The organism is Marinobacter goseongensis, from assembly GCF_023156235.1.
GTDB classification, from domain to species: domain Bacteria; phylum Pseudomonadota; class Gammaproteobacteria; order Pseudomonadales; family Oleiphilaceae; genus Marinobacter; species Marinobacter goseongensis.
Window position 1 is genome coordinate 172,380 of sequence record NZ_JAKZAI010000003.1, and the last position, 56,768, is coordinate 229,147.

At 61.4% G+C, this 56,768-nt stretch carries 55 protein-coding genes (2 of these 55 cut by a window edge); 31 read left to right on the top strand and 24 right to left on the bottom strand.

Going from position 1 to position 56,768, the window contains the following annotated elements:
- A protein-coding gene (locus MLC70_RS02695) for a ChaN family lipoprotein (RefSeq protein ID WP_248181522.1) crosses the window boundary here: on the top strand, nt 1-824 show its 3' portion. The gene continues 175 nt to the left of window position 1, outside the view; the window shows 824 of its 999 coding nt (coding positions 176-999); its start codon lies off the left edge, out of view; its stop codon occupies nt 822-824.
- A gap of 19 nt (nt 825-843) precedes the next feature.
- Here MLC70_RS02695 and MLC70_RS02700 read toward each other — a convergent pair whose 3' ends face one another.
- The gene (locus MLC70_RS02700) at nt 844-1,656 is read right to left on the bottom strand and encodes a DMT family transporter (RefSeq protein ID WP_282448272.1); all 813 of its coding nucleotides are present in this window, start codon (nt 1,654-1,656) and stop codon (nt 844-846) included.
- Nucleotides 1,657-1,691: 35 nt separating this feature from the next.
- Complete coding sequence (locus tag MLC70_RS02705) at nt 1,692-2,759, bottom strand: beta-N-acetylglucosaminidase domain-containing protein (RefSeq protein ID WP_248181524.1); 1,068 nt, start codon at nt 2,757-2,759, stop codon at nt 1,692-1,694.
- 147 nt (nt 2,760-2,906) lie between these two features.
- On the opposite strand from MLC70_RS02705, the gene MLC70_RS02710 reads away from it, so the two are divergent.
- The 6 genes from MLC70_RS02710 to MLC70_RS02735 all read left to right on the top strand — a co-directional run bounded on the left by MLC70_RS02710 (nt 2,907) and on the right by MLC70_RS02735 (nt 9,753).
- Entirely contained in the window at nt 2,907-3,953 is a 1,047-nt protein-coding gene (locus MLC70_RS02710) for an acyltransferase family protein (RefSeq protein ID WP_248181525.1), read from the top strand.
- A gap of 177 nt (nt 3,954-4,130) precedes the next feature.
- Complete coding sequence (locus MLC70_RS02715) at nt 4,131-5,207, top strand: TRAP transporter substrate-binding protein (RefSeq protein WP_248181526.1); 1,077 nt, start codon at nt 4,131-4,133, stop codon at nt 5,205-5,207.
- Between the two features lie 100 nt (nt 5,208-5,307).
- The gene (locus MLC70_RS02720; RefSeq protein WP_248181527.1) at nt 5,308-5,853 is read left to right on the top strand and encodes a TRAP transporter small permease subunit; all 546 of its coding nucleotides are present in this window, start codon (nt 5,308-5,310) and stop codon (nt 5,851-5,853) included.
- Entirely contained in the window at nt 5,850-7,145 is a 1,296-nt protein-coding gene (locus tag MLC70_RS02725; protein ID WP_248181528.1) for a TRAP transporter large permease, read from the top strand. Before MLC70_RS02720 ends, MLC70_RS02725 begins: the two co-directional genes overlap by 4 nt.
- A gap of 164 nt (nt 7,146-7,309) precedes the next feature.
- Complete coding sequence (locus MLC70_RS02730; RefSeq protein ID WP_248181529.1) at nt 7,310-8,626, top strand: SAM-dependent methyltransferase; 1,317 nt, start codon at nt 7,310-7,312, stop codon at nt 8,624-8,626.
- Between the two features lie 2 nt (nt 8,627-8,628).
- A complete protein-coding gene (locus MLC70_RS02735; protein WP_248181530.1) occupies nt 8,629-9,753 on the top strand; it encodes an NAD(P)/FAD-dependent oxidoreductase in 1,125 nt (374 codons plus the stop codon).
- Nucleotides 9,754-9,809: 56 nt separating this feature from the next.
- Here the strand turns inward: MLC70_RS02735 and MLC70_RS02740 are convergent, their stop codons facing one another.
- On the bottom strand, nt 9,810-11,498 hold the full coding sequence (locus MLC70_RS02740; RefSeq protein ID WP_248181531.1) for a choice-of-anchor I family protein: 1,689 nt from the start codon (nt 11,496-11,498) through the stop codon (nt 9,810-9,812).
- Between the two features lie 178 nt (nt 11,499-11,676).
- Nucleotides 11,677-12,150, bottom strand: a complete 474-nt coding sequence (locus tag MLC70_RS02745; protein ID WP_248181533.1) for a Dps family protein — start codon at nt 12,148-12,150, stop codon at nt 11,677-11,679.
- Nucleotides 12,151-12,353: 203 nt separating this feature from the next.
- On the opposite strand from MLC70_RS02745, the gene MLC70_RS02750 reads away from it, so the two are divergent.
- Complete coding sequence (locus MLC70_RS02750; RefSeq protein WP_248181534.1) at nt 12,354-12,626, top strand: DUF2061 domain-containing protein; 273 nt, start codon at nt 12,354-12,356, stop codon at nt 12,624-12,626.
- On the opposite strand, the gene MLC70_RS02755 is transcribed toward MLC70_RS02750, so the two are convergent.
- Nucleotides 12,592-14,034 carry a dihydrolipoyl dehydrogenase gene (locus tag MLC70_RS02755; protein ID WP_248181535.1) on the bottom strand — a complete coding sequence of 481 codons (1,443 nt, stop codon included), beginning with the start codon at nt 14,032-14,034 and terminating at the stop codon, nt 12,592-12,594. The two genes, MLC70_RS02750 and MLC70_RS02755, sit on opposite strands and share 35 nt — an antisense overlap.
- A 165-nt stretch (nt 14,035-14,199) precedes the next feature.
- Here MLC70_RS02755 and MLC70_RS02760 point away from each other — a divergent pair, with 165 nt between their 5' ends.
- Entirely contained in the window at nt 14,200-14,871 is a 672-nt protein-coding gene (locus MLC70_RS02760) for a LysE family translocator (RefSeq protein ID WP_248181536.1), read from the top strand.
- Here MLC70_RS02760 and MLC70_RS02765 read toward each other — a convergent pair.
- Nucleotides 14,816-15,901 (bottom strand): 3-deoxy-7-phosphoheptulonate synthase, encoded by a 1,086-nt coding sequence (locus MLC70_RS02765; protein ID WP_248181537.1) that lies wholly within the window; start codon nt 15,899-15,901, stop codon nt 14,816-14,818. The genes MLC70_RS02760 and MLC70_RS02765 overlap by 56 nt on opposite strands.
- 345 nt (nt 15,902-16,246) lie before the next feature.
- Between MLC70_RS02765 and MLC70_RS02770 the strand changes: the two genes are divergently transcribed.
- Nucleotides 16,247-17,047, top strand: coding sequence for a secretin N-terminal domain-containing protein (locus MLC70_RS02770; protein ID WP_248181538.1), 801 nt, complete (start codon nt 16,247-16,249; stop codon nt 17,045-17,047).
- A gap of 5 nt (nt 17,048-17,052) precedes the next feature.
- On the opposite strand, the gene MLC70_RS02775 is transcribed toward MLC70_RS02770, so the two are convergent.
- Nucleotides 17,053-17,580: a J domain-containing protein gene (locus tag MLC70_RS02775; protein ID WP_248181539.1), complete on the bottom strand. Its 528-nt coding sequence runs from the start codon at nt 17,578-17,580 to the stop codon at nt 17,053-17,055.
- Nucleotides 17,581-17,788: 208 nt separating this feature from the next.
- Here MLC70_RS02775 and MLC70_RS02780 point away from each other — a divergent pair, with 208 nt between their 5' ends.
- The 6 genes from MLC70_RS02780 to MLC70_RS02805 all read left to right on the top strand — a co-directional run bounded on the left by MLC70_RS02780 (nt 17,789) and on the right by MLC70_RS02805 (nt 26,475).
- Entirely contained in the window at nt 17,789-18,892 is a 1,104-nt protein-coding gene (locus tag MLC70_RS02780) for an efflux RND transporter periplasmic adaptor subunit (protein WP_248181540.1), read from the top strand.
- On the top strand, nt 18,892-21,960 hold the full coding sequence (locus MLC70_RS02785) for an efflux RND transporter permease subunit (protein ID WP_248181541.1): 3,069 nt from the start codon (nt 18,892-18,894) through the stop codon (nt 21,958-21,960). Before MLC70_RS02780 ends, MLC70_RS02785 begins: the two co-directional genes overlap by 1 nt.
- A 93-nt stretch (nt 21,961-22,053) precedes the next feature.
- A complete protein-coding gene (locus MLC70_RS02790) occupies nt 22,054-22,377 on the top strand; it encodes a DUF3301 domain-containing protein (protein WP_248181542.1) in 324 nt (107 codons plus the stop codon).
- Nucleotides 22,378-22,499: 122 nt separating this feature from the next.
- The gene (locus MLC70_RS02795) at nt 22,500-23,426 is read left to right on the top strand and encodes an esterase/lipase family protein (protein WP_248181543.1); all 927 of its coding nucleotides are present in this window, start codon (nt 22,500-22,502) and stop codon (nt 23,424-23,426) included.
- A 90-nt stretch (nt 23,427-23,516) separates the two neighbouring features.
- On the top strand, nt 23,517-24,617 hold the full coding sequence (locus MLC70_RS02800; RefSeq protein ID WP_248181544.1) for a lipase secretion chaperone: 1,101 nt from the start codon (nt 23,517-23,519) through the stop codon (nt 24,615-24,617).
- A gap of 79 nt (nt 24,618-24,696) precedes the next feature.
- Nucleotides 24,697-26,475 (top strand): hybrid sensor histidine kinase/response regulator, encoded by a 1,779-nt coding sequence (locus MLC70_RS02805; RefSeq protein ID WP_248181545.1) that lies wholly within the window; start codon nt 24,697-24,699, stop codon nt 26,473-26,475.
- Here the strand turns inward: MLC70_RS02805 and MLC70_RS02810 are convergent.
- Nucleotides 26,444-27,106, bottom strand: a complete 663-nt coding sequence (locus MLC70_RS02810) for a response regulator transcription factor (protein ID WP_248181546.1) — start codon at nt 27,104-27,106, stop codon at nt 26,444-26,446. The genes MLC70_RS02805 and MLC70_RS02810 overlap by 32 nt on opposite strands.
- A gap of 233 nt (nt 27,107-27,339) precedes the next feature.
- Between MLC70_RS02810 and MLC70_RS02815 the strand changes: the two genes are divergently transcribed.
- Together MLC70_RS02815 and MLC70_RS02820 are read left to right on the top strand one after the other, a co-directional pair.
- Nucleotides 27,340-28,635, top strand: a complete 1,296-nt coding sequence (locus tag MLC70_RS02815; protein WP_248181547.1) for a pyridoxal phosphate-dependent aminotransferase — start codon at nt 27,340-27,342, stop codon at nt 28,633-28,635.
- A gap of 57 nt (nt 28,636-28,692) precedes the next feature.
- Complete coding sequence (locus MLC70_RS02820; RefSeq protein ID WP_248181548.1) at nt 28,693-29,517, top strand: inositol monophosphatase family protein; 825 nt, start codon at nt 28,693-28,695, stop codon at nt 29,515-29,517.
- 3 nt (nt 29,518-29,520) lie between these two features.
- Here the strand turns inward: MLC70_RS02820 and slmA are convergent, their stop codons facing one another.
- From slmA to MLC70_RS02865, 9 genes are all read right to left on the bottom strand, one after another.
- Complete coding sequence (slmA, locus tag MLC70_RS02825) at nt 29,521-30,108, bottom strand: nucleoid occlusion factor SlmA (protein WP_248181549.1); 588 nt, start codon at nt 30,106-30,108, stop codon at nt 29,521-29,523.
- A gap of 99 nt (nt 30,109-30,207) precedes the next feature.
- On the bottom strand, nt 30,208-31,017 hold the full coding sequence (locus MLC70_RS02830) for a thiazole synthase (RefSeq protein WP_248181550.1): 810 nt from the start codon (nt 31,015-31,017) through the stop codon (nt 30,208-30,210).
- 69 nt (nt 31,018-31,086) lie between these two features.
- Entirely contained in the window at nt 31,087-31,287 is a 201-nt protein-coding gene (gene thiS, locus MLC70_RS02835; protein WP_248181551.1) for a sulfur carrier protein ThiS, read from the bottom strand.
- 19 nt (nt 31,288-31,306) lie between these two features.
- A complete protein-coding gene (locus MLC70_RS02840; protein WP_248181718.1) occupies nt 31,307-31,690 on the bottom strand; it encodes a DUF423 domain-containing protein in 384 nt (127 codons plus the stop codon).
- 10 nt (nt 31,691-31,700) lie between these two features.
- Nucleotides 31,701-32,501: a symmetrical bis(5'-nucleosyl)-tetraphosphatase gene (locus MLC70_RS02845; RefSeq protein WP_248181552.1), complete on the bottom strand. Its 801-nt coding sequence runs from the start codon at nt 32,499-32,501 to the stop codon at nt 31,701-31,703.
- Entirely contained in the window at nt 32,494-33,324 is an 831-nt protein-coding gene (rsmA, locus tag MLC70_RS02850) for a 16S rRNA (adenine(1518)-N(6)/adenine(1519)-N(6))-dimethyltransferase RsmA (RefSeq protein ID WP_248181553.1), read from the bottom strand. The genes MLC70_RS02845 and rsmA overlap by 8 nt, the downstream gene beginning before the upstream one ends.
- On the bottom strand, nt 33,321-34,316 hold the full coding sequence (pdxA, locus tag MLC70_RS02855) for a 4-hydroxythreonine-4-phosphate dehydrogenase PdxA (protein ID WP_248181554.1): 996 nt from the start codon (nt 34,314-34,316) through the stop codon (nt 33,321-33,323). Before pdxA ends, rsmA begins: the two co-directional genes overlap by 4 nt.
- Complete coding sequence (locus MLC70_RS02860; protein WP_248181719.1) at nt 34,313-35,647, bottom strand: peptidylprolyl isomerase; 1,335 nt, start codon at nt 35,645-35,647, stop codon at nt 34,313-34,315. The genes pdxA and MLC70_RS02860 overlap by 4 nt, the downstream gene beginning before the upstream one ends.
- A 52-nt stretch (nt 35,648-35,699) precedes the next feature.
- Entirely contained in the window at nt 35,700-37,982 is a 2,283-nt protein-coding gene (locus MLC70_RS02865) for an LPS-assembly protein LptD (protein WP_248181720.1), read from the bottom strand.
- A gap of 429 nt (nt 37,983-38,411) precedes the next feature.
- On the opposite strand from MLC70_RS02865, the gene MLC70_RS02870 reads away from it, so the two are divergent.
- Genes MLC70_RS02870 through MLC70_RS02880 form a run of 3 tightly spaced genes read left to right on the top strand, consistent with a single transcriptional unit; the run spans nt 38,412 to nt 40,874 of the window.
- Complete coding sequence (locus MLC70_RS02870; protein ID WP_248181555.1) at nt 38,412-39,440, top strand: aminoglycoside phosphotransferase family protein; 1,029 nt, start codon at nt 38,412-38,414, stop codon at nt 39,438-39,440.
- Nucleotides 39,437-40,117 carry an N-acetylmuramate alpha-1-phosphate uridylyltransferase MurU gene (murU, locus tag MLC70_RS02875; RefSeq protein ID WP_248181556.1) on the top strand — a complete coding sequence of 227 codons (681 nt, stop codon included), beginning with the start codon at nt 39,437-39,439 and terminating at the stop codon, nt 40,115-40,117. The genes MLC70_RS02870 and murU overlap by 4 nt, the downstream gene beginning before the upstream one ends.
- Nucleotides 40,118-40,121: 4 nt before the next feature.
- Complete coding sequence (locus MLC70_RS02880) at nt 40,122-40,874, top strand: DnaJ domain-containing protein (protein ID WP_248181557.1); 753 nt, start codon at nt 40,122-40,124, stop codon at nt 40,872-40,874.
- A gap of 17 nt (nt 40,875-40,891) precedes the next feature.
- Here MLC70_RS02880 and MLC70_RS02885 read toward each other — a convergent pair whose 3' ends face one another.
- Nucleotides 40,892-41,830, bottom strand: coding sequence for a DUF3530 family protein (locus MLC70_RS02885; RefSeq protein ID WP_248181558.1), 939 nt, complete (start codon nt 41,828-41,830; stop codon nt 40,892-40,894).
- Between the two features lie 166 nt (nt 41,831-41,996).
- Between MLC70_RS02885 and rpe the strand changes: the two genes are divergently transcribed.
- The 6 genes from rpe (at nt 41,997) to trpC (ending at nt 47,629) form a co-directional block, all read left to right on the top strand.
- Entirely contained in the window at nt 41,997-42,683 is a 687-nt protein-coding gene (gene rpe, locus MLC70_RS02890; protein WP_248181559.1) for a ribulose-phosphate 3-epimerase, read from the top strand.
- The gene (locus MLC70_RS02895) at nt 42,680-43,369 is read left to right on the top strand and encodes a phosphoglycolate phosphatase (RefSeq protein WP_248181560.1); all 690 of its coding nucleotides are present in this window, start codon (nt 42,680-42,682) and stop codon (nt 43,367-43,369) included. Before rpe ends, MLC70_RS02895 begins: the two co-directional genes overlap by 4 nt.
- A 233-nt stretch (nt 43,370-43,602) precedes the next feature.
- A complete protein-coding gene (gene trpE / locus MLC70_RS02900) occupies nt 43,603-45,090 on the top strand; it encodes an anthranilate synthase component I (RefSeq protein ID WP_248181561.1) in 1,488 nt (495 codons plus the stop codon).
- A 16-nt stretch (nt 45,091-45,106) separates the two neighbouring features.
- Nucleotides 45,107-45,688, top strand: coding sequence for an aminodeoxychorismate/anthranilate synthase component II (locus MLC70_RS02905; RefSeq protein WP_248181562.1), 582 nt, complete (start codon nt 45,107-45,109; stop codon nt 45,686-45,688).
- 11 nt (nt 45,689-45,699) lie between these two features.
- Entirely contained in the window at nt 45,700-46,728 is a 1,029-nt protein-coding gene (trpD, locus tag MLC70_RS02910) for an anthranilate phosphoribosyltransferase (protein WP_248181563.1), read from the top strand.
- A gap of 79 nt (nt 46,729-46,807) precedes the next feature.
- On the top strand, nt 46,808-47,629 hold the full coding sequence (gene trpC / locus MLC70_RS02915) for an indole-3-glycerol phosphate synthase TrpC (protein ID WP_248181564.1): 822 nt from the start codon (nt 46,808-46,810) through the stop codon (nt 47,627-47,629).
- A 53-nt stretch (nt 47,630-47,682) separates the two neighbouring features.
- Here trpC and MLC70_RS02920 read toward each other — a convergent pair whose 3' ends face one another.
- The 5 genes from MLC70_RS02920 to MLC70_RS02940 form a co-directional block, all read right to left on the bottom strand.
- On the bottom strand, nt 47,683-48,309 hold the full coding sequence (locus MLC70_RS02920; protein ID WP_248181565.1) for a DUF4202 domain-containing protein: 627 nt from the start codon (nt 48,307-48,309) through the stop codon (nt 47,683-47,685).
- A 2-nt stretch (nt 48,310-48,311) separates the two neighbouring features.
- Nucleotides 48,312-48,929 (bottom strand): glutathione S-transferase family protein, encoded by a 618-nt coding sequence (locus tag MLC70_RS02925; protein ID WP_248181566.1) that lies wholly within the window; start codon nt 48,927-48,929, stop codon nt 48,312-48,314.
- 88 nt (nt 48,930-49,017) lie between these two features.
- Nucleotides 49,018-49,752, bottom strand: coding sequence for an alpha/beta fold hydrolase (locus MLC70_RS02930; RefSeq protein ID WP_248181567.1), 735 nt, complete (start codon nt 49,750-49,752; stop codon nt 49,018-49,020).
- Nucleotides 49,753-49,754: 2 nt separating this feature from the next.
- Entirely contained in the window at nt 49,755-50,855 is a 1,101-nt protein-coding gene (locus MLC70_RS02935) for a M14 family zinc carboxypeptidase (RefSeq protein ID WP_248181568.1), read from the bottom strand.
- 109 nt (nt 50,856-50,964) lie between these two features.
- A complete protein-coding gene (locus MLC70_RS02940; protein WP_248181569.1) occupies nt 50,965-51,939 on the bottom strand; it encodes an META domain-containing protein in 975 nt (324 codons plus the stop codon).
- 120 nt (nt 51,940-52,059) lie between these two features.
- Between MLC70_RS02940 and MLC70_RS02945 the strand changes: the two genes are divergently transcribed.
- A complete protein-coding gene (locus MLC70_RS02945; RefSeq protein WP_248181570.1) occupies nt 52,060-52,797 on the top strand; it encodes a glutathione S-transferase family protein in 738 nt (245 codons plus the stop codon).
- Here MLC70_RS02945 and MLC70_RS02950 read toward each other — a convergent pair.
- Nucleotides 52,787-53,797 carry a helix-turn-helix domain-containing protein gene (locus MLC70_RS02950; RefSeq protein ID WP_248181571.1) on the bottom strand — a complete coding sequence of 337 codons (1,011 nt, stop codon included), beginning with the start codon at nt 53,795-53,797 and terminating at the stop codon, nt 52,787-52,789. The genes MLC70_RS02945 and MLC70_RS02950 overlap by 11 nt on opposite strands.
- Nucleotides 53,798-53,926: 129 nt before the next feature.
- Here MLC70_RS02950 and MLC70_RS02955 point away from each other — a divergent pair, with 129 nt between their 5' ends.
- From MLC70_RS02955 to MLC70_RS02965, 3 genes are all read left to right on the top strand, one after another.
- Nucleotides 53,927-54,889, top strand: a complete 963-nt coding sequence (locus tag MLC70_RS02955) for a sterol desaturase family protein (RefSeq protein WP_248181572.1) — start codon at nt 53,927-53,929, stop codon at nt 54,887-54,889.
- 13 nt (nt 54,890-54,902) lie between these two features.
- The gene (locus MLC70_RS02960) at nt 54,903-55,811 is read left to right on the top strand and encodes an alpha/beta hydrolase (RefSeq protein WP_248181573.1); all 909 of its coding nucleotides are present in this window, start codon (nt 54,903-54,905) and stop codon (nt 55,809-55,811) included.
- Nucleotides 55,812-55,983: 172 nt separating this feature from the next.
- Nucleotides 55,984-56,768, top strand: partial view of a PEP-CTERM sorting domain-containing protein gene (locus MLC70_RS02965; RefSeq protein WP_248181574.1) — the 5' portion only. 139 nt of this gene lie beyond the right edge of the window; 785 of the gene's 924 nt are visible here — the first part of the coding sequence; the start codon lies at nt 55,984-55,986; the stop codon falls past the right edge of the window.

Sequence of the window (56,768 nt, forward strand, 5' to 3'; positions counted from 1 at the left end):
CAGCGGCCGACGTGGTGGTGATCGGTGAATACCATGGTCATCATGGCGCGCACCTGCTGCAGTCCCTGTTGCAATCCGCCCTCTATCAACAGCGACCGCAACAGGTGTTGACCATGGAGCAGTTCACCCTCGATGATCAGGGCGAACTGGATCGGTACCTCGCCGGCGACACCGGTGAATCGGAACTGATCGCTGACACCGACGCCTGGCCAAACTACAAGGCCTCCTACCGGCCGCTGGTGGAATTTTCCAGAACCCGCGGTCTGCCGGTGATTGCCGCCAATGCCCCCGCCGACACGGTGCGCTGCGTTGGCCGCCAGGGAGCCGATTACATGAATCAACTCAGTACTGCCGAACGCGAGCGGTTTCCGAAGAACACCTTTGTCGACACCCCGGCCTACCGCGAAAAATTCTTTTCGGTGATGACCGCCGGTCACGGCAGCGCAGAGTTCAGCGCACGGATGGAGAATACCTATCGCGCCCAGCTGCTGCGGGACAACACTATGGCGGCGCAGGTCATCAATGCCCTGACGCGATACCCCGGCCATCAGGTCATTCATCTGACCGGCACCTTTCATGCGGAAGAGCGGCTGGGCATGGTGGCGGTACTGGAAACGCGGCGACCGAATCTGAACGTCGTCGTGATCAGCCCGGCGTTCTGGCAGGCCGGTGACTCGCTGAAGGCGCTGGCCCGGGCCAACCGCAGCAAAGGGGATTTTCTGTATTACCTGCAGCCGCTGCCCGAGGAGTACAAGGATCAGGAACGCCACCGGGAGGCCATGATGCAGCAATTCCGCAAGGCGGCCGAGGTCCGCTGCGACTGACTTCGGCTGCAACCCTCTCTCAGGCGGTTTTCTGCTGCCCGGCCCGGATAACGATGGCAATGCCCCCGAGAATGGCCACACCCGCCACCACCAGTCGCAGGGTCAGCGGTTCGCCCAGTAACAGCACACCACCGATGGCCGCAATCACCGGCACACTGAGCTGAACCGTGGCCGCCGAGGTGGCCTGCAACAGGGGTAACGCCATGTACCAGATGGCGTACCCCATGCCTGAGGTGACCGCGCCGGAAGCCACGGCGTAAATCAGGCCGGGGGCATCCACTTGCGCCCGCGTGAGCATGACCAGGCTCAGTACCAACGCCAGGGGCACCGCACGGATGAAATTGCCGGTGGTCACTGCGGTCGGCTCCCCGGCCCCCCTGGCGCGCAGGGAATACACGCCCCAGGCCATGCCGGCGGTGATCATCAGCAGGGCGCTGCCCACCGGGGGCGCTGACAATCCGGGCAGCAGCAGCCCGATCAGCCCGGCGAACGCCACCATGAAACCACCCCACTGCATCGTACCCGGCCGGTTGCCGCGCCAGATCCCGATGCCGATCATGGTCGCCTGCACCGCTCCGAACAGCAGCAGGGCGCCCATGGCAGCGGACAAACCACCGTAGGCAAATGAAAACGCCGCGGCGTAACCGAACAGTGCCAGAGCGGATCCCCAGGAACCGAAGGCCAGAGGTTGGCGACTGCCCCGCAGCACCACAATGAGCCAGAGGGTCAGTGCCCCGGCCACCAGGCGCACCGAGGTGAACGTTGCTGCATCGATGTCGGTATCGCGCAGCGCAGCCCGGCACAGCAGGGAATTGCCGGCAAAGGCAATCATGGCCACCGTGGTCAGCAGCAGGGCGCGAAAACGGATCACTGGGTCTGAACCATCTCGTCGGTTACCTGATAGTCACCACACAGCCAACGGCAGATTTCCCCGGCACCGGCGTGGGGGTAGCCCCGATAGATGGTCAACAGCGCCTGCTTCTTGTCGTCGCTGATGCGATGAAGGCCGGCGTCCTGAAGCGTGAGCAGATCCGCCTGCACCTGGTCGGCAAGATCCGCCCCGAGAATTTCCCGGGCAGCATGGCGGAAGGCCTGGCCGTACTGGTAGTCCGGACCCTGGCGATAGCTTTCGGCCAGCGTGATGGCCGGTATGGCGGTCAGAGTTGGCTGCAAGGCCGGATTGATGGCGTGGCCTGCCAACCAGGCCGCGTTGTTGGCGGGCCGGCCGGTGAACCCCCGCAGGTGAAGGTGGCGGGACATGCGGTCACCGTCGTTGACCGGGTAGTTGTCCCACAGCAGCGGCTTACGACCGAGGGCCTTGCCGACGCGCCTCAGGTGGCCCGGAGTCACTTCCCTCGCGCAGACCTCTTCCCCGGTCCAGAACACCCTGACCGCGGGATCCAGCAAGCCGCCCAGGGTGGCGAGGTAATCGCTGGGGCGCTCACCGAAGACCCGGTCCAGCACCGGGTCGTCGGAGTAGTAGCTCGGGCAGATCGACAACTGTGCGGCACCGGATCGTTCCTGCACCCAGTGCACGATGTCCGCCTGGCGGGCGGCGAGGTCCGGGGTGTCGCTGCGCATGTCGTCAAACAGGATGGCCAGCTCCTGCACACCGATTTCGTCGAGGAAGGCCAGCTTCTTTGCCAGCGCTTTTTTTGCCCCATCGTTAAAATCGTTGAACACCTCGAACGGGCTCAGGCCGACACCGAACCGCACGCCGTGCTTGCGGCAGAAGCGGGCAAAATCGGCCAGCTGCGTCGCGGTTTCCTGGGGGTGAGGCTCATCCCAGCGCCGACGCAGGTAGGCGTCGGCCTTGGGCGCATACAAGTAGAACCGGTAACCATGGGGCTCCAGAGCCTGCACCAGCTGTTTTCGCTCCGGCCAGCGCCACAACGGTCCGTAGAACCCCTCGATGATTCCAAGCTCGACAGTCATGGCTCCCTCCTGTTAGCGGGCGGATATGGGCCCGTCGCATGCACGTTACCGCATCTTAAGCTGGCCGCAAGACAACCGTATAGCTGGCCGGTTCTGCAATACCCTAAAGCAGGCTACTATAGCCTGAACCTGCACGGAATCGCGATCATGGCTGAATCCTCACAACGCCTGTCTGCACTGGACGCCCTGCGTGGCATCGCTGCCCTGGCCGTTGTGCTGTTCCATTATCTGCCTTATTACGACCAGCTCTACGGCCACACCTTTACCCCATGGGCGGTGCTGGATTATGGCCGCTACGGCGTGCATATGTTTTTCATCCTCAGCGGCTTCGTCATCTTCATGACCCTGGAGCGTACACGCACCGCCGGCTGGTTCGGTCTGGCGCGGGCCTTCCGGCTGCTGCCGGCATTGTGGGCCGGTATTGTGCTGACCTTTCTGGCGGTTCACCTGATGGGACCGGCCGATCGTGCAGTCGGCCTGGGCAGTGCGCTGTTGAACGCCACCCTGCTGCACGAATACCTGGAGTTCCCCCATGTGGACGGCGCCTACTGGAGCCTAGTGATCGAAGCCACTTTTTACTGCTGGACTGCACTGCTGTTTTACGGGCTGAAACAGTGGCAACCATTGCGGCTGGCGTTGTGGGCCTGGGTGGTGGTCAGCTATGCCGGCGTGCTGTGGTGGCGCGACATTCCCGGTGCCCTCGAATTTCTGGTCAAAGACCTGCTGTTCGTGAAATATGCTCCGCTGTTCGTCAGCGGCATGCTGATATTTCGCTGGCACCGGTACGGCCGCCCGGCGGCAGCGGATCTGGCGCTGCTGGCACTGGCGGTGGGGCACGCCCTGATTGCCTATAAAGCCCCGTTCAGTCTCTTCGTCGTCGGCTGCTATGGCGTGTTCGCGCTGGCCGTGGCCGGCCACCTCAACAGCCTCGCCAACCCGCCGCTGCTCTGGCTTGGCCGCCTGTCCTATGCCCTGTATCTGGTGCACCAGAACATCGGCTACGGCGTTATCGGCTGGAGCTACCAGGCCGGCCTGCCGGGCTGGGCGGGCGTCACTCTGGCCCTGGCCCTGGCCCTGACCCTGGCGGCCGCCATCCATTACGCCATCGAAAAACCGGCCCTGACGTGGTTTCGAAAACTCCGTCATCGGGCCACCGAACAGCCGGCGCCAGTGCCGGTCAGAACACTGCCCTGAAGGCCCGGAACAAGCCGTCGGAACGACTAGGACCTAGGTCGTAGAGACGCCGGTTTTGCGTTCCGTTTGCTAACAATTGCTGCTACCTTGAACTAGAATCACAAGCAAGTAATCCCTGTCGGGTGACGCCCGAATCATTCAAAAAAGACAAAAAACAAATCAGAGGATAGAAGAGCAATGAAGATCCGTTCTGTTCTTTCCGCCGCTGTGCTGGCCGTCGCAACTACCCTAGCCTCCGCACAAGCGCTCGCCCAAGACACCTTTACCCTGCGCCTCGCTGAGACCTGGGGACCGAACTTCCCGATTTTCGGTGATACCACCAAGCGCTTCGCGGAGACCGTTGAGACCATGTCCGATGGCCGCCTCAAGGTCCGCATCGATTCCGCCAACAAGCACAAAGCCCCGCTCGGCGTGTTTGACATGGTCAAGGCCGGTCAGTACGACATGGGCCACTCTGCCTCCTACTACTGGAAAGGCAAGGTTCCGGAGACCCTGTTTTTCACCAGCATGCCCTTCGGCATGAATGCCATGGAACAGTACGCCTGGTTCTACCACGGCGGTGGCATGGAGCTGATGCAGGAGGTGTACGAACCCCACAACATGCTGTCGTTCCCCGGAGGTAACACCGGTGTTCAGATGGGCGGCTGGTTCCGCAAGGAAATCAAGTCCCTGGATGACCTCAAGGGCCTGAAGATGCGCATCCCCGGCTTTGCCGGTGAAGTGTTTGCGGAAGTGGGCGTAAACCCCACCAACATCGCCCCGGGTGAGCTCTACACAGCCCTTGAGCGCAATACCATTGATGCGGTTGAGTGGGTCGGTCCGGCGCTGGACCTGCGCCTTGGCTTCCAGCAGATTGCCGATTACTACTACACCGGCTGGCACGAGCCTGCCACCGAGCTCCAGTTCCTGGTGAACAAGCGGGTGTGGGATAAACTCCCCGCTGACCTTCAGGAAATTATGCGTGTCGCCATGCGCACCGCCTCTTATGACATGCTTGTGCACTCCCAGCATGAAAACGCCAAAGCCTGGGCCAACATCAAGGAAGAGTATCCGAACGTGCAGATCAAACAGTTTCCGGATGACATCTTCCAGGCGATGTACAGCGCCAACAAGAAGCTACTGAAGGAGTCAGCCGAAGGTAGCGAGATGGCGGCCAAAATTATCGAATCCCAACAGAACTACCTTGAACAGAGCCGCGCCTACACGGACATTTCCGAACGGGCGTACCTCAACACCATGGCTGAAATCGAGTAACATCGCAGCCTTATCAGAGCCGGGATCGCTCGAGCAGTGATCCCGGCTTTGTTATTTGTAGCAACGGAAAATCGCCGGCTGATATGGCGGAGGAATATTAATGCGGTGGATTATCAAACTGGACGAGGGCCTGGCCCGTCTGTCCATTCTCTGTGGCTGGATTGCCTGTATCGCGATGATACTGATGGCAGCCAACGTCTTTTATGATGTTGTCGCCCGTTACGCGTTCAACAACGTCTCCATCGGCATGCAGGAAATGGAGTGGCATCTCTATTCCGTGGTTTTCCTGTTCGGGATTCCCTATGCCCTGCGCACCGATGGCCATGTGCGGGTGGACGTGTTCTACGCGCGCTGGAGCAACAAGACCAAAGCCTGGATCAACCTCGTGGGCGCGTTCATTTTCGTCATTCCTTTCGCCTACCTGATCGGCATCTATGGCTACGAATTCGCTCTCGATTCCTACACCATGGGCGAGGGCAGCGGCGACCCCGGCGGCCTTCCGCACCGCTGGATCATCAAGGCGGTGATCCCCCTGACCGCGGTCTTCACCGCCATCGCCGGCCTCAACATGGCCACCTTCGCGATGCGGGTCATGTCCGGTGAGAAGGAATACGAAGGCGAGCACAGCGCAGGGGGACTGGCATGATCGGCATGATAATGTTCGGTGTCGCCCTCATCATGCTGATGCTGGGCTTCCCGGTTGCCTTCACGTTTGGCGGCGTTGCGCTGTTTTTTGGCGTGTTTGCCGAGGGCATGGATCTGTTTGCCTTCATGCCTTACCGCATCATGAGCGTGATGCAGAATACCGTGCTGATGGCGGTGCCCCTGTTCATTTTCATGGGCGTGGTGTTGCAACGGACCAAGCTGGCGGAACAGCTACTGACCTCCATGGGCCGACTGTTCGGAGGCTTGCCCGGCGGCCTGGCCATTTCCACCATTCTGGTGGGCGCCCTGCTGGCAGCGTCTACCGGCGTGGTCGGCGCCAGTGTTGTCGCCATGGGTTTGATATCCCTGCCCGTCATGTTGGCGCACAAGTACGACAAGCGCCTGGCGACCGGCACCATTTGCGCCTCCGGTACGCTCGGGCAGATCGTGCCACCGTCCATCATCCTGATCATCCTGGGCGATGTGCTCGGCCTGCCCGTAGGCGATCTGTTCAAGGCAGCTGTCGGCCCCGGCGTGGTGCTCATCGGGCTGTACATTGGCTATATCCTGATCATGACCCGCTTCAAGCCGGAAACCGCGCCGGCCATGCCGGACGACAGCGGCGTCTCGCGCAAGCGCGAGGTTTTCGATGCGCTGCTGGCCATTATTCCGCCGCTGGCGTTGATCGTTATCGTGCTGGGCTCCATCTTCACCGGCATTGCCACGCCCACCGAATCCTCCGCCCTCGGCGGCGTGGGTGCCGTGCTGCTGGCTATCATCTATCGCCAGTTCTCATTCAAGATGGTGTGGGATGCGTCCAAGGATACGGTCAAGGTCACTGCCATGGTGTTCGCGATTCTGATTGGCGCCACGGCCTTTTCCATGGTCTTCAGCTACACCGGCGGCGACTACCTTCTGGAGGAATGGCTGCTGCAGCTCCCCGGCGAGAAATGGGGCTTTATCATTCTGGCCATGCTGGTCATTCTGGTGCTGGGCTTCTTCATCGACTTCGTGGAGATTTCCTTCATCATCGTGCCAATTCTCGCGCCGGTGGCCGAGGCCCTGGGCATCAACATGCTCTGGTTCGCCATTCTGGTCGCCATGAACCTGCAGACCAGTTTCCTGACGCCGCCCTTCGGATTCGCGCTGTTCTACCTGAAAGGGGTGGCGCCACCCAATGTGCGAACGACCGACATCTACAAAGGGGTGTTGCCGTTCATCATGCTGCAGGTTCTGGTGCTGGCGCTCATTGTCATCTTCCCGGAATGGTTCGGGATGAGCTCGTCCTACTGACATCGATCCAGCATTGCCAAAAAAGCCGGGGCTATCGCTCCGGCTTTTTTCGTTTTTGCCCGCCCCCATGACAAATTACGATCATTTTCTATACTGATGACACAACCGGTGTTTCCCAGTTGTGCAGTCGGGATTCGCCTCACCCATAAGGGAGGCAAGGATTCATGAACCAGAGTACGGCCCAGAAAACGGAACCTTCCGGCCAAACCGACCGCCCACAGGCTCATGTGCTGAAACTGCCCATCGAGGGTCTTCAGGTAGATCGTGAACCGCGCTCCTACGAAGTCTGGCTGATCACCAAGCTCATGCGGATGGCGGGATCGCCCCCGGTGCGGTTCCGCCTCTGGAACCACGAAGTCATCGAGTCCGAGGCGGGCGAGGCCCGCTTCACGATTCACCTGAGTGACCCCAAAGCCCTGAGGTCACTGGTGGCCAATCCGAACCTGGCGTTCGGCGACCTCTACAGTGCCGGCCGGCTGCATGTGGAGGGCGATCTGGCCGAGCTGATGGAGACCCTCTACCGCTGCATTCATCAGGCCCGCCAGCGCTGGCCACGGTGGCTGGACGCGCTCTGGCGCAATCACAACCCTCGCCCCACAGGCATTTCCGAGGCGCGAGAGAACATTCACCACCATTACGATCTCGGCAACGAGTTCTACCGTCTATGGCTCGATACTGCCGAGATGCAGTACACCTGCGCCTACTACGAGCGCCCGGACCTCACCCTGGAGCACGCGCAACTGGCCAAGCTGGAACACGTGTGCCGCAAACTCCGTCTCAAACCCGGAATGACGGTGGTGGAGGCCGGCTGTGGCTGGGGCGGCCTGGCCCGCTACATGGCCAGACACTATGGCGTAAAAGTACACGCCTACAACATCTCGAAAGAACAGCTGGCCTACGCCCGGGCTGAAGCGGAACGGCAACAGCTGTCGCATCTCATCGATTATGTGGAAGACGACTACCGCAACATTCAGGGCCGGTACGATGCGTTTGTCTCCATCGGCATGCTCGAGCACGTCGGCAAGGACAATTACCCGGCCCTGTCGGAACTCATCCAGCGCTCGCTCAAGCCCGAAGGCATTGCCCTGCTGCACAGCATCGGCCGCAACCGCCCCATGCTGATGAACGCCTGGATCGAGAAAAGAATTTTCCCGGGCGCCTATCCGCCCAGCATTGGTGAGTTCATGGAAATCTGTGAGCACGGCGATTTCTCCGTGCTGGATGTGGAAAACCTCCGGCTGCACTATGCCAGCACCCTGAGCGACTGGATGCAGCGCTTCACCGCGCGGGAAGCGGAAGTGATCGCCCTGTATGACGAGCACTTCGCCCGTGCCTGGCGCATGTATCTGGCCGGTTCCATCGCCGCCTTCCGCGCAGGGTCGTTACAGCTGTTCCAGGTGGTATTCACCCATGGGGGTAACAACCGGCTGCCCCAGAACCGGCAGGATCTGCACACCTCACCCGCCGCGCCGGAGGCCTGATCATGGACTACTACGATCTGATCATTGTGGGCGCCGGCCCGGCCGGGTCCACCCTGGCTCACGCGCTGCAAGGCAGCGGCAAGAAAATTCTGATGATCGACAAGCAATCCTTCCCGCGAGACAAGACCTGCGCCGGCTGGGTCACGCCAGCAGTGATGAACAGCCTCGAGATCGACCTGGCCGATTATGAGAAGAACCGCACCCTGCAGCCGATTCGCCGGTTCCGGATCGGCATGATGGGGCAACCGGCGGTGGAAAATAACCACGACAAGGTGGTGAGCTACGGCATCCGCCGCTGCGAGTTTGACGACTACCTGCTCAGACGCGTCAACGCCCCCAAAGCGCTGGCCACACCGGTAAAGTCCATCGACCGCGAGAACGGCAACTGGATCATCAACCACACCTGGCAGGCGCCGCTTATCGTCGGCGCTGGCGGGCATTTCTGCCCGGTGGCCCGCCTGCTGGGCGACGGCCCGGGTGGTCACGAAACGGTGGTGGCGGCCAAGGAAGTGGAGTTCGAGATGACCCCGGAACAGTCCGAGGTCTGCGCCGCCCGCGGAGACATGCCAGAGCTCTGGTTCTGCCGCGACCTGAAGGGGTATGCCTGGGTATTCCGTAAAGGCAACTTCCTGAACATCGGCCTGGGCCGGGAAGACAACCACAAGCTGAGCGGGCATCTGGAGCAGTTTGTCGAGGAAATGAAAGCCAGCGGCCGCATCCCGCCCGATCTTCCGGGCCGGTTCAAGGGGCACGCCTATCTGCTTTACAACCACGCCGAGCGTCCGCTGGTGGATGAAGGCGTCATGCTGATCGGGGATTCAGCCGGGCTGGCCTACACCCAGAGCGGCGAGGGTATTCGCCCTGCCATTGAGTCCGCGCTGATTGCCGCACAGGTGATCCGCGAGGCCGGAGACAATTCCGCCCAGGCGCTCCAGACCTACGGTGAGGCCATCGCCGAGCGGTTCGGCACCCGCGCCACCGAGGCGGATCAGGGCTGGCAGGTTCCGGAGTGGGTGAAGTCGCCCCTGGCCAGCACCCTGATGCGCTCCCACTGGTTCACCCGCAGGGTGGTGACCGAAAAATGGTTTCTGCACCAGCAGGTACCACCTCTCGCGTCGGCCGTTTAGGGCAACCACAAAAAAGCCGGAGACAGGCTCCGGCTTTTTAATCACTGCAGGCGCGATCAGTCGGCTTTGAGCTCGATCACATCGATCCCGTACAAGGTGGTGGTGCCACTCACTTCATTGCCCACCGCCAGCATCGGCGATCCAGTCGGGCTGTTGTCTGCGCTGATGAACGCCAGACCTTCCGGCCCCAGATCACCCGCCATGCCAGCTTCCAGTTCCATCTGGGTGGCGCTGAAGTCGCGGTTGTTCAGGTACTGCACGAAGACCGGATTCTGGGGGTTGGTGACGTTGTAAACCATGAGCCCACCAACCCGCTCGAGGCCGATGAATGCAAAGGTCTGGCCATTGATCTCGCCCGTCACCACGGCCTCGGGCTCCGGCCCCTTGTCATCGGACCGGTTGTCGAAGGCGTTCTCATCGTTGTTGCTGTTGAAGTTGTCCGGGATCACCCGGGCGGTGATGCGCTCGAACTCACTGCCGCTGTCGAACACCTGGGTGCCGTCCGCGGTCCAGATGGAAAACGAGCGGGCGCCGTAGGAATACAATTCGCTGTATTCACATGCTGCCTCAACGTCTGTCATCGGATCTGACGGGTCGCAGCCGTTGCTGACGCCCAGGGTGGAGGTGACGTTGAGCCGGCCCAGGTTCTCATCGTTCTGGAGCTCAGCCGCATCTGGAAACGCTATTCCATCCAGCATCAGGTCCTTGATGCGGAACTCTTCGCTGAAGCCGTCGTAGTCGCGGGAGTCGCCCTCGTTGGCGGTGATGTAGTACGTCTTACCGTTAAAGCCGTAGCTGGTGATGGCATCCGGCTGGTACATGCCTTTCACCGGCCAGTTACGGATATTGATGCGGCTGTCACCAAGGGCGTTGAGATCCTCGTTGCTGGCATCGAGTTCGTTACCGATGACGCTGTGGTCCTTGAAGCCCAGTGGCAGGATGCGGGTGATCTCACCGGCTTCAATGTCCAGTTCCGCCACGGCATTGTTCTCCTGCAGCGCAACCCAGGCGGTGGTGTTGTCGACCGACACGGCAATGTATTCCGGCTCGACATCCTGGGCGGTACTGGCGCCGGGCCCGAAAATTCGCACGCCCTCTGCCCGCAGCTGATCCTCCTGGCCGTTGAACGCGGTGAAGGCCGCAGTGGTCACCGAAGCACCGGCGACACCGGCAGACAGATCAATGATGCTGACGGAGCCTTCCGGGTCCACGCTGTAGTCGTCGCTGGGTTCGCCTTCGTTGGCCACCAGAACCTTCTGGCCATCCCGGGTGAATGTGAGCATGTCCGGCAACGCGCCCACCACCACTTCGCCCACCTTGCCCAGGTCGCTGGCGTTATAGAACACCACCTTACCGTTGTCCTGCTTGACCACCGCTTCTATCGCGACCGCCACCAGGTCACCGAACACGGCAACGCTGTTGGCCGCTGCCCCTTCTTCAGTGGCGTCAATCGTGGCCATCTTGGTGGGCTGGCTCGGGTCTTGGATATCCAGCACGTCTACGGTAGCGTCGTTGGCGTTGATTACGAACAGACGCTGATTGGCAGGGTCGTGGGCCACGATCTCAGCGGCACTCTCATCGAACACACCGCTGGCATAGGTGCCCAGCTGGTTGAGCTCAATGGTGGTCTGGCTGGTGCCGGCAATACCAGCAACGCCATTGTCACCATCGTCGCCGTCACAAGCGCTCAGACCAAGCGTGGATGTCAGGATGGCTGCCGCCAGAAGGGATTTACGAAGTTCCATGGTCGCCTCGGTGGAATTATGAGTGTGTGGAATCCCGACACACCCTAGGGCGACAATGTGACAGCCATGCGTCACTTTGAGGACAGTTTCAAGACGAGCGCGTTGCAGCCGCGGATTCACACCACAAAAAAAGCGGCCCGCAGGCCGCCTTTTTTCAGTCGTCGACTGCCCGAACCGATCAGTGGCCCAGGTAGCTCCGATACATCCACACCGTCTTTTCCTGCTGGGAGATGTAATCGCTCATCAATGCAACGGTGCCTTCATCATCGGCCTCGCCGGCCAGGTGCAACAGCTCCCGCTGCTTGCCAATGAGCTTGGCGAAGCTCTCGACAATGTTTTCCATGGCTTCCTTGCCATCGGACACATCCTTTCGTTCCGGCACTTCCGATTTCTCGATGTAGGTGCTGTAAGCATGCGCCGGCCGATGGCCCAGGGTCAGCACCCGCTCAGCAATCTCGTCTATCTTGAGCAGAAGATCGTCGTACAGCTCCTCGAACTTGACGTGCAACTCAAAGAAGTTGTCGCCCTTGATGTTCCAGTGGTAGCCGCGGACGTTCATGTAGAAAATCTGGTAGTTGGACAGCAGATCATTCAATACGCTGGCCAGCTGTTCGGTTTTGGCGGTATCCAGACCAATAAAGTTCTTACCCATAACGTGTCTCCTTGACAGTTACTCAATGAAATCTGGCTTCGATAGTAGCCAGATCGTGCAAATCCGTGAAGTTTAGTTCGCCAATTTCACTCATAGAGCCACCCTATCAAATTTCTTCATACAATTTATTTAACAATGATTATCACTTGCCCCATAGTGATTGCGAAACGATGACACATGACATTCATCAGGCGGGGTTGATCATGAGTGCACTCAAACTGTTTATCCACGATCACCAGAACAACGGCGACAATTCGCTGCTGAAAACCATCACCTTCGCGCTGACGCATTTCACCGTCGCCTTTACCGTGGCATTTCTGCTGACCGGCGACATCCTGATCGGCAGCCTGATTGCGATGGTCGAACCGGCGATCAACACCGTGGCCTATTTCTTTCACGAGAAATTCTGGGCCCGCCGCGAGCGACAGGCCCGCCCGGCGCCTATGTCCCGGGACCACAATCCATGCAGCGCTTAACGATCTCCGGGCCAATGCTCAGGTTGCGATTGAGATCCCGCAGAGCGGTTCTCACCCCCTCTTCAATAACCGGGTGGTAGAAAGGCATATCGAGCATTTCGCTGACCGTCATGCGGCGTTGCGCGGACCAGGCCAGCAAATGGGCAATGTGCTCGGCCGCGGGGCCGAACATTTCTGCGCCAAGAAACTGACCGCTACCCCTTTCACCATACACCCGCAGCAGACCGCGATTTTTGCCGATGACCCGGCTGCGGCCCTGCCCCTCAAACGACACCTCGCCAACGCCGTAACAACCCTTGCAACGTTCATCCACCTCATCAAAGTTAAGACCGACCGTGGCAATCTGCGGATCGGTAAACACCACCGCCAGTGGCGTGCGGCGCAACCCGGCGCGCACGTCGGGAAAGCGCCCGGCGTTGTCCCCGGCGATACGCCCCTCATCAGCGGCTTCATGGAGTAACGGCGCATCGTGGTTGCAGTCTCCGGCGATGAAAATGGCGCTGTCGCCGCATTGCAGGGTGTAGCGATTGAATCGTGGCGTACCACGATCATCCAGCTCGATGTCGGTGTTCTGGATGTCCAGCTGATCAACATTCGGCCGTCGGCCGGTGGCAGCCAGCAGGTAATCGAAGGTTTCGGTAATCTCTCCCCGATCGTCGTCCACAAAGGTGACGGCCACCCCTTCCTCAGTGCGCGCTACCGCTTTGACCTCGCCTTCCGGGTGCAGCTGGAATTCACGGCGGAAGGTTTTGAGGGCGTAGTCCCGCATTTTCTCTTCCCGGATCGGGCCGAGGGATCCCCCCCGACCGAACATGCGCACCCGCACGCCCAACCGACTCAGGGCCTGACCCAGCTCCAACCCGATAATACCGGGGCCGAACACCACCACCGATGCCGGCAGATCCTGCCACTCAAAGAGGTCGTCATTGACCACCAGGCGATCCTTGGCTTCCTTGAGCATGTCCGGAATATTGGGTCGTGAGCCGGTGGCCACCACAATACGATCGGCCGTGATTTCGACGTCGTCGTTGACGATCAACCGGTGCGCATCCACGAAACGCGCATCGCCAATCAGCTTGTGTTCAGCGGGCATGTCTTCCACCGTTTCGAGCACAAAGCCGACAAAACGGTCGCGCTCGCTTCGCACCCGCTGCATCACCGCTTTCCCGTCAATCCGGATTCCGCCCGGATGAATCCCGAACTGTGCCGCCCCGGCCATGTCATGGGCGCGCTCCGCGGCGGCGATCAACAGTTTGCTGGGCATGCAGCCGACACGGGCACAGGTTGTGCCATAATGCCCGCCTTCAATCAGCACCAGGCTGTCAGTGTGCGCTTTGGCGGCGCGATAGGCGCCCATGCCGGCCGTGCCGGCACCAATGATCGCCACATCTACCGTTCGCTTCTCCATCACTGCCTCTCCCGCTGGTTACCTTGCTCATCAAGTCTGCACAGTATAGTCCGCCAGAATTAGTTGCCTTTGACACAGGATATTCTGGCCGATCACTTATATGCTTGCGCTCACAGGATTATTGCCGTTTTGACCACACCCGGATCGGTTTGGGAGAACCATTCAATGCAAAACTATTGGGCGGAATTTCTGACCGTCGCGCTGGTTCATCTGCTGGCGGTGGCGAGCCCCGGCCCGGACTTCGCCGTGATTCTTCGACAGGCGCTCTGCCAGAGCCGCCGCAACGCACTGCTCACTGCAGCGGGCGTTGGCGCCGGCATTCTCGTGCATGTCACCTATTCTTTGTTGGGGATCGGCCTGCTGATTCAACAGTCATTGCTGTTGTTTAATATTCTCAAGGTGGTGGGTGCGCTGTATCTGAGCTGGATTGCCATCCAGTGTCTGCGGGCCCGGGCAGGCGGGGTGCAAGTGGCAGCAGAACCCGCGCTGGCACAACGGGGGCTGGCGGCGTTCCGCCTCGGCTTCCTCACCAACACCCTGAACCCCAAGGCCACGCTGTTCTTCGTGTCGCTGTTTTCCGTAGTCATCAGCCCGGGTACGCCGGTCGCCCTGCAAACCGCTTACGGCGTCTACATGGCCCTGGCCACCGGGCTTTGGTTCGCCCTGGTCGCCACGTTCTTCACCCTACCCCGGGTACGGCGCGGTTTTAACCGCTTCGGCCATTGGCTCGACCGGTTAATGGGTGGCGTGCTGTTATTGCTCGCCGGGCAACTGCTGTTTTCTACAGTGAGCGGATCAGAGCCTCCGTCTGCGCCCAGCCAATACACGGATCGGTGATGGAACAGCCGTAGGTCAGATCGGCGCCGTCGTTCTGACGACCCGGCTGCAGGAAACTCTCCAGCATCAGTCCACGAATGCAGGTGTTTCCTTCAGCTCTCTGCGCCATGACCTCCCGGGCAATGTCCAGTTGACGCTCCGCCTGCTTGCAAGCGTTGTCGTGGCTGCAGTCCACCATGAGGGCGCTGGACACCCCGGCGCTGCTGAGCGCCTTGATCGCCTGGCCAACACTGTCGGCGTCGTAGTTGGTGATACCGCGGCCACCCCTCAGTACCAGGTGGGTATCCGGATTGCCGGCGGTGGTGATCATCGCCGCAGCGCCGCTGCGGGACACGCCCATGTGGTGATGGGGATGCGCCGCCGACTTCATGGCGTTGATGGCAACGGCCACTCCACCGTCCGTGCCGTTTTTGAAACCCACCGGCATCGGCAACCCACTGACCAGCTCCCGATGCACCTGGGATTCGGTGGTACGGGCACCGATGGCCGTCCAGCTGATCAGGTCCCCCAGGTAATCCATCGCGAACGGGCTGAGCGCCTCCGTCGCCAGCGGCAGGCCGGACTCCGCCAGGTTCAGCAGCAGCCGCCGTGAGCGCACCAGGCCCTCAGCGAGATTGCCGGCACCGGTGCGCTCGGGGTCGTACAGCAGGCCTTTCCAGCCCACGGTGGTTCTGGGCTTTTCCAGATAGGCGCGCATCACGATCAGGAAACGGTCACTGACGCTCCGGGCCAGCGCGCTGAGCTTCGCCGCGTATTCCAGCGCCGCCACCTCGTCATGAATTGAACAGGGGCCGATCACGATGAGGGTGCGGGGGTCATCACCTCGCAACACCCGGCGAATGGCGTCCCGGTGACGCAGAATCTGGCGCTCAGTGGCTGCTGTGACCGGCAGGCTCGCGGCCAGCTCGGCGGCGGTCGGCAGGATCTCTTCCCGGCGATTGGCTGCGGTCGTGGTGGCTGTTGCGCTCAACTCTCCAGATTCATCATCTCTGGCTTCATGAAGCGCGTCGATGTTCAAAGGCATGTTCATGTCGTTCGTCCGTTTCCCTGTATCAGAATCAAAAAAGCCCCGGCTGGGCTACCAGTCGGGGCTTTTTCGAGTCCGGTGGCAGCTTGGGTCTCTGCCGGGCTGCCTTCCTCGTTATTCGGTCGATGAAGATCTTATGGGCGGCCCGGGCTCTGGCTAAAATAGCCATAACCAAACCACCAGAAAAACACAGCAGCGATCACCGCCGTCGGTTGCGCACCGAAGGCTTGCAGAACATTCAATTGACAGATCGCGTGTGTTGTCTTCATGATTTTCAATATATACCCCGGCTTTTCGGCTTTGCAACCCGCAAACCCGATATTTGTGGATTTTATCCCGGTGACTGCCATGACCCTGACGTTGCTCAACCAACCTGCCCGCCGGTTCCCGGCCCTGCTTGCGCTGGTCATTTTGCTGGCGAGCCCGCTGTCTGTGCTCGCGGCCCCCGAGTCCCGCACCTATCGGCTGGATAACCGGGCAGCGGAGGATGTGGCGGCCCAGGTCCGGGACCTCTATGGTTCCGATCAGGTCCGGATCACCGCGCGGGGACAGCAGATGATCCTCCGCGGCGAGCCGGCGGTGCTGGATGAAATCGGTATGCTGGTGGACACCCTGGATGTCGCGCCGGTTCAGATGCGCATTACCGTGCGCTCCCGCAGCAACCTGGACGCTAAAAGTGGTGGCGGTGGCGTCACCATCACCAACAACCAGGCTGGCGTTCGCGTGGAACGCAAAGTGACGACAACCCGGCGCAATCAGGAGCGCACACTGGTGGTTCAGGACGGCCAATCCGCCCATATCACGTCAGGACAGGTTCGTACCGTGCCTGTCGCCATCCGCGGAGGTCGCAATCCAGCGGCCGTGCTTGGTCAGGTGGAAACCCGCAGTGGCTTTCTGGTCAGCCCCCAGGCTCTGTCAGACAGCGCCATCGAATTGAACATCGTGTCCTTTGAGGAAGACCCGGAAGGTGATATTCCCGGGTATGAAACCGAGGCGCTGATGACTATCCGGCGGGTGGAGCCCGGCCAATGGGTGGAGTTGGGCAGCACTCGCAGCCGCCAGGCCGGAACCCGCTCCGGCATTACCTATCAGGTCGGCGGCGAGGAGCGCGCAAACCAGACTTTCGAAGTCAGGGTTGATCTGCTCTGATCGGCTCAGGCCACCCCACGGCGGGCGGCCAACAGGGTCGCTTTGGCTTCATTGACCTTGGCCGCCAGGTAGTCGTTACCGCCACGGTCCGGATGAATTTTCTGCATCAGACGCCGATGCGCCAGAATGACGTCATCTTCGCTGCAGCCGGTGGGCACCCCCAGAATCTCACACGCCTCACGCTCTGACATCTGCCCCGGACGTCCCTCGCGCCGGTGACCATGCGCTGACGATTGGCCACCGGCCGTGCCGGGATCCTCGCGTTGATCCTTGCTCTGGCTGAACAACCGACTGGCCAGCGGCGCGAACTTCAGCAGCGCCGGCAGCTTGCGCAACAGGGGAATCAGCCCGGCCACTGCGGCCGTGAGCACGTGGATCCGCCCGGTCAACACCAAAAACAGCAACAGGGCACCGCCGACCACCAGAAACAGCTTCCAGACGGCCGCCTTTTTCTTCTCTGCGGTCAGCCCGCCCCACTGCTTGAGAACGAGGAAGACCACAACGGTCAGGGCAAGTCCAAGTATCCAGTGCATAGGGTAATCCCTTACGTTTCAATGACCGTAATTCTGGCATTACACCGGTGACAAAACACCCGTTTTTTGTATAGGATGCTACCCTATTAGTCGGATTAAGAATCAATCACAAACTCTTTCCCTCTCCGGATAGGCACAACCAATCGGCGACCCCGTTGTCGTGCTGGTGGCAGACTTTCCGATGGAATTCAATACTCAGGACTGACCTATGCGCACTGCCTCCCGTTTCCTGATCGTTATTCTCTTTCTCGTCGTCGTGCTTGGTGGCATTTTTGGCTACAAGTTCTATCAGTTCGGCCAGATGAGCGAGCAGATGTCACAGCCGCAGCCGCCGGCTGAAGTTTCCACCACCAGGGCCAGTGCCGGAAAGTGGACACCGGCCACCAAAGCGGTGGGCAGCGTGGAAGCGATCAATGGCATCGAGGTAGCCAATGAGGTCCCGGGCGTGGTGGAAACCATCGGGTTTGAGTCCGGCGATACCGTCAAGAAAGGCGACCTCCTGATCCGTCTGGACGCCGCCATCGACGAGGCGGCGCTGCGCACCCGCCGGGCCGAGGCACAACTGGCCGAGCAGGAGTTCAAGCGGGTGTCTGACCTGCTGCCGAAACGCGCTGTGTCCCAGTCTCAGTTTGATGAGGCCAAGGCCAACTTTGATGCCGCCCGGGCCCGCGTCAACGAAGCCGAGGCCCAGCTCAACAAGAAAGTGATTCGCGCCCCGTTCGACGGCAACCTGGGCCTGCGCATGGTGGATCAGGGCGAATACATCCCGACCGGAACACCGATTGTCGAGATCAACATGCTCGACCCCATCTACGTGGATTTCACGCTGTCTGAAAAGGAGCTGCCAAGGGTGGCGACCGGGTACGAGGTGGATGTGACCGTTGCGGCCATTCCGGGCAAAACCTTTACGGGTGAAGTCAGCGCCATCAATACCTCGGTCAATCCGGAAACCCGCACGGTGCGGATCCGCGCGACCGTGCCGAACCCGGACAACCAACTGCGGCCGGGCATGTTTGCCACCATTCGCACGCTGCAACCGGAAGACCGTGACGTGGTTACCGTTCCGCAAACCGCCATTTCCTACAACACCTACGGCGATTTCGTATTTGTGGTGGAGGAAAACAACGAGGGCGACCTGATCGTCAACCGCCGCACGGTTCAGTCCGGCGAAATCCGTGACGGTCGTGTTGCCATCGAGGACGGTCTGAGCGAAGGCGAGGAAGTGGTCTCCAAGGGCCTGTTGAGACTCCGCGCCGAGCAACGGGTCACCGTTCAGGAAACCGAAGACGAGTCGGTGGAGGCGTCTGAATAATGCGCTTCACTGATATTTTTATCCAGCGCCCGGTGCTGGCAACGGTGGTCAGCCTGCTGATCCTGTTGCTCGGTGCCCGCGCCGCCATGGAAATGGAAATTCGTCAGTACCCCGAACTGGAAAGCACCACGGTTACGGTGACCACGTCCTACCCCGGCGCCAGTTCGGATCTGGTCAAAGGCTTCATCACCACGCCGCTGCAGCAGGCCATTGCCGAAGCCAGCGGCATTGATTACCTGACCTCGACCAGTTCTCAGGGCCAGTCCACCATCGAAGCCAAGATGGAACTGAATTACGACGCCAACGCCGCGCTGGCAGAAATCCAGGCCAAGGTCGCCAGCCAGCGCAACGTGTTGCCGGCGGACGCCCAGGACCCGGTGATCACCTCCACTACCGGTGACTCCACCGCGCTCATGTACATTGCGTTCTACAGTAATGACCTGGAAGTACCGCAGATCACCGACTACCTGACTCGGGTGGTCCAGCCCAAACTGCAGGCGCTTTCAGGCGTGGGCAAGGCGGAACTGCTGGGGCGCAAGTTTGCCCTGCGGGCCTGGCTTGACCCCGAGCGGCTATCGGCCGTGGATATGACACCCCAGGAAGTGGTGCAGGTGTTGTTGCAGAACAACTATCAGGCCGCAGTGGGCAACACCGAGGGTAAGTACACCAAGATCAGCATGACCAGCGACACCGATGTCGGCGATCCGGATCAGTTCCGCGACCTCGTCATCAAGGAATCCAATGGCTCGCTGATCCGGCTGGACGACATTGCCAGGGTGGAGCTGGGCTCTGAAACCTACGATCAATTGGCGCTCTACAAGGGCCAGCCCGCCACCTATGTTGCCATCGAACTGTCTCCTGGTGCCAACCCGCTGACCGTCGCGGAGCTGGTCAAGAACGAGCTGCCGGGCATTGAACAGCAACTGCCATCGGGGCTGGAAGTACGCCTCGCCTATGACGCCTCCGACTTCATCGATAACTCGATCAATGAGGTCATCCAGACGCTGGTTGAAGCGCTGTTGATTGTTCTGGTCGTGGTGTTCCTCTGCCTGGGTTCCTTGCGAGCCGCCGTGGTGCCCTCGGTGGCGGTGCCACTGTCACTGGTCGGTGGCGCCTTCTTCATGCTGATGATGGGTTTCTCCCTCAATCTGCTGACGCTGCTGTCCATGGTGCTCGCCATCGGCCTGGTGGTGGATGACGCCATTATCATGGTGGAGAACGTGCATCGGCATATTGAGCAGGGGGAATCCCGGTTCGATGCCGCCATCAACGGCGCGCGAGAAATGGCAGTGCCGATCATTGCCATGACCACCACTCTGGTGGCGGTGTATGCCCCCATCGGCTTTATGGGGGGACTGGTGGGTTCGCTGTTCACCGAGTTCGCCTTCACCCTCGCCGGCACCGTGGTGATTTCCGGCATCGTCGCGCTCACCCTGTCGCCCATGCTGTCCGCCAAGATTCTCAAGCCCCACGGCAACCCCGACCGCTTCGAGAAACTGGTGGAGCGGTCCTTCGGTGGCCTGGCCAACGGCTACAAGCGGGCGTTGAGCACACTGATGGACACCAAATCGGTGGTGATCTTCTTCGCGCTGGTGGTGCTGGCCTCCATCTACTTCATGGTGATGATGAGCCAGAACGAACTGGCGCCCACCGAGGACCAGGGCATCCTGTTCTATCAGGGCCTCGCGCCACAGACTGCCACTCTGGACTACCTGCAGGAGCACGGCGAGGAGGTACTGGAGCGCATGGAAACCGTTGACGGTTACAACGAAGACTTCATGATCCTCGGCATCACTGCGCCCAACGCTGTCTTCGGTGGTTTCAAGATGAAGCCCTGGGGCGACCGGGAGGTCAGCCAGTTCGACGTCCAGCCGCAGCTCGATGCTGAACTGAAGAAGATCACCGGGCTGCAGACCGCGGTGTTCCCGCGGCCCTCGCTGCCGGGCTCCGGTGGCGGCCTGCCCTTCCAGTTCGTGATCACCACCGGCAACGACTACGATCGCCTCAACGAAGTAGCCGATGAAATGCTCGGCAAGGCCATGGGCAGCGGTAACTTCATGTTCCTGCAGAAGTCCATCGACTTCGACCGGCCGGTTACCCGCATCAAGGTGGACCGCGACCGGGTGGCGGACCTGGGATTGTCGATGCAGGACATCGGCCAGGCCATGTCGAGCATGCTCGGCGGCGGCTTTATCAACCGCTTCAGCATGGAAGGCCGCTCCTACCAGGTTATCCCCCAGGTGGAGCGGGAGTTCCGCCTGACTGCAGATGCCCTGAACGAGTACTACATTCGCGCGGACAACGGCGAACTGGTGCCCCTGGGCAGCGTTATCAGCTTCGAGCATGACGTGGAGCCGTCCCAGCGCACCCAGTTCAACCAGCTGAACTCACTGACGCTTCAGGGTGTGGTCATGCCGGGTGTGACGGTGGGCGATGCCATGGCGTTCATGGAGTCCACCGCCGAGGAGGTGTTCCCTCAGGGCTTCACCTCCGACTACACCGGTGAATCACGGCAGTTCGCCAATCAGGGCAGCGCGCTGATGGTGACCTTCTTCCTGTCGCTGCTGGTGATCTATCTGGTGCTTGCGGCGCAGTTTGAAAGCTGGCGCGATCCGTTCATCATCCTGGTATCGGTGCCCATGTCGGTGGCCGGCGCTATGGCGTTCATTGTGCTCGGTTTCGCGACCATGAACATCTACACCCAGGTGGGGCTGATCACGCTGATCGGTGTGGTGTCCAAAAACGGCATCCTGATCGTGGAATTCGCCAATGCGTTGCAGGTGGACAAGGGCCTCAGCAAGCGGGACGCTGTCATCGAGGCCGCCGCTATTCGCTTACGCCCGATCATCATGACCTCACTGGCGCTGATCTTCGCCATGGTGCCACTGCTGATCGCCGTCGGCCCCGGGGCGGAAAGCCGCTTTGCCATCGGCCTGACCATCAGCGCCGGGCTGGGCATCGGCACGCTGTTTACCGTGTTTGTCCTGCCAGCGTTCTACATCCTGCTGGCCCGCGGCCATCACGGCACAGCAGAGGCTGACACCGGCAGTGCCGTTCATCAGTCCTGACCGCCCGCCCTGCCATTGTCGCCGGCCGCATTCCAAGGCCGGCGACAATGCTGTAGGCTTTCGTTTCCCTGTCCACAGAAAGCCGTAACCGTTGTGACTCTAGGAACCCTCTTCTGGCTGTTTGTTGCCGGTTTCCTCATCTGGTATTGGTGGCGCGCCAAGGCCATCAAGGATTTTGTGCTGCATGCGGCCCGACAGTACTGCAAGAAAATGGACGTGATGCTGCTGGACGACGCTGTCTATCTGCGCGGCCTGTGGTTCAAGCGCGACGATCAGGGCCAGCTCCGGGTGTGGCGTCGATTCCTGTTTGACTTCACCTCCACCGGCGAAGAGCGCTACGCCGGGCGCATCATCATGCTTGGCCAGCGCATTATCCACATGGAGCTGGAACCCCACCGCTTCGGCCCGGACACCTAACAGCCGCCTCCCCCAAATGGGCGATTCTTACCGCTGCGCCAATCCCCAATAATCCCCCTCGCATTGACGACAAACGTTAGCCAGGCATGGCTAACGACCGACAAAAACAACAGGAGTCAACCATGCGTAAGTTCCTCACGCTCGCCGTGATGGCAGGCTTTGTCCTGCTTGCCGCACCCACCCTGAGTATGGCCAGTTACACCCAGACCAAGCACCCCATTGTGCTGGTGCATGGTGTCACCGGATTCAACACCATCGGTGGTCTGATCAATTACTTCCATACCGTGCCCTGGAATCTCGAGCGCAGCGGCGCCCGGGTCTATTCCGCCAGCGTGTCGTTCGTGAACAGCAGCGAACAGCGCGGTCAGCAGCTGGCCAACTACATCAACGGCCTGGGCGTGTCCAAGGTCAACATCATGGCTCACAGCCAGGGTGCCCCCACCTCGCGGGTGACTGCCTCCCTGATCCCCCACAAGGTTGCGTCGATCACCTCGATCAACGGCGTCAACAAGGGCTCCCGGGTGGCTGATGTGGCTCGCGGCATCCTGCCCCCGGGCAGCTACGTGGAAGGGGGTGTCAGTGCCATCGCCAATGCCCTCGGTGATCTGGTGAATGCACTGTCCGATGCCGACAATCCCCAGGACGGCGTCGCCGCACTGGAGACCCTGACCACCCGCGGCACCACGCAACTGAATGACGCGCTGGGCTGGAAAGGCGTGAATCGCGACGCCTGCGCTGGCACGAATGAGGACGTATGGATCAACGGCAACAAGATCAAGTTCTTCTCCTGGACCGGTACCGCCGTATGGACCAACTGGACCGACATCACCGATCCGTTCCTTGGCGTCACCACGCTGGCCTTCGGTAACGAAGCCAACGATGGCCTGGTGGGCGAGTGCTCCACCAAGATGGGCAATGTCATCGGCACCCACTATGAAATGAATCATGTGGACGCCATCAACCATCTGTTCGGTGCCCGCTCCTGGCGCACTGACCCCATTTCACTGTATCGCAGCCACGCCAACCGCCTGAAGAACCGGGGCCTCTGATACACGCTCACCGGAACGATCGAAACGATTGCGGAGCCCCTCACGAAGGGGCTTCGTTGATGGCTGAACCTGCTTATTCAGGACGTTGTTATGCCACGAACCACCCCACACACCCTCAAGCGCGCACTTTTACCCCTGGCACTGGTCATCCCGATCGTCGGCGCCAGTATCTGGCTGCTGCAGGCCGAACGTCCCGCCGGAACGACACCCAGCCATGCCACCGAAACCACGGCGTCCCGAAATACCGTTTCACCGTCGCCCCGGGTGGCGGTGCCACCCGCCAGCGCCAACGACCGCAACACCCTGGCCCACGCAACACCCCGCAGCCTCGGAGAGAACCCTTACGCCCCCTCGCTCGCAGGTACCGACATTGACGGGCGCCTGCGAGCGGATGCCGATGGCAATCTGGTGGTCGAACTGGAAACCCGGGATTTCTTTGACTACTTCCTCAACACCATCGGAGAGGTCCCGGCCGAGCGAGCACTGTCCGAGATCGAGACCCTTGCCTACGGCCACCTGCCCGAGCGCGCCGCCAGACAAGCCATGGCACTGCTGGGTCGCTACCTGGCCTACAAGGATGACATGATGGCCATGGGCAATCGCAACCTGGACCCTGCCCGTCAGCACGATCCCGCCTATCAACTGGAAACCCTGAAAACCGCCCTGGCAGACCTCAAGGCGCTGCGCAGGCAATCCTTTTCCGGGCAAACCCATGAGGCGTTTTTTGGTCTGGAGGAGGCCTACGGCGATTACACCCTGGCCAGCCTCGATATCCGGCAACGCCAGGACCTGTCTGCCGAAGCCAAGGCGGACCTGCAGGTCTGGCATCGCGAACAGCTGCCCGAGGTCATTCGCCGCACGGAGACCCGCATGCTGGCCGAAGGTGAACGTCATCAACAACGGCAACAGGCCATCGCCAGTGCCGGCTCTGCGAAGCAGGCCGGCGAACGTCTGCGATCCCTGGGTGTCGACGAAGCCCGAATAAACGACGTTGTTGGTTACCTGGAGGAGCGGGAGCGTTTTGACGACCGGTTTCAGGATTACCAGCGGGCACGGGCGAGCGTCCGCGCCTCCGGCCTGGCCAGTGAAGAGGCGGCCAGGCAGGAAACCCGCTTGCTGGAAGAATACTTTGCTGATGAACAGACCCGCACCTGGGCACGTCTGCGGGCACTGGACGCTCGTTCGCCATAGTGTGCAGTGTTCCCGCACCCCGGCGCGCTGACAAGGGTACACTCCCACAGAGTCCCCCGTTAACAGCAGGCGAACCGCAATGAACATGGCCCAGCTGCAGCAACAGATCGAAACCGGATTCTGGCGTTTACGTTTCAGCCCGGAGCTGGAACAGCGCTATCGCAGGGTAAGAAACGAGGGCATCCGGGTCCGCGCCAGGCTGGTTTCGGCCAGTGCCCTGTTGCTGTTTCTTATCTACGCAATGCTGGATTCCACCATGCTGCCGGCAAGCATTGCGGAGGACACCGTCAGGGTGCGCCTGCTGGTGACCTGCCCGGTGATCGCGGTGGTGTGGTGGCTGTCCTACACCCGCATTCCCCCTGCCATGTTCGCCAGACTCTACATTGGCGCCTACCTGGTCGGTGGATTGAGCGTTGTGATCATCATTGCCCTTGCCCGCATACAGCAGCATCCGCTGCCTTATGAGGGCATCTTGCTAATGCTGATGTTCGGTTACTTCGTGATGGGCATTCCCTTTCGCAGCGTGTCACTGGTGTCACTGCTGGTGTTGGTGGCCTACCTGTCGGTCGAGTACGCCACCGGGATGACCGGTCAGCAATTGCTGATCAACGGCTTCTTCATCGCCACCGCCAATGTGATAGGTATGGTCGGCTCCTGGCTCAGTGAACACCGCCAACGGGCCCACTTCCTCGACCGCCAGATGCTGGAGTTGTCACGACGGCAGGCCGAGCTGGAAAGCCAGCGGAAAACCCGGCTGATCACCGTTGCCAGCCACGATCTTCGCCAGCCCCTGAATGTGATCAGCCTGATTCTTGAGCACCTTGACGGTGACGGTCTGCCACCAAAACCGGCCAGTCTGGTGACGAAGCTGAAGGCATCGGTCGGGCACTTCAACGGTTTGCTGGCGTCCGTCCTGGATATTTCCCGTATTCAGGAAGGCATGGTGACGCCGGAAAAACGCTCGCTGGATCTCCGGCCGACCCTGGAACAGATCCGGGAAACCTGCGGCGAACAGGCGCGGCACCTGGGTGTTATCCTCAACCTGTCGCCGGCCGCAGAGGCCATGGCGGTGGTGGCCGATCCCCAGTTACTTTACCGCATCCTGCAGAATCTGGTGGTCAATGCGCTCGAGCACAGTGGCGCTGAGCGTATTGACCTGACCACCCGACGCGAGGCCGGTCAGGTGCGGATCGAGGTCCGCGATAACGGCCGGGGCATGGATCCGGCCGGTGAAAGTCACGCTTTCGATCCGTTCTACCGCCACCACGCCGGCAACGCCCCCCACCCGGGACTGGGCCTGGGTCTGGCCATTGTCCGGGAGCTATCGCTGCTGATGAACGGGCACTGTGGTGTCCGCTCGGTGGCCGGCCAGGGTTCGTGTTTCTGGATCAGGTTGCCGGCGGCCTCGACGCCCCGGGTAGCCGCTCTTCCGGACAGCACGGCACTGGCCACCGAAGAAGGCAGCCATCCGTTTGTGGTGGTGGAGGATCATGACGAAGCGCGACACTGGGTCTGTGAAACCCTGAGACATTGGGGCTATGCCACCCGGGGTTTTGCCACGGCTGAGGATGCCCTGGTGGCCACCCGCGAGAGCACAGGCGCCATTCTGGTCACCGACCTGCACCTGCCCGGTATGTCAGGTCGCACCCTGCTCAGCCGACTGAGTGAACGTGGCACCGCCGTCGGTGGTATCCTGATGACCGCCGATACCGCCCTGCCGCAAGGCTACGATGCAGAGCACCATCTGTGGGTGCTGCACAAACCGTTGTTACCCATGCGACTGCGAGCGGCTATTTCACAGCTCACCCGCTACCGCCCCGAGGCGGTCAGATCAGTCCCAGCGACCGCGCCTGAGTGACGCACTCGGTGCGGTTATGCACCCCGAGGTGAGCAAATATCGCTTTCAGATGGGTTTTAACCGTGTGCTCGGTCAGGTCCAGAGCCTGGCAAATGCGTTTGTTGGGCAGGCCTTCCGCCAACAGCGCCAGCACTTCCAGTTGCCGTGGCGTCAGATGCTCCGGTACCCGGGACGGCACCTGCAAGGTGGGGTAATACAGCAGCCCTTCTCCGACACACTGCAACATTCGCATCAGGCTTTTGCGGCCTGAGGATTTGGGCAGAAAGCCAACGGCACCGGCGGCTCGGGCAGCCCGCACCGAAGTCTCGTCCTCGCGGCTGGAGATCACCACCACCGGCACGGGCAAACCCAGACGCTCCAGCTCGGCAAACAGCGACAGGCCAGCCTCCCCCTGCAGCGCCAGGTCCAACAGCACCATGGACGTTTCCGAGTGGGCCAGAAGATCGGCCACGGCCTCCGCTACCGAGCCCGCCACAGCCACCTCACTGACCAGCCCGTCCTGCTCCAGAATGGCGCTGAGGCCTAGCAGGAAAAACGGATGATCATCCACCATCAGCACCCTCGCAAGGGGCAGGCAGCTATTGGCCGACGTAGACGCCCGGGCTGTATCCCCGACCGGTCTGGTTTCCATAACGGACTCCGCAACGTGTCTGTTGTTGTTAATGCGGTTGCCAACACTATACGGCCAGGATCTGAAACCGACCGGTTGCTACTTAACAAATTGTGCAATTTCCGGTCACCACCCCGAATCCTCAAGAATAACCGCCGCCTGGAACTTCGGCAATCACCTATGATCCGCACCACCACGGAAGCCGGTGAGGCTCCTATACTGCCGGTAACACCCGCTACCAACAGATCGGACCTATGAACATTCACACGGACCACCGCTACGCGATCAACCTGAACGTGCGGGGCATACAGCCCTCCGCCACCCTGCGCATCAACGAGCTCAGCAATCAGCTCCGCTCCGAGGGCCGGGACATCATCAAGCTGGGCCTGGGGCAATCACCCTTCCCGGTTCCCGACCGCGTGGTGGCGGCACTGCAGCAGCATGCCCATGAAAAAGATTATCTGCCGGTGAAGGGCCTGAAAGCCCTGCGGGAGTCCATCGCCGGTTACATCAACCGGGGCGAGCGCATGCGCTGCACCTGGGAAGACGTGCTGATTGGCCCCGGCTCCAAAGAACTGCTGTTCATCCTGCAACTGGCCTACTACGGCGATTTGCTGATTCCCCGACCAAGCTGGGTATCCTACGCACCCCAGGCCCGCATCATCGGCCGCTCGGTGCACTGGCTGCCCACCCACGCAGAGAACAACTGGCAGCTGACAGCGGAAGAACTGGACATCATCTGCCGCGATGATCCGTCACGCCCGCGTATCCTGATTCTGAACTACCCGTCCAACCCCACCGGCTGCACCTATGCCGATGACCAGCTGCTGGCCATCGCCAACGTGGCGCGCAAGTACAAACTGATCCTGCTGTCGGACGAAATCTATGGCGAGGTGCACTTCGAGGGCACACACAAATCGATTGCCCGCTATTACCCGGAAGGCACCATCATCAGTACCGGTCTGAGCAAATGGGCCGGTGCCGGCGGCTGGCGCCTGGGCACCTTTATCTTTCCACCCGAGTTGCGCCCGCTGCAGGACGCCATGGCCATCATTGCCAGCGAGACCTACACCGCCACCAGCGCACCGATCCAGTACGCTGCCATCGCCGCCTTCGACGGCGGCGACGACATGGACGAGTATCTGACGCAGTCACGCCGGGTGCTGAAAGTGGTGGGCGAATACATGCACCGCCGCCTCACGGAGATGGGCGCGGTGGTACAGAAACCGGAGGGGGCCTTCTACTTGTTCCCGGACTTCAACAGCTTCCGCGACGCGCTGGCCAACAAGGACATCAAGACCAGCCAGGCCCTCTGCCAGGCCCTGCTGGAAAACACCGGGGTGGCCATACTGCCGGCCAGTGATTTCGGGTTTGTGCCGGATCACCTGGCGGCGCGGCTGGCGTTCGTGGATTTCGACGGCGCCGGCTCGCTGAAACTGGCTGCCGGTGATTACGCCGGGCAGGCACTGGACGACAACTTCGTCAAACAGGCCTGCCCACGCCTGGTGCTGGCCATGGACAAGATGGAGCAGTGGCTGAACAGCCTGTAAGCCCGTCGTGGTAGACTGGCGCCCTCTCTCTTCTCCAGAGCCAGCCAAGGGGGCGCCATGTCAGACTCTTTATCGTTACGGGACATCACGGATTTCACCGAACAACTTGCACGAGAAGCCGGTAAGCTGATTTGTCACGAACGTGACCACAACACTCTGCGTACCGACTACAAACAGCAGACCGAGCTGGTTACCCATGCTGATGTGATGGCCGACGAATTCATCACCGCCGCTATTCGCAAACGTTTCCCTGACCACCGTATCCTATCCGAAGAAACCGCGCCGGACCTGAGTCAGGCAGAGGAGCTGGACACCCCCTTGTGGATCATCGACCCCATCGACGGCACGGTAAACTATGCCTATGGCCACCCGCAGGTGGCGGTGTCGATCGCCTACGCCGAGAAAGGCTGCGTCCAGGTGGGCGTGGTGCACGCGCCATTTACTGGCGAAACCTTCCGCGCCACCAAAGGTGACGGCGCCACCCTCAACGGCGAGCCTATCCAGCACAGCGACGCCACAGTGCCTCGGGATTCGCTCTTCGCCACCGGTTTCCCCTACACCAAAGACAGCCTGGAACCGCTGATCCGGCGTCTGGACGCCATGATCCACCAGTGCCGTGATCTGCGCCGCATCGGCTCCGCCGCCCTCGATATTTGCTGGGTGGCCTGCGGCCGGCTGGACATCTACTACGAAAACGTCAGCCCCTGGGATTTTGCCGCCGCCCGGCTTATCGCCCTGGAAGCTGGCGCCACCGCCGGTCACTTCGGTGATGTGCCCGACGGCTATCCGGCCGACCTGTACGGTCGGGACATTCTGATTTCCGCTCCGGCGGTATGGGAGCCAGTGCGCAGGATTCTTCGCTCTGCTTCGGGGTATGACTGAAGCTCAGCCCCAGACGCCCTCGGAAACCAACCCCCAATTTTCTTCAAAATCAGTGGTCGGCTTGCGGGAAAACGACGAGCGCACAAAGCGCTGAATCCGCCCTTCCAGGTAGACCAGCACGAAATCCGCGCCGCGATTGGCGCTGGTGCGGGGCCGCAGGCCCTGGCGGATTTCGCCTTCCTTGAGGATCTGACGGATCTGGGTTTCCAGGCGTTCGAAGAACTGGGACGCACGCTTGCGCAACGCCTCGTTTTCGCCCATCAGGGCGTCGCCGGTAAGCACGCAACAGAGGCCCGGATTGCGCTCGGCGAACACCAGCACCAGATTGACCAGCTGCTGCAGCCGCACGCGGGCGTCTCCCTGATCCTGCAGAATGACCTGACATCGACTGAACACCGCGTCGTCCGCGAAGTCGATCAGCGCCTCGAACATTTTGCGTTTACTGGGGAAATGGCGGTACAGCGCCGCCTCGGTAACGCCTACGGATTTGGCCAACCCGGCGGTGGTGATGCGAGCGCCGGGATCGGCTTCCAGCAGCTCCACCAACGCGTGCAGGATGGCCTCCCGACGACTGGGTTTCGGATCGGTCATGACAGGACTTCAGCGCTCTGTATCGGAGTTATTATCGGGGCCGGTCTTTAACGCCGGCGCTCTCAGGTTTTTCAGCTGTGTACCGGATTGTTCACTAAATCAGAAAAAAGTGCCATCAATGGGCGACGAGGCGCTGGCGTACAGCTTCTTCGGCATACGGCCGGCGAGATAGGCCTCGCGACCGGCTTCCACCCCCAACCGCATGGCATGGGCCATCTTGATGGGATCCCGGGCCTGGGCGATGGCGGTGTTCATCAGTACGCCGTCACACCCCAGTTCCATAGCGAGGGTGGCGTCCGATGCGGTGCCCACCCCGGCATCTACCAGCACCGGCACCCTGGCGTTTTCCACAATCAGCCGAATGTTGTAGCGGTTCTGGATGCCCAGACCGGAGCCGATAGGCGCACCCAGTGGCATGATGGCGATACAGCCCATGTCTTCCAGGCGCTTGGCCAGCAGCGGGTCGTCGGAGCAATACACCATCACCTTGAAACCGTCTTTGATGAGTTCTTCGGCGGCCACCAGCGTTTCGGTCATGTTCGGGTAAAGGGTTTTCTCCTCGCCAAGAACCTCCAGTTTCACCAGATCGTGGCCGTCCAGCAGCTCACGGGCCAGCTTGCAGGTGCGCACGGCGTCTTTGGCGGTGTAGCAGCCGGCGGTGTTGGGCAGAATGGTGTAGGTGTCCGGGGAGATCACATCGAGCAGGTTGGGCTCGTCCGGGTTCTGACCGAGGTTGGTGCGCCGCACCGCTACGGTGACAATTTCCGCGCCGCTGGCCTCGATGGCGTGGCCGGTTTCCATCAGGTCACGATATTTGCCGGTACCCACCAGCAGGCGTGACTGATACACACGGCCTGCGAGTTCAAGTGGCTTGTCTTCCGGGAGCTGGATTGTCGCTTGTTCGCTCATAACCTTCCTGAGACTGAATGGAGTGATGAATAGGGTGGTGTCGGCCGGGCGGACCGACTCGGGGCGGCGTCAGCCGCCACCGATGGCATGGACCACTTCAACCCGGTCGCCGTCGTTCAGGCGGAAGTCCGGATGCTGGCTGCGGGGCACAATGTCTTCGTTGACCTCTACCGCCAGTCGTTTGCCTGTCAGCGCCATATGTTCTATCAGATCGGCGAGGGTTGCCTGAGCGGGCAGCTCCACACCATCGCCATTTACTTGCACCTGCATGTTTACCTCTGTGCGTTGTCTAATCAGCGCGCGGGCACTTCAGGCCAGCCGCCAGAACCAGGGCCCAGCCCACCATGAAGCAGACACCGCCGATCGGAGTGATCGGTCCGATCCAGCGCAGCTCGGTCAGCACCAGCAGGTAAAGGCTACCACTGAACATCAGGATACCGGCGAGGAAAAAACCGGCGGCCAGCTTCAGCAACCGGCGGTGTAAACCGAACCCGGCCAGCAGGGCAATCAGAATCAGGCCGATGGCATGATATACCTGATAGGTGACGGCGGTCTGGAAAACTTCAAGGGCCCGCGCGCTTACCACTGACCGCAAGCCGTGGGCACCGAAGGCGCCCGCCATCACCGCCAGCATTGCAAAAAAGGCGCCGAGCACCAACGGAGCGCGCAACACCTCTACGTTATTAACAGTCACAGTGGATCTTTTCTCCGCTGTCGAGATTCATCATTGTCAACGCCCCACCCCAGACACAGCCGGTATCCAGCCCGATAAAACGGTCACTGCCGGTGTTGCCCTCCAATGACGCCCAGTGCCCGAAGATCACACGAACGTCATCGCTGCGAGGGTATTCAAACCAGGGGGCAAAGCCGGCGGGTGCGCTGTCGGCCGACTCCTTGGTGGTCAGTTCCAGGCGGCCATCCTCGGCGATAAAACGCATGCGGGTAAAGTAATTGGTGATCACCCGCCAGCGCTCCATACCGGTGAGCCCAGGCGCCCAACGCTCCGGCTGGTTGCCGTACATGTGTGTAAAGTATTCCTGTGCCCGGTCATCGGCAATGACCGCCTCCACCTCGCCGGCATTGGCCAGTGCCTGCTCGACGCTCCACACGTGAGGCAGCCCGGCATGGGCCATCAGCAGGCGACGACCGGGGTCATAGACACAGAGCTTCTGCTGACGCAGCCAGGCCACCAGCCGGTCATGATCGGGGGCGTCGAGTATACCCTCGAGGGTATCCTTCCGGCGGGTCTGGTGTCCGCCCAGCGCGACTGCCAGCAGGTGCAGGTCGTGGTTGCCGAGCACCACCTCGGCCGAACTGCCAAGGCTCTCGATATAGCGCAGCGTTTCCAGGGACGATGGCCCACGGTTGATCAGATCGCCCGCCACCCAGAGTCGATCCCGGGAGGGCGAGAAATCCACTCTGGCGAGTACCTCCCGCAGGCGGTCGTAGCAGCCCTGAATATCGCCGATGGCGTACTCAGCCATGGTCATCTCCGCTGGCCGCAGCGCTGCCGGACTTGCGATCCACCAGGCTGTCGGCGATTGCCACGTAATCCGCCAGTGACAGGTTCTCCGGACGCAGACCGTCATTGATACCCAGGTGCTGCAACTGTTCCACGGTGACCAGCCCGGCCAGGGCCTTGCGCAGGGTTTTGCGGCGGGCGTTGAACGCTGTGCGTACCACCGCCTGCAAGGTCTCGAGGTCCTTTGCCGGGTGCGGCAGGGTCTGGTGGGGCACCAGCCGGACAATGGCGGAATCCACTTTCGGTGCCGGCCGGAACGCGCCCGGACCCACCTCGAACAACGGCTGAACCTTGCAGAAGTACTGGGTCATGATACCCAGGCGACCGTAGTTGTTGTCACCCGGCACCGCGCCCATGCGCTGCACCACTTCTTTCTGCAACATGAAATGCATGTCCTGCACCACCCCGGCCTGGCTCAGCAGGTGGAAAATCAGGGGCGTGGAAATGTTGTAGGGCAAGTTACCGATAATGCGCAGCGGTTTGTCCGACACCAGTTGGCGGAAATCAAACTTCAGCGCGTCCGCCTCGTGGATGCGGAATTCCGGGTAGTTGAAGAATTTGGTGCGCAGCACCGGAATGAGGTCACGGTCCAGTTCCACCACCTGCAGGGCCGGGTTGACCGCGAGAATTTCTTCGGTGATGGCGCCAAGGCCCGGACCAATTTCGACGATGGTGTCGTCGGCTTTCGGATGGATCGCACGCACAATGCGCTCGATCACGCCGGGGTCCTGGAGGAAATTCTGACCGAAGCGTTTTCTGGCCTGGTGGCCGGGTTTGTTGCTCACTCTGACTCTCTCTTGTGTCGGGCCATCTGCTCACCCACCCGAATGGCGGTATGCAGGCTGCCAGCGTCCGCCTTACCGGTGCCGGCGAGATCCAGGGCCGTACCATGGTCCACCGAAGTACGCACAATCGGCAACCCGAGGGTAACGTTCACGGCGCGACCGAAACCCTGGAATTTCAGCACCGGCAGGCCCTGATCGTGGTACATGGCAAGCACAGCATCGGCGTTGTCCAGCCAGTGAGGTGTAAACAGGGTGTCTGCTGGCAGTGGGCCGGTCAGGGTGATGCCCTCGCTCCGGAGAACGTCCAGTGCCGGCTCGATCACCTCCAGCTCTTCCCGACCCAGATGCCCGCCTTCACCCGCGTGAGGGTTGAGGCCCGCCACCAGAATGCGCGGATTCGCGAGTCCGAAGTAGGTCTGCAGATCCTGGTTGAGAATGCGGGCGACCTGCATCAGCCGCTGGGGCGTGATGGCGGCGGACACGTCCTTCAGCGGAAGGTGAGTGGTCACCAGCGCCACCCGCAGTTCCTCGGTGGCCAGCATCATCACCACACGCTCGACACCACACAACGCCTGAAGAAATTCGGTGTGGCCGCTGAAGGCAATGCCGGCGTCGTTGATCACGCCCTTGTGCACCGGGGCGGTGACCATGCCGTCAAAAAGCCCGTCGAGGCAGCCCTGTGCGGCAATGCGCAGGGTGTCGAGCACATACGGGCTGTTACCGGCATCGAGTTGCCCGGCAACGGTGTTCACCACACCGTCCACGTTGTAAACCGACAGCTGCCCGGGCGCCGTGACTGCCTGCTCTCCGGGCTGCCACGGCATGAACATCACATCCATGCCCAGCTGCCGGGCGCGGGCTGCCAACAGGGCCTGACTGGCTACCACCACAATGCCGGTTGTTCGCGCCTCCAGCGCCAGCTGCAGGCACAGTTCGGGGCCGATGCCCGCCGGCTCACCGGCCGTCAGAGCCAGGGTGACCGTATCGGTCATGATGTTCCGGCGTCCTCGTTGTTGTCCGCGTATTCACCCTTGAATTCCACAAAGGCCTCGGCGCGGATCTCACGCAACCAGTTCTGCAGCTCGGTGTCGAACTTGCGGCGATAGATGGCCTGGCGCGCCTCGGATTCCCGGACCTCGCCGCTGATGTCTTTCTGGCGGCGCTCCCGCACTTCCAGAATGTGCCAGCCGAACTGGGAGCGGAAGGGACCTTTCAGCTCGCCCACACGGGCTTCCTGCATGGCCTGCTCGAATTCCGGCACCATCTGGCCCGGGCTGACCCAGCCGAGGTTGCCACCATCGGAGCCAGAGACCGGATCGTCCGAGTATTCCTTTGCAAGAGCGGCAAAATTACCGCCGTCACGAATTTCTGCAGTCAGATCACGAATGGTGGCTTCCGCGTCGGCATCCGACACGGTTTCAGTTGCGCGGATGAGGATGTGGCGAACCCGGGATTGCTCAATGACCTGTTCACCGTCGCCGCCGCGACGGTCCTGTACCATCACCAGGTGAAAGCCACTGTTGTTGCCCAAGACCTCGGACGGCACACCGGGCTCCAGGTCCGGCACCACCGATTCCAGCAACGACGGCAGCTGACTGCGACTGCGCCATCCCATATCGCCCCCTTCAAGGGCATTGGCGGCATCGGACTCGGCAACCGCCACCTCGCGGAAATCCCGGCCCGCCGCAATCTCGGCGCGCAGGCGCTCGGCTTTTTCCCGGGCAGCGGCAACCGAGGCGTCGTCACTGGGGTTGGCCACTTCGACGTAGATGTAGGACAACCGATATTCCTCATTGCTCGGTTCCCGGGACGCCAACGCCTGCAGGTAATTCTCAACTTCGCGGTCAGTGACCCGCACGCGGTTTCCGACCTGACGCTGCTGCACCCGGCTGGCCAGCATCTCGTTACGGATCTGCTCGCGAGCCTCGCGGTAACTGACGCCCTCGGCCACCAACTCTTTCTCGAATTGCTCGAGGCTCAGATTGTTTCGCCGGGCAATGCCTGCCATGGTCTCATTCAGCTCGTTGTCGCTGATGCGCATGCCTGCGCGATCGGCCATCTGCAGCTGGATCGACTCGGTAATCAGCTGCTCTAGCACGCGCTCTTCCAGAATCTCCCGGGGCGGCAGACCGGTGCCCTGGGACTGAAGCCGGCCCACAATGCTGCCAATCCGGTTCTCCAGCTCGGTCTGCAGAATAACGTCGTCATCCACAATGGCCACCACCCGGTCCAGCGGCTGGCGTTCGGCCTGCACCATCGAGGCCATCATCGCGGCCATCAGGACCAGGAATGTTCTTGCACACTGGCGAAGGTTCGCCTTCATAGTCACCTCTGATAGATCAACATTCGTTCTGCGGAACACCGGCAGCACCGGCTCAGTCATAGCCGCTCGTCGCGCCACCAAAACGGCGGCGTTCCCGCTCATCAAATCCGTATATGGCTTCGGAAATCCGGTCCGAAGAGCCGCCACTGCCACCCAGCCCCTTGAGCTGGATCTGGAACAGCACACGGCTTTCGAGTTCCTGATCGTCGGTCAGGGCGTTCTGATGAACCACCTGAACGCTCCAGCAACAGTTATTGTATTCGATGCCGGCCAGGGAGCCGACGGTACGATCCAGCTGTGAATCCCATACCCAGCGTCCGATCAGACTAACACGGTCTGTGACAGGAAAAACTGCCCCGATATCCGACTGTTCCAGTTCATTACGGCTATAGGTGTGGCCGAGCGTGGCCAGGTAGCGGTAATTCTCGGAGTGGAAGATCAGCTGACTGCGGCCTTCCTCGGTTTGCTGGGTGTCCGGGTCCCACAGCCCGGAACTGCGGATTTCAAGATTTTCCAGAGGTCGCAACAGCACTTCACCGGCCAGCGGCGAGTCGCTGCGATCGTCGGCGCCCACCCCCATCAGGGTTACCTCGCGGTCATCGTAGTAGTGGACCTGGCCAATGCTGAAGCGCGCGCGCTCGGCACCGGTGAGCAGATCGTTGAACCGGCTCGTCAGGGCCACCGTCAGCTGATTGGCATCGCCGACCCGGTCACCACCGGTGAAGCGGTTACGGCGGAACAGCTGATCAAAGCTGAACGACCGCAGCGCTGAATCGAAATCCGGAATGTCTTCCTGGTCAGCGTCGGCATCGGCCCAGGCGTAGTAGAGTCGCGGTTCCAGTGTCTGGTTATAGGGGATGTTGAACAGCGTTGCCTGACGGTCGAAATACAATCCGGAATCCCACTCGAACACCGGCACCGAGCGATCAAACCCGGCGCTGCCCAGGTCATAGTCCTCAAGTTCGTAGCGGGTGTAATCCAGGCTGACCGACGGGCGGGCAAAGCCCCACAGCGCGCCCATCGGCAGCGCCACTTCCGGGATAGCCCGCAAGCGCTGACCGTTGGCACGGTCAAGTCCGGTCAGCTCGGCATTATCACGATAGAAATAGGTGTACTGGCTTTCCAGATTGGCCTCCACCGGCCCCAGATCGGTGGTCATGCCATAGATGACCTCCGGTAACTGGGCGTAGGGACGATTACGTTCCGCGATGCGGTCGGTGATGGTCTGGTAGCCGTTCAGATAGGCCTCGAAGTACTGGGACGAATCCTGATAACGGGTGCCGCCGCGACGCTGCAAATGGGTGGCCCGATCGATTTCCAGCGTCTGGTTCAGATCACTGAGGTAATCGTCATCGCTGACCACCGAATAATCACCGTAGGCCGACCAGCCACCACCGAACCCGGCACGGGTGGTGAAGTCCAGCGCCCAGCGCTCACCGTCTTCCCCGGGGAATTCGTTCTGGTACTCCAGGTCGTTACTGATGTAACCGAGCTGCAATACCGACTCGCCCCAACGGCTCAGATAGCGGCCTTCCGCCTCGTTAAACAATCCGCGACCGTGAATGTACTGGGGCGTCAGAGTGGCGTCGTAGTGGGGCGCCAGATTCAGATAATACGGCAGCGAGAGAAACGCGCCACTGCCGGCATTGGAGGTGCCGAAAGAGGGATAGAGAAACCCGGTCTTGCGGCGATCGTCAATGGGAAAGCTGGCGTAGGGCCAGTAGAACACCGGTACGTCCTTGACCTGCAATCGGACGTGCCTGGCGGTGCCAAAGCCCTCGCCCTGATCCAGATGAATGTCCGACGCCACGATGGACCAGTCGTTCTGACCCGGCGCACAGGTGGTAAGTGCCCCCTCACTGATCAGCACCTGATCCTCGGCAATCCGCGACAGCCGGCCGGCAGAGCCACGCATTTCCGCATCATGAAGCAGGAAGGTGGCGGTGTTGATGTCGAATCGCCCGCTGTTCACGTCGTAATCCGCCTGCTCACCGGTCAACAGAAAGGCCTCGCCCCGACTGACCAGTGGCCCGTCAACCGCCACCCTGCCGCCCACCTGATCGTAGCGCGCCTCGGAACCGGTTACGGTGAACCGGCCCTGGCGCATCCGCACGTCACCCTGCAGGAAAAGTTCCGAATCCAGCTCATAGCGGGCGCTCAGGCCGCTGGCTTCCAGAGGCTGATCCGCGTCCGGCGTGCCACCGAACAGGCCACCACGGCTGCCTCCATCCACCACCGGCATGGACATCTCCGATGGCAGATAACCACCGTCGCAGAACGCCGGCAAGGTGTTGCGTACCGACTCCGGCAATTCCGAGCGTGGCCGCCAGTCCATCTCGGCGGCGGTGGGCGCGTCTTGCGCGACCACAACAGACGCGGGCCACCATGACAAAGACAGAGTGAGCACGACACCCGTCCGCCACCCGGGCACCCGGGACCGTCTCCGTGGGCACCACAACCGGTTAGCCGGTGACTGCAGGTTCCTTACTAGCGCTGGCACGGTGATCGGGTTCCTGTGGCAATGACTTTCGGGTTCAGAGAATTGAACAGCGGCCTAGTTTACACGGCACCTTCTACCTTGTTAACGGAAACTCGGTACCTTGTTAACGGAAACCCGACACCTTATGGAAAGAAACGCTGCACCTTTTTGCCGGAAACCCCACTTTGCTGCGAAACCGATTTACCCTCTCCATGGGGATCTGCTAACTTTCTGCACTATCAGCCCACACGCAACATTCATTCGCTCAGGATAGCCAGCCGTTCCATGGATACCCGCCTGCAGACACTGACCCAGTGGGTCCGACAGTTTCCCGGTCTTGAACAGGCCGAACCCGCAGCGGTCTCCGGTGACGCCAGCTTCCGACGTTATTTCCGGGTCACAAACGCGGAGCACACGCCCTTTATCGTGATGGACGCCCCGCCCGCCCATGAGGACTGCCGTCCCTTCGTCGCCATCGCCCGACACTGGTACCGCCAGGGCGTGGCCGTGCCGGAGGTGATAGGCGATGAGCTGACGCAAGGTTTTTTGCTGCTCGAGGATTTCGGTGATCGCCTGATGCTGGGCGAACTGTCGCCCCGGTCCGCAGAGACGCTCTACCGCGGCGCTCTGACGGAGCTGTTGCGCATCCAACAGGTCAATGACACACCGGACCACCCGTTACCGCCCTACGACACCGCCTTGCTGGACCGGGAAATGGCTCTGTTTCCGGACTGGCTGTTGACCAAAAAACTGGGGCTGACGCTGTCCAACGGCGAGCAGGCCATGCTGGGCACCGCGTTCGCGTATCTGCGCGAGAGCGCCCTGGCACAACCGGAAGTCACCGTGCATCGGGATTACCATTCCCGCAACCTGCTGGTCCGCGACACCACAGAGCGTCCCGGCGTGATCGATTTCCAGGATGCAGTGCGTGGCCCGGTGACCTACGACCTGGTCTCGCTGCTGAAGGACTGTTATGTCCGCTGGCCAGACGCCGACGTCAGCCGGTGGGTCGAGCATTACCGGCAGCTCAGCGCCGAAGCCGGCCTGCACAACGCCGACCCCGACACGTTCCGCCAATGGTTTGAACTGATGGGGATGCAGCGCCACCTGAAAGCCGCGGGAATCTTTGCACGACTGTCCCTGCGCGACGGTAAAGACGGCTATCTGGCGGACATACCACGCACGGTGCGCTACCTGATTGAGGCCAGTGGCCGGCAGGGTGCGCTGCGGCACCTGCACGAATGGTTGTCAGACACGGTGATGCCGGAAATCGAGCGGCTGATCGGGCCGGCAACCCGGGGCGACGCCCCTTGAAAGCGATGATTCTGGCCGCCGGCAAAGGTGAGCGCATGCGCCCGCTCACACTCACCACGCCGAAACCCTTGCTGGAGGCCGGTGGCAAGCCCCTGATTGTCCACCACCTGGAGCGCTTGCGGCAGGCCGGCGTGACTCATGTGGTCATCAATCATGCCTGGCTCGGCGAGCAGATCGAACGAGCCCTCGGGGATGGCACGGACTATGGCCTGCACATCGAATATTCCCGGGAAGGCACGCCACTGGAGACCGCCGGCGGCATTCTCAAGGCCCTGCCCCTGTTAACGGACGCTCAGGACGACTGGTTTCTGGTCATCAACGGTGACATCTGGTGCGATCTCGATCTGGCCGAACTGGCACCGCCGGAGGCGTCCGACGCGCTGCTGGTGCTGACCAGCAACCCCGATCACAACCCAGCGGGCGACTTCCACCTCGGCGACGACGGCCTGGTCGCCGCCGAAGGCCCGAACAAACTGACCTTCAGTGGCATCAGCCTGCTGCACCGCCGGCTGTTCGAAGGCCACGCGCCCGGCCACGGTAAACTGGCCCCTATCCTGCGGGCAGCCATGGCCCGCCACCGGGTCAGAGGCATCGCACACCGCGGACACTGGATGGACATAGGCACACCGGAAAGGTTGCAGCAACTGGACCAGTGGTTGCGCGGAGGCCGGGGCTGAACCGATGGCAACCAACACCCGCGACACCACATTGCCGGCCCGCATCGAGGCTGAATTTTCGGACCTGCTGCAGGAACTGAGCGCCTGCGGCCACCAGGCCAACGAACTGATTCTGCGCACCAGCCTACCCCACTGGTGCCGCCGCAGCCTGTTCTTCTTCCTGGGTTACATTGCCAAATCGGAAGGCCGGGTGACCGAGGCCGACATCGGGTTTGCCGAAGCCATGATGAAAACCCTCAAACTGTCGATGCGCCAGCGCCGCAAGGCCATCCACTGGTTCCAGAAGGGCAAGAATGCGGAGAACATGCCGACCCTGAAGGCCCTGGGCCTGAAGCTGACCCACTACCTGTGGCCGTCACCGGCCCTGCGAGTCGCCATCTGCCTGTGCCATGCCGCCCAGCTCCAGGGTCGGCCCGCAAAGCCCCGGCGCTATCGCTGCGAGGACGCCATTGACCAGATCGGACTGCCGATCCGTGTCAGTGACGACATACTGGAAAGCTATGCCTCCAAGGTGTGGATCACTCAGCCGGAAAGTCGGCCGCCACCCAGCAGTTACGAGCAGGCCTGCCAGCTGCTCGGGGTAACCCGGCGCGAGTCCTTTGATGCAATCAAGCGGGCTTACCGCAAAAAAGTGTCGGAATCCCATCCGGACAAGCTGGCGCAGCAAACCCTCAACGCCGCGGAGCGTGCCCGCGCCAAGGACCGTCTGCTGCGTTACCAGCAGGCGTGGGAACTGATCAAGCGCCACCACAACTGAGGCCGCCCCGGGCAAGCTTACTCTGAGGTTAGCCATGACCGGATGCGTCCGGCCAGGGCATCCGCGTCGCGGGCCCCGGCCGGTGACGGGACCGCAACCGGCTGTGCCCGATAGTCACTCATCCCGGCCTTCTTCAACTGGACCGCCCACGCGCGGGCAGTTGTCCGTGCGGCGTCCTCATGGGCACTGTAAAGATGCAGCAGCGCGAGGGCGTCCGCCCCGGCCAGCAGTTCGATCAGCCCTGGCTCATCGCGGGGATAGAACCGCGGCGTCACCCACACCTGCTCGCCAGCATTGCCTTCGCGGGCATAGCGCGCCAGATGGATCGCCGCGGCACCGACACTGACCAGCACCACGCGATCGTAGCCACGTTTCCTCAGGTTCGCAGACGCCGCCGCCAGCATTGCCTGCACCCGCTTCCAGTAATCGCTCTCCAGATCCTCCCGCTCGCCTTCATCCATCACATCGATCATCACGGACTCCGCATCTTCACCGGCATCCTGCACGGCCGACGCCTCGGCCGGGTCAGCGTTGGCCTCGTTCCAGGCCTGCTGAAGTTCGTAGGGCGGTGCCTCCAGACCCAGCGTCATAACAGCCCAGCCGCGTGAGGAGAGCCGCTTGCCCAGCCCTGCGAGCAGCTCAGAGGCCGCCGAATGCCCTTCATCCGCCAGCATCAACAGAGCGCCCTCGACCGGCAGACGCTGCTCGGGCTCGAACAGCCCCAGCGCTGTATCATCGCCCTCCAGATCCAGCCAGACCGCATCATCCGGACGCTGGGCGGCAATCACCGCCGAGCCCAGACCGGACGAGATCATGACGCGCTGCCGCTCAGGCGGCGGCGCTTCCCCGGCGTTCTCGTCCTGCGCCAGCACAGCGCCTGCAACGCCCCAGGCCACCATCATCCACACCAGAATCCCTAACCTCTTGCTACACCAATTACTACACCAATTGCTCACAGGCTCTTACTCTTTCAATGCGAAAAACCATCGCCAAACTGTTAGACTTGCAGCCTACCGGATTTGCGCAGCCCACGCCGCCCGGCACACCATCTTCAACGTATCTGACACTGTATCCGAGAATGCACCAGAGCACGCATTACAGAGTTCACCAGAGAGAGCCGTCATGAACCCGTACCTGATCGCACCATCCATCCTGTCCGCCGACTTTGCCCGCCTGGGCGAGGAAGTCGATAACGTGCTGGCTGCCGGCGCCGATGTTGTACATTTTGATGTCATGGACAACCACTACGTGCCCAACCTCACCATTGGGCCCATGGTGTGTGAAGCGCTGCGCAAGCACGGCGTCACCGCGCCCATCGACGTGCACCTGATGGTCTCACCGGTGGACGACCTGATCCGCATGTTCATCGACGCCGGTGCCAGCTACATCACCTTTCACCCGGAAGCGTCCAATCACATCGACCGCTCGCTGCAACTGATTCGTGAAGGTGGTTGCCAGGCCGGCCTGGTATTCAATCCGGCCACGCCACTGCATTACATGGACCATGTCATGGACAAGCTCGACATGGTGCTGCTGATGTCGGTGAACCCGGGCTTCGGCGGCCAGAAATTCATTCCCGGCACCCTCGATAAGCTGCGGGAAGCGCGCAAGCGCATTGACGCCAGCAACTACAACATCCGCCTGGAAATCGACGGCGGCGTCAAAACCGACAACATTCGCGAGATCGCCGAAGCCGGCGCCGACACCTTCGTGGCCGGCTCCGCCATCTTCAACACCGACGATTACAAGGCCACCATCGACGCCATGCGCGACGAGCTGGAACAGGCCCGCAAGGTCATCAGCCAATGAGTCTGGCGGGCCTGTTCAGTGCGCGCTGGCCCGGCGTTGCCTTGTTCGATCTTGATGGCACCCTGGTGGACAGCGCACCGGATCTGGCGGCAGCGATCGACCAGATGCTGGAGCACCTGGGCCGCTCCCCGGCCGGGATTGACCGGGTAAGGCAGTGGGTCGGCAATGGCGCCAGTGTTCTGGTGCGCCGGGCGCTGGCCGGGCAGGTGGACTGGGAACCGGCGCGACCGAAAGACGACGCCCTGTTCAAGGACGCCCTGGCGATCTTCTATCACGCCTACGGCTCACTTAACGGACAGCACTCGGTGGTCTACGCCGGTGTCGAGGCCTGCCTTACGCATCTGAAGAATCAGGGTTGCCGGCTGGGTATTGTGACCAACAAGCCGGCACAGTTCGTGGCGCCGCTGCTGGAACAGCTGGGGCTGGCGCACTGGTTCGAGTTGTGTGTCGGCGGTGACACCCTGCCGGTAAAGAAGCCGGACCCGACGCCCCTGCTTCATGCCATGGAATCGCTGGGCGGAACCCGCGGCACCACGGTGATGGTGGGCGATTCGGCGGCCGACATAAACGCGGCCCTGGCCGCCGGCATACCCTGCGTGGCGGTTCGTTACGGCTACAACTACGGCCCCGCCGTGGATACCCTCGGCGCCGACGCGGTTGTTGATTCGCTGGCCGAGCTTTTGTAATCTCACAAGGAACTGACATTGAGCCTTTCTTTACGGGGGATTCCTGCCGTGCAGGGACTGAATCTGATGGCAGCGCGAGGCATCCTGACGACCCGCGCAACACGATGGTGGCGATGGCGCGCCGGCTGAGAATGCCCGGCGGCTGACGGACCCGCGTCTGTCGAGACCGCAGCACCTGATGAGAGCCCACGGCTTTCGTCCACAACGCAGATCAGATTTCAGGAAACCGTACCATGACACCCGAGCAATTCTCCGAGCTCGCCAGCGCCGGCTTTAACCGCATCCCCGTGTACCGCGAAGTGCTGGCCGACCTGGACACACCCTTGAGCACCTATCTCAAGCTGGCCAGTGGGCCCTACTCCTATCTGTTCGAATCCGTGCAGGGTGGAGAAAAATGGGGCCGTTATTCCATCATCGGCCTGCCCAGCCACGAAGTGCTGAAAGTGTTTGATCACCACGTGGAGATCAGCCGCGGCGGTGAGGTGGTAGAGGCCGAGGAAGTGGACGACCCGCTGGCCTTTGTGGAAGCCTACCAGAATCGCTTTCACGCCCCCGATCTGGACGAGTTGCCCCGCTTCAACGGCGGCCTGGTGGGTTACTTCGGTTACGACACCGTACGCTACATCGAGAAGCGCCTGCGCAAGAGCTGCCCGCCGGACCGCATCGGCACTCCGGACATTCTGTTGATGGTGTCCAACGAGATCGTGGTGTTCGACAACCTGCGGGGCAAGCTGCATCTGATTGTGCATGCGGATCCCGCCGTGGAGGGCGCCTTTGAGCAGGCCCAGGCCCGCATTGATGAACTCGAGAATCGCCTGCACCGGCAAACCGCCGACGCCCCCCGCACGCCGGACCACCTGCGCGGCACAACCGTAGACGAGAGCGACTTCATTTCCGGCTTCAGCCAGGACAAGTTCGAAGCTGCGGTGGACAAGATCAAGGGCTACGTGCTCGACGGTGACGTGATGCAGACCGTCATCTCACAGCGCATGTCGATCCCGTTCGAGGCACCGCCACTGAACCTGTACCGCTCGCTGCGAGTGCTGAACCCCTCACCGTACATGTACTTCCTGAACCTGGAAGACTTCCACATCGTTGGCTCGTCTCCGGAAATCCTGGCGCGGGTGGAAGACGAGGAAGTCACCGTGCGACCCATCGCCGGCACTCGCAAGCGCGGCGCCACCGATGCCGAGGACAAGGCACTGGAAGCGGAACTGCTGGCTGACCCGAAAGAGATTGCCGAGCACCTGATGCTGATCGACCTGGGCCGCAACGACGCCGGCCGGGTATCGGAAACCGGCACCGTCAAGCTGACCGACAAGATGATCGTGGAGCGCTACTCCCACGTGATGCACATTGTTTCCAACGTCACGGGCCGGCTGAAAGACAACACCAGCTGCCTGGACGTGCTGCGCGCTACCCTGCCCGCCGGCACTCTGAGCGGCGCGCCCAAGATTCGCGCCATGGAAATCATCGACGAGCTGGAACCGGTCAAGCGGGGGGTTTACGGCGGGGCCGTGGGCTACCTGTCCTTCAACGGCAACATGGACACCGCCATCGCCATCCGCACCGCGGTGATCAAGGACAACACCCTGCACATCCAGGCCGGTGCCGGCGTGGTGGCCGACTCCGTGCCCCGCCTCGAGTGGAAGGAAACCATGAACAAGGGCCGTGCGATTTTCCGTGCGGTGGCCATGACCTACAACGATTTCGACCACTGAGGCGGAGGATAAGATTATGTTGCTGATGATCGATAACTACGATTCCTTCACCTATAACGTGGTGCAGTATCTGGCAGAGCTGGGGGCGGATGTGCAGGTTTACCGCAACGATGAAATCACCGTTGCGGAGATCGAAGCCCTGAAGCCGGAACGGCTGGTGATTTCCCCCGGCCCCTGTACGCCCAATGAGGCCGGCATTTCCATGGACGCCATCCGCCACTTCGCCGGCAAACTGCCGATTCTGGGCATCTGTCTCGGCCACCAGGCCATCGGTCAGGTTTACGGCGGCGACATCATCCGCGCCGGGCGGGTGATGCATGGCAAGGTATCGCCGGTGTTCCACGAGGACAGCGGCGTGTTCCGCGGCCTCAGCAACCCGCTGCAGGCCACCCGTTACCACAGCCTGGTGATCGACAAGGCCACCCTGCCCGAGTGCCTGGAAGTGACGGCCTGGACCCGCAACGATGACGGCTCTATCGAGGAAATCATGGGCGTGCGCCACAAAACCCTGGCAATCGAGGGTGTGCAGTTCCATCCGGAGTCTATTATGACGGAACAGGGCCACGAGCTGCTGCGCAACTTTCTGAGAACACAATAAGAGGCCGACACATGGACATGAAAGAAGCTCTCAACCGCATTGCCTCCAACCTGGATCTGACCCGGGAGGAAATGAAGGACGTGATGCGCATCGTCATGAACGGCGAGGCCACTGACGCCCAGATCGGCGCGTTTCTCATGGGATTACGCCTGAAGAGCGAAACCATCGATGAAATCACCGGTGCCACCGAGGTCATGCGCGAGCTGGCCACCGGGGTCACCGTGAATGCCGAGCCGCTGGTGGACATCGTCGGTACCGGCGGCGACGGCGCTAATCTGTTTAACGTGTCTACAGCTGCATCGTTTGTAGTGGCCGCGGCTGGAGGTTTTGTGGCGAAACACGGCAACCGCGCAGTCTCTTCGAAAAGCGGCAGCGCCGATCTGCTGGAGAACCTCGGTATTAACCTGCAGATGACCCCGGAAGAGGTGGCCCGCTGCGTGGAACAGATCGGTGTCGGCTTCATGTTTGCACCGGCTCACCACAGCGCCATGAAACACGCCATCGGCCCCCGCAAGGAACTGGGCTGTCGCACGATTTTCAACATTCTCGGCCCCATGACCAACCCGGCGGGTGTGAAGCGCCAGCTGGTTGGCGTCTTCAACGCCGAACTGTGCCGGCCGATGGCGGAAGTACTGCATCGCCTCGGCGCGGAACACATCATGGTGGTGTGCGCGAAAGACGGCCTGGACGAAATCAGCCTGGCCAGCGCAACTCATGTGGCGGAACTGAAGAACGGCGAAGTGACTGAATACGACCTTACGCCGGAAGACGTCGGCATCAAGAGCCAGTCACTGGTCGGACTCACTGTGGATACCGCCGCGGATTCCTTGAGGCTGATCAAAGCGGCCTTCGGGCGGGGTCATGATGAAATGGCCGAAAAAGCACGGGATTTAATTGCGCTGAATGCAGGCGCTGCCATTTACGTTGCGGGCCTGGCAAAAACCCCGGCCGCTGGAGTTGAAATGGCACTGGATGCCATGGGCTCGGGCCTCGCAGCGGGCAAAATGTCTGAACTTGCTGACTTTTCCCAATGCTTTTGAGTTTCTCTTAACCGACGGCAATACCAAAGCTTGAAGGGCCTTGCCACCGGCCCAAACCACCGATTTCATTAGGCCGAAAATGAGCGACAGACACCTGGATAAAACCCCCACCATTCTGCGGAAAATCGTTGGCCGGAAGTGGGAAGAGATCGACGAGCGGAAGCCTCAGGTTTCAGTCTCAGACCAGAAAGCCATGGCTGGAGATCAGCCGCCAGCCAGGGGTTTCGCTGACGCCTTGCGCACGCGTATTGAGGCGAAAACGCCGGCGGTCATCGCCGAAATCAAGAAAGCTTCGCCCAGCAAAGGCATCCTGCGGGATCCGTTTGAGCCGGCAGTGATTGCCGAAAGCTACGAACAAGGCGGCGCAGCCTGCCTGTCAGTGCTCACTGACAGGGACTTTTTCCAGGGCCACGAAGATTACCTCGTTGCGGCCCGCAACGCCTGCAGCCTGCCCGTGATCCGCAAGGACTTCATGGTGGCGCCCTATCAGGTCTACGAAAGTCGGGCCCTCGGTGCCGACTGCATCCTGCTGATCGCCGCCTGCCTGACGCGGAACCAGATGCAGGAACTAGAGGGCATTGCCCACGAGATCGGCCTGGACGTGTTGGTAGAGGTCCACGATGGCGAGGAACTGGACGATGCGCTTACGCTGAAGACCCCGCTGGTGGGCATCAACAACCGTAACCTGCACACCTTCGATGTATCGCTGGACACCACCTTCGATCTGCACCAGCGGATTGCGGCGGACCGCCTGACGATTACCGAGAGCGGCATCATGACCCGAAGCGACGTGGAGGCCATGACCGATCGGGGCATTTTCGGCTTCCTGGTGGGCGAGTCGTTCATGCGGGCAGAGCACCCCGGCCAGAAACTGCAAGAGCTGTGCTTCCCGCAGGGCTGACTCTAAAAACCCTACAGGCCGGCAGATAGATCCGGCCCGTGTCGCACTAAGAGTCACTCCCCCTCGCCGGCCAGCGCCTCCTGCAACAGGGCCAGCAGGTGCGCCGGCAGATTGCCCGCCAGCGCCAGCGCTGCCTCATGCCCCCGCGGCGACATCTTGCCCCAGGTGCGGCGCACGATGCGCAGCCATTTTTCGCGGTCGTAGTCTGCTTTTTCCTCATAGAAATCGGCAAAGTAGCGCTCGAGGAACACCATGCAGGCGACGTCTTCCAGCAATTGGGTATCAGCGTCCCTGCGCAGTTCCCGCTTGGTCAGAATGGTTTCCACCCGATCACACTCCGCCTGCGGATAACCGCAGGCGGCCATGATCTCCGCTGCCCGCCGGCCGTGCATGCGGCCACAGGCCTGGCGCCACTCGTAATAGGCTTTGCGCCCCTCCGGGAAATCCTTGCGGGGCAGGGTCCAGCGCTCGATGTGCTGGGCGCGGCAGGCGATCTGCATGCGCTCAGACGGCGCCGCCTCCAGCGCGAACAGCCAGCGGGTCATGTGCTGACTGTAGGCGTATTCCTTGGGCAGCCGCTCATCGCCCAGCTGTTCCTGGTTCGGGTCGGCAAGATTGGCTTTGTCGATGGCCTCCAGGGCACAGGCCAGCGCGGCGGATGCGTGGATGTCGTGGCTCATGGTCATACCTGCGCCGAGGGCCGGGCCTTGATGCGATCAAACCAGGCCTGGAGATGGGTGTGCTCGGGTTTGATCCGAATGTTCACCACCCGCGCAAACGCCACGGTAGTGAAGGCGTTGATATCAGCCGCGGTAAACCGGTCGGTACAGACGTACTCTTTATCGGCGAGGTGCTGGTCAAGAAAGTGCATGAACTTCTCGACACCCACACCGCACTCCTCACCCCATTCCTTGATCGGGTTCATGCGATCCTTGAAATAACCACTGGTGTGCTGGAAACACATCCCCGTCGGCATGAAGAAATACAGTTCGATCCAGCGCAGCCATTGCTCGATGAGTGTCTTTTCCAGTGCGGTCTCCCCCAGCAGTTTTGGCGCCGCAGGATAGCTTTCCTCAAAATAGCGGCAGATGGCCATGGTTTCTGCCACGCACGTGCCGTCGTCGAGCTCCATCACCGGCACTTTTTTCATCGGGTTTCTGGCGACGAATTCCGGCGTCAGGTTTTCCCCCTTCTGAATATCGATTTCCACAAACTCGGCTTTATCCAGCAGCCCTTTCTCGGCCATGAACATGCGGACCCGGCGGGGATTCGGGGCGGTTTTGGTTTCGAAGATTTTCATTGTTTTAGGGCTCCGTTGCTGCGGGTGATCACGTCGAAAAATTCCCAAGAGACTGACGTGAAAGACCGGTTGCGTCAAGCAACCGCTATCAACGTGGGAGCCATTGCTGCAACTGTGTAACGATCCACTCGGGGTCATCCAGCGGCAGATCGTGGCCCGCGGTGGGGTGCAATTTCAGGGTCCACTGCCAGCGCTGTTCGAGAGCCTCGCTGCACCGCCAGTGAACAATCCGGTCGGCCTTGCTGGCGAGCAGCAGGGCGTCGGGTAATGGGCGGCGTTGGTTGGGGGTGAAAGATGCTGCAGCACGCAACTGCTGCCATGCGGTGCCGACAGAAACGGGACGCTGGCGCTGAATGCTGTACCAGTGTTTCATGGTGACCAGTTCCGGCTCCCGGTTGCAGGTCAATCTGAGGATGTCCGCCTCGCGATCGAACAGCTCCCGCCGCGCCAGCATTTTCAGAATCCGTGGCCAGGTGCCGGGGCGCATGCGGTGCCAGGGCGGGCTGAAGCCACTGCTGGTGTTGATCAGCACCAGCGCCTGGATTTCACCTTCCGAAACGTGCTGGGCCCAGTCGAGTGCGATCATCCCGCCCATGGAGAGTGCCAGCAAACCATAGGGTTTGGGGATATGACTGACCTGGTGTTGCACCCTCTCCCGGATGGCCGCAATGTTGCCCGGGCTCGGATCACGGAAGTGCACACCAGTACCCGGCAGGTCCACGGCATGAAAGTGATGCTCAGGGAACGCTCGCTCGAGTCGCTCCCGGAACGCACCCCAATGTGCCTGTTCCCGCGTCAGACCGCGCAGAAGAATCCAGTGCATGGTTATCGGTTGTCCCTGTACCAGTGCATGATCGCAGCCTCTCTCAGCATGGACTCCTCCGCGCCCTCCGGCAACCAGTTGCGGTGGCTCGCCGCCGCGTCCACCAGAAAATCCATGAACGCCAGATGGCTACGCAATACCCGCCGGTGGCGATGCGGCACCAGCGGATTGAACAGCCCGTCAAGCCGGAACAACTGCCGGGGCCGCTTGCGCACCCAGCGCCAGGATCCCATCTCCAGGGTTAGCGGAAGGAAAGTTCCGGTGTTGTCACGATTGATCTGCTTGTAGAAGTAATCCCACAGATCGCCGTGGGTCAGGTAATGCCGGGACTGGGGCTCGAACCGGTAATCGTGGTCAGGCCAGGCCTGTTCCCAGATCAGTTTCAGCGCCATCACCGAGGCAATTTTGCGCATCGGCCGGCGCCGGTAGGCGTAGGGGAACCAGATCTGGTCCTGCCAGCCAAAGCCGGAGTGGCAATCCAGCGCAACGCTGAACGGTCGCCCGGGCAACAGCCCGCTGATCACGTGTTCGAGAGCCCGGTTTTCAGGCTCCATGGCTGTCGACGGCTCACCGATGTACCAGGGCAGCCGCGGCGACAGTTTCTGCCCGCCCAGCATGAAAGCGCTCCGGTCCTGGGCGGTAATCGGCGAGTTGCGCATCAGATCCACCCCATTGGGGTTGCTGCGCTGGTTCAGGTACATACCCCCCGGATTGAGAATCGGCAACAGGGTAATGTGGACTCGCTCCAGCAGGCGCAGCAGCGAGTCATCCCAGCTCAGCCGCGCCATCAGGTTGCGCATCCACGCCATCACCACCTGGCTGCCGATGCGCTCCAGACCGTGCACGCCCCCCACCAGCACCACCGCCGGCGCATCAGGGGCATCGGTGCCCAGATCCACCCGGTAGATCGGCAGCGTCTGCGGGCCCACATCGATACGATCCACCACCTGAGTGCGAACCTGCGCCGGCGCTTCCGCGAGTGTGCGCTCTAGCGATACCAGTTCCGGCAGGAAGGTGCGCAGCAGATGCCGCTGCCGGCGGGTACGTGTTGACTGCTCGCGGGGAATGGCGGCATGGGGGGTCAGCTGTTTCAGCTCGGTCATCGTTGGCTCCAGTCCGTGACGACCTTCCAGCATGCCCGGCAAATGCTGCAGTTATTTGACAGCCCGCCCGGCTGCGCGAGACCGGGCGGACGCAGGCCATTCTGGCGGATTACGGCTTGTCCGAGGACTGAAACGCCCGCAGGTTGTCACCGCCCGTGGTACTGAGGATCAGTTCCCCGTGCGGCCCGATGCTGAACCGGTTAACTTCGGCCATCAGATCCAGAAACCGCTGTTCCTGTTCCATCAGCGCCGGCGCGCACGCCATCAGGGTGCCGGCGATGCGGCTGAACGACAGCCCCTCTCCGCTCAGGTTCCAGCTCCCCATGTAGCGGTTACAGGAACCGCGACCGGCAACCCGGTTGTCATCCAGAAATTCAATGGTCACGCGGGAGCTGTCAATAATGCCTCCCCCGCCAATGTCCTCAACCACCCACTCCGCGCCCCGCAACAGGCGCTCGGGATCGCCCCCGCAACCGGCCAGCTGTTCTCCGTTCACCGTCAAGCGCACCTGGTTGGGATGCGGCATGCCGGACATGGAGTCTGTGCACAACTGCGGCGCGACATCGACACGGAGCTTCAGTCCGTCACGCTCGGCGACAATGGTCTGCCCGGTTTCGCTCTGCTCCGTCACCCGGGAACGCAGCGTCTCGGTGGCCTCACCCATGCGACTCAGGGTCAGTTCGTTGCCCACCAGGCTGATGTGCCAGAACGGTTCGTTACCCTTGGCAATGAAGGGCGATTCGATGGCGTCCGGCGCCAGGCACTCCGGGAGCGCCTCACCGTTGAGCGACAGCGTCGCCGTCTGACCCTTGCTCCAGAACACCGTGCGTGCGTCACCGCTGGCCACAAAGCGCGCACCAGAGGCACTTTCACTCGGGGTCATCAGGATACGCGTGCCCCCGTGGGTGAGCGCCAGAAGCCCAGTGGATGGCGTGTAGTCAAGATCAATGACCGTCTGGCCGCAGTGCATTCGGGTAGCCGCCAGCTCTGCGGGGCCGTTGTGATCGCCGGTTGAGGCGCAACCGGCGGACAACACCAGAGCCGCGGCAGCGGCCATGGACAATCCGGTTTTGTGCAGAATCATATACCATTCCCTGAGGTTCATTTTTTTGTCTGGCGTGCGTTCTAGAACGGGAACGCCTCCCTGTTTCATTACGCTAACGATAGAATGACGCCCTTCCACCCGGCCCAGGAGATGTTCCCGATGACCATGAAGCTCTATCAGTTTGCCATTTCCCATTATTGCGAAAAAGTTCGATGGGCACTGGACTACAAAGGATTGAACGCGGAAATCCACAGCCTGTTACCGGGTCAGCATATGAACACCATCCGCAGACTCACCCGCGCCGACTCCTCGGTGCCGGTGCTGGATCACGATGGCCATATTGTACAGGGCTCGGCACAGATTCTGGATTACCTGGATCACACCTTTCCGGACCGCCCTCTCACGCCCGCGAATCCGCAAGACCAAGCGGCCGCGCTGGCCTGGGAGCAGCGACTGGACGACGAAGCCGGGCCGGCGGTACGTTGCTACTCCTACCACCACTTTCTGCAGCGCCCCAAGATTGTGGTTCCCCTGCTGGCGGCACAAACCCCTTTCTACAACCGCATCCTGCTCAGGCTGGCGTTCAGCCGGGTTGATGAAATCATGCGCAAGTGGATGAAGATCAACGAGAAAACCGCGCAAACCTCGAGCCAGACTATGGAGGCGTTGCTGACGGAGCTGGCAGACATCTACAGCACCCGGCCCTATCTTGTGGGTGAGGCCTTTTCCCGCGCTGATCTGACGGCGGCCAGCCTGTTTGCGCCCATGTTCCAGCCGCCACAATATCCGGTGCCCTGGCCCAACAGCAAGCGGATCCCCAAGGCCATTCAGGCGTGGCTGGCGCAGTGGCAACCGCAACTCCAGACCCTGGAAAAGGTCTATCAGGCTAACCGCTGACCTGCCGCCGGGCGCGACCCGGCGACGTGCCGGTCCAGCGCTGATAGGCGCGGGTAAAGGCACTCTGCTCGGAAAATCCGAGCAGCAGCGCAATGTCCGTCAGGGTCAGGGAGGTGTCGGCCAGATAATTCCGGGCCAGTTGTTCCCGGCTGCGATCCAGCCACTGCTGCCAGGAAATCCCGTGACCGGCCAGGCGACGCTGCAGGGTCCGCGGTGACATGTACATGGCTCTCGCCGCGCGGGCCAGCGTGGGCTCGCCATCGGCCAGCAGCTTCAGCAGCACCTGCTGCAGTTGTCGTTCGGTATCCGAACTGCCCGGCAGCGCCCGCAACAGCGCCTGCGCCTGCCGGTCAAGCAACGCCCTCAGGGTCGGATCCCGCCGCGGCATGGGAGTACCCAGGTACTGTAGCGGGAAACAGACCCGCACGTGGCTGTCGTTCCAGCGTACCGGGCAGCCGAAAAACCGCTCATAAGCCTCGGCGGCGGCCTCACTCACCGTGCCGAGGAACGATACGCCGGAGGGCGGTGGCGGATCGTCAATCTGACGTCTGAGAAAGGTTACCAGTGCCGCTATGGCGGCGCCGTCGGCCTGCTGCCCCAGTTCGTCTTCCGAGGGTGGCCAGCGCATTTCCGCATACTCCCCCTCGATCACGATTTCCGCCAGGGTGGCACCGTAAAACAGGGTCTCGTAGCGCTGGTACGCCAGCATGGCTTCACCCAGGGTATCGGACGCCAGCACCAGATAACCCAGCACCCCCACGTGCCCGGGGCGCACGCAGGCCCCCACGTCCAGCTCCGGCGCTACCGGGCTGGCACCTTCCAGCACGCCGCGGGCCAGGCCACGCGCCAACAGATCCCGCCAGACTGGCACCGGCACGTTGTCCTGCGCCGCCCACCGTGCCAGCTCCGGCCGCAGAGCATCGGCAGCCAGACCCTGCTGATCAAGCCAGTCGCTCAGCAGCCCGGTCCAGGCGCCAGTCACCCTCATCACTCTGGCCATCGGCTGCCACGCTCCTGCAGGTTTCAGATTTGGCGTCAATTATCAATTTAGAGGCGTGAATCGTCAATTCTTTCCAGCGGTTTCCGGCAAAAATGGTTTCACGACACAACACAACGAGCGGAACTGACCATGGCCCTGTACGACATGATGCTGACGGTGCTGGAACGCAGCGGCCTGCTGCCCCTCTGGGAAGCCGTCGCGCCCTGGCTGGCGCTGGACGAACGACAACTGATCTTTATGGTGGCCACTCCGGTGTTTATCGGCGTCGCGCTATGGGAATACCTGAGGATACGCCACGACCCGGCCCTGATGGATACCCGTGAGGCGGTGCGCAATTTCGCCCTTGGCGCGGGCTACCAGGTCACCGAACTGTTGTTCGCCGGTATCATCGCCTTCCCACTTTACGCCCTGTGCTATCACTATCGGCTGTTTGAGCTTGAACTGAGCTGGCTGACGGCGGCTCTCACCTTCGTGGCTGTGGATTTCTGCTTCTACTGGATGCATCGGGCGAGCCACCGCATGCGCTGGTTCTGGGCCGCCCACGTGGTGCATCACTCATCCGAGCGAATGAATTTTTCCACCGCGATGCGGCAGAATGCCACCAACATCTTCAATGGCGGCTGGCTGTTTTACCTGCCGCTGGCACTGATCGGCCTCAACCCGGTGTGGATCGGCGTCGCTTACGCGCTGTCTCTGGTGTACCAGTTTTTCATCCACACCACGCTGGTCAAACGCCTGCCGGCCTGGGTCGAGGCGGTGTTCAACACCCCGAGCCACCATCGCGTGCACCACGGCCGCAACCCGGGATATATCGACCGCAATTACGGCGGCACGCTCATCGTCTGGGACCGGATGTTTGGCAGCTTTGCTGAAGAAGATGTCAATCATCCCCCGGAATACGGCATTACCCGCCCGGTGCACTCCCACAATCTGCTGGTGCTTTGGACCCACGAATACGTCGATCTGTTCAGGGCCATGGCGCGACCCGGCCGGATCGGTGCCCGCCTTCAGCACCTGTGGCAGCCACCGGAGTGGGAGCGTTCCGAAACCAGCGGGGATTCGCTAGACTGCGCCACTGACAACAAAAAATGATAAGGAGATCACCATGCCGGAGCAGTCCGCCAGCCTGAGCGCCCCCGATGGCCACCGGATCCACGTTAACGCCTTCGAGCCCGCCGACCCGGGCGTCACTCTGGTGATTGCCCATGGCATGGCGGAGCACAGCGGCCGATACACGCCCTTCGCCCGCTGGCTGAGCGAGCGCGGCGTCGCCGTATTCACTTACGATCATCGCGGCCACGGCGGCCACTGCCCGTCCGCTGATCTGGGGCACTACGCCGACGATCACGGCTGGCAGAAGGTAACCGACGACCTGGGACTGGTCATCCAGCATGCCCGCGCATGCCACCCGGACCGCCCACTGGCGCTGCTGGGCCACAGCATGGGCTCGTTCATCGCCCAGAGCCATGCACAGAGCCAGGGCACCGGCATCGACACGCTGATACTCAGCGCCACCAACCGCATTCACCGTCCCCATTTGCAGGCCTCGAAAGCCCTGATCGCGTCCATCGCCACCTGCTACGGCAAACGTCACCGCAGCCAGACCGTTGCGCGAATGACCTTTGGCAAGTTCAACCGCCTGTTCCAACCCAACCGCACCGCATGCGACTGGCTGAGCCGTGACCCGGAGCAGGTCGACCGTTACGCCAGCGACCCGCTGTGCGGCTTCCCGTGCACCACCGGGTTATGGCTGGATTTCATCGGGGGCATGCTGTCGATCAATCCACAGACGTGGCGCCACGACCTGCCGGTGCGGATGATCGCCGGTGACTGTGACCCGGTGGGGGAAATGGGCAAGGGCATACAGCGCCATTGCACTGCCCTGCAACGGGCGGGGTTGAGGGATGCCACCCTGACGCTGTTCGCGGGTGGCCGACACGAAATGCTCAACGAGACCAACGCCAGTGAGGTCTGGCAGACGGTCTATCAGGCCCTGCCTCTGTACGCGCGATAACCGGTTACCGACTGTCAGACCATTTTACATATCCCTCACTGACAGGGTCGGACCGACGTCTTCCGAAGATTCCCAAGATATTGACCGGCCTCCAATAAGCACGACCGGGACTGACATTTGCTACCCGTGGCAACGCATGAAATGCATTCACTATGACACGGAGACGTTACACATGCGTTTGAGCAAAACATCCCGCTTGATTCCCCAGACACTTGCCATGGCCGGTTTGCTGTTTGGCGGCTCTGCCGTTGCGGCACCCATTGTGATGGAAGGCGATTTCGTCCGCACGGCGGTCAGCGATAACGGCACACTCGGCGCCGGCGGCAGCGCCGACCCCGGTATCATGCATGACCCCACCGGCTCCCGCAGCTGGGGACCGGAAGACTATCTGACACCCGGCACCCCCTGGGAATGGTTCGGGGTAAAATCCACCCAGACCGGCACTGTTGGCAACAACAACTCCGGCTACCCCAACCAGATCTCGACACTGGCTGGCCCGGTCGATCTCTCGGGCGGCAGCTTCGACAACCAGGTGGGTTGGGAAGGCCAGTACGGCAGCTGGTTCACCATCAGCCATAACTATTCCTTCAACGACAGTTATGAGCGCGTGGACGTCCTGACCACCATCACTGCCCTGCAGGACCTGACCGACGTCAAGTTCGTGCGTGCGATTGACCCGGATCCGGACGTGAACTCCTACGGTTCCTACGACACCATCAATACCCGGGGTGTCACTGGCGTGGCGGCAGAGGATTTCGTCAATTCCCAGGGCGCCAGCACCGGCTTGACACTGGGCCTCTACACCCAATCAGACACTGTCCACAACACTGCGGTATCGGCGCCATGGTCAACCGATCCGGATGCCTACCTTACCGGCACCAACGACGGTAATGGCGACTATGCCATCGGCCTGGCCTTCGACATTGGCTCGCTGTTCTCCGGAGAGCTGATCAACCT

Bases quoted from the DNA above. Each gene is read 5' to 3' on its own strand.
- MLC70_RS02700 (WP_282448272.1), bottom strand. From the start codon at position 1,656: ATGATTGCCTTTGCCGGCAATTCCCTGCTGTGCCGGGCTGCGCTGCGC.
- MLC70_RS02705 (WP_248181524.1), bottom strand. From the start codon at position 2,759: ATGACTGTCGAGCTTGGAATCATCGAGGGGTTCTACGGACCGTTGTGG.
- MLC70_RS02710 (WP_248181525.1), top strand. From the start codon at position 2,907: ATGGCTGAATCCTCACAACGCCTGTCTGCACTGGACGCCCTGCGTGGC.
- MLC70_RS02715 (WP_248181526.1), top strand. From the start codon at position 4,131: ATGAAGATCCGTTCTGTTCTTTCCGCCGCTGTGCTGGCCGTCGCAACT.
- MLC70_RS02720 (WP_248181527.1), top strand. From the start codon at position 5,308: ATGCGGTGGATTATCAAACTGGACGAGGGCCTGGCCCGTCTGTCCATT.
- MLC70_RS02725 (WP_248181528.1), top strand. From the start codon at position 5,850: ATGATCGGCATGATAATGTTCGGTGTCGCCCTCATCATGCTGATGCTG.
- MLC70_RS02730 (WP_248181529.1), top strand. From the start codon at position 7,310: ATGAACCAGAGTACGGCCCAGAAAACGGAACCTTCCGGCCAAACCGAC.
- MLC70_RS02735 (WP_248181530.1), top strand. From the start codon at position 8,629: ATGGACTACTACGATCTGATCATTGTGGGCGCCGGCCCGGCCGGGTCC.
- MLC70_RS02740 (WP_248181531.1), bottom strand. From the start codon at position 11,498: ATGGAACTTCGTAAATCCCTTCTGGCGGCAGCCATCCTGACATCCACG.
- MLC70_RS02745 (WP_248181533.1), bottom strand. From the start codon at position 12,150: ATGGGTAAGAACTTTATTGGTCTGGATACCGCCAAAACCGAACAGCTG.
- MLC70_RS02750 (WP_248181534.1), top strand. From the start codon at position 12,354: ATGAGTGCACTCAAACTGTTTATCCACGATCACCAGAACAACGGCGAC.
- MLC70_RS02755 (WP_248181535.1), bottom strand. From the start codon at position 14,034: ATGGAGAAGCGAACGGTAGATGTGGCGATCATTGGTGCCGGCACGGCC.
- MLC70_RS02760 (WP_248181536.1), top strand. From the start codon at position 14,200: ATGCAAAACTATTGGGCGGAATTTCTGACCGTCGCGCTGGTTCATCTG.
- MLC70_RS02765 (WP_248181537.1), bottom strand. From the start codon at position 15,901: ATGAACATGCCTTTGAACATCGACGCGCTTCATGAAGCCAGAGATGAT.
- MLC70_RS02770 (WP_248181538.1), top strand. From the start codon at position 16,247: ATGACCCTGACGTTGCTCAACCAACCTGCCCGCCGGTTCCCGGCCCTG.
- MLC70_RS02775 (WP_248181539.1), bottom strand. From the start codon at position 17,580: ATGCACTGGATACTTGGACTTGCCCTGACCGTTGTGGTCTTCCTCGTT.
- MLC70_RS02780 (WP_248181540.1), top strand. From the start codon at position 17,789: ATGCGCACTGCCTCCCGTTTCCTGATCGTTATTCTCTTTCTCGTCGTC.
- MLC70_RS02785 (WP_248181541.1), top strand. From the start codon at position 18,892: ATGCGCTTCACTGATATTTTTATCCAGCGCCCGGTGCTGGCAACGGTG.
- MLC70_RS02795 (WP_248181543.1), top strand. From the start codon at position 22,500: ATGCGTAAGTTCCTCACGCTCGCCGTGATGGCAGGCTTTGTCCTGCTT.
- MLC70_RS02800 (WP_248181544.1), top strand. From the start codon at position 23,517: ATGCCACGAACCACCCCACACACCCTCAAGCGCGCACTTTTACCCCTG.
- MLC70_RS02805 (WP_248181545.1), top strand. From the start codon at position 24,697: ATGAACATGGCCCAGCTGCAGCAACAGATCGAAACCGGATTCTGGCGT.
- MLC70_RS02810 (WP_248181546.1), bottom strand. From the start codon at position 27,106: ATGGAAACCAGACCGGTCGGGGATACAGCCCGGGCGTCTACGTCGGCC.
- MLC70_RS02815 (WP_248181547.1), top strand. From the start codon at position 27,340: ATGAACATTCACACGGACCACCGCTACGCGATCAACCTGAACGTGCGG.
- MLC70_RS02820 (WP_248181548.1), top strand. From the start codon at position 28,693: ATGTCAGACTCTTTATCGTTACGGGACATCACGGATTTCACCGAACAA.
- slmA (WP_248181549.1), bottom strand. From the start codon at position 30,108: ATGACCGATCCGAAACCCAGTCGTCGGGAGGCCATCCTGCACGCGTTG.
- MLC70_RS02830 (WP_248181550.1), bottom strand. From the start codon at position 31,017: ATGAGCGAACAAGCGACAATCCAGCTCCCGGAAGACAAGCCACTTGAA.
- thiS (WP_248181551.1), bottom strand. From the start codon at position 31,287: ATGCAGGTGCAAGTAAATGGCGATGGTGTGGAGCTGCCCGCTCAGGCA.
- MLC70_RS02845 (WP_248181552.1), bottom strand. From the start codon at position 32,501: ATGGCTGAGTACGCCATCGGCGATATTCAGGGCTGCTACGACCGCCTG.
- pdxA (WP_248181554.1), bottom strand. From the start codon at position 34,316: ATGACCGATACGGTCACCCTGGCTCTGACGGCCGGTGAGCCGGCGGGC.
- MLC70_RS02860 (WP_248181719.1), bottom strand. From the start codon at position 35,647: ATGAAGGCGAACCTTCGCCAGTGTGCAAGAACATTCCTGGTCCTGATG.
- MLC70_RS02865 (WP_248181720.1), bottom strand. From the start codon at position 37,982: ATGGACTGGCGGCCACGCTCGGAATTGCCGGAGTCGGTACGCAACACC.
- MLC70_RS02870 (WP_248181555.1), top strand. From the start codon at position 38,412: ATGGATACCCGCCTGCAGACACTGACCCAGTGGGTCCGACAGTTTCCC.
- MLC70_RS02880 (WP_248181557.1), top strand. From the start codon at position 40,122: ATGGCAACCAACACCCGCGACACCACATTGCCGGCCCGCATCGAGGCT.
- rpe (WP_248181559.1), top strand. From the start codon at position 41,997: ATGAACCCGTACCTGATCGCACCATCCATCCTGTCCGCCGACTTTGCC.
- MLC70_RS02895 (WP_248181560.1), top strand. From the start codon at position 42,680: ATGAGTCTGGCGGGCCTGTTCAGTGCGCGCTGGCCCGGCGTTGCCTTG.
- trpE (WP_248181561.1), top strand. From the start codon at position 43,603: ATGACACCCGAGCAATTCTCCGAGCTCGCCAGCGCCGGCTTTAACCGC.
- MLC70_RS02905 (WP_248181562.1), top strand. From the start codon at position 45,107: ATGTTGCTGATGATCGATAACTACGATTCCTTCACCTATAACGTGGTG.
- trpD (WP_248181563.1), top strand. From the start codon at position 45,700: ATGGACATGAAAGAAGCTCTCAACCGCATTGCCTCCAACCTGGATCTG.
- trpC (WP_248181564.1), top strand. From the start codon at position 46,808: ATGAGCGACAGACACCTGGATAAAACCCCCACCATTCTGCGGAAAATC.
- MLC70_RS02920 (WP_248181565.1), bottom strand. From the start codon at position 48,309: ATGAGCCACGACATCCACGCATCCGCCGCGCTGGCCTGTGCCCTGGAG.
- MLC70_RS02925 (WP_248181566.1), bottom strand. From the start codon at position 48,929: ATGAAAATCTTCGAAACCAAAACCGCCCCGAATCCCCGCCGGGTCCGC.
- MLC70_RS02930 (WP_248181567.1), bottom strand. From the start codon at position 49,752: ATGCACTGGATTCTTCTGCGCGGTCTGACGCGGGAACAGGCACATTGG.
- MLC70_RS02935 (WP_248181568.1), bottom strand. From the start codon at position 50,855: ATGACCGAGCTGAAACAGCTGACCCCCCATGCCGCCATTCCCCGCGAG.
- MLC70_RS02940 (WP_248181569.1), bottom strand. From the start codon at position 51,939: ATGATTCTGCACAAAACCGGATTGTCCATGGCCGCTGCCGCGGCTCTG.
- MLC70_RS02945 (WP_248181570.1), top strand. From the start codon at position 52,060: ATGACCATGAAGCTCTATCAGTTTGCCATTTCCCATTATTGCGAAAAA.
- MLC70_RS02950 (WP_248181571.1), bottom strand. From the start codon at position 53,797: ATGGCCAGAGTGATGAGGGTGACTGGCGCCTGGACCGGGCTGCTGAGC.
- MLC70_RS02955 (WP_248181572.1), top strand. From the start codon at position 53,927: ATGGCCCTGTACGACATGATGCTGACGGTGCTGGAACGCAGCGGCCTG.
- MLC70_RS02960 (WP_248181573.1), top strand. From the start codon at position 54,903: ATGCCGGAGCAGTCCGCCAGCCTGAGCGCCCCCGATGGCCACCGGATC.